Source organism: Sphingobium lignivorans (assembly GCF_014203955.1).
GTDB classification, from domain to species: domain Bacteria; phylum Pseudomonadota; class Alphaproteobacteria; order Sphingomonadales; family Sphingomonadaceae; genus Sphingobium; species Sphingobium lignivorans.
On sequence record NZ_JACHKA010000001.1, the window covers coordinates 1,930,543 to 1,986,274 of the forward strand.

Annotated in this window: 54 protein-coding genes and 2 tRNA genes (1 of these 56 cut by a window edge); 34 read left to right on the forward strand and 22 right to left on the reverse strand. The window is 65.5% G+C overall.

Translation table 11 applies throughout. The annotated features are described in order from the left end of the window. Position 1 precedes the first annotated feature (1 nt). On the forward strand, positions 2-1,378 hold the full coding sequence (locus HNP60_RS08755; RefSeq protein ID WP_184152601.1) for a cryptochrome/photolyase family protein: 1,377 nt from the start codon (positions 2-4) through the stop codon (positions 1,376-1,378). A 56-nt stretch (positions 1,379-1,434) separates the two neighbouring features. Continuing rightward, positions 1,435-2,712 (forward strand): SAM-dependent methyltransferase, encoded by a 1,278-nt coding sequence (locus HNP60_RS08760; RefSeq protein WP_184152603.1) that lies wholly within the window; start codon positions 1,435-1,437, stop codon positions 2,710-2,712. On the opposite strand, the gene HNP60_RS08765 is transcribed toward HNP60_RS08760, so the two are convergent. Both HNP60_RS08765 and HNP60_RS08770 read right to left on the reverse strand, forming a co-directional pair. Then, positions 2,678-5,050: a patatin-like protein gene (locus tag HNP60_RS08765; protein ID WP_184152606.1), complete on the reverse strand. Its 2,373-nt coding sequence runs from the start codon at positions 5,048-5,050 to the stop codon at positions 2,678-2,680. The two genes, HNP60_RS08760 and HNP60_RS08765, sit on opposite strands and share 35 nt — an antisense overlap. A gap of 98 nt (positions 5,051-5,148) precedes the next feature. Beyond that, positions 5,149-5,859 (reverse strand): endonuclease/exonuclease/phosphatase family protein, encoded by a 711-nt coding sequence (locus HNP60_RS08770; RefSeq protein ID WP_184152608.1) that lies wholly within the window; start codon positions 5,857-5,859, stop codon positions 5,149-5,151. A 113-nt stretch (positions 5,860-5,972) separates the two neighbouring features. Here HNP60_RS08770 and HNP60_RS08775 point away from each other — a divergent pair, with 113 nt between their 5' ends. The 6 genes from HNP60_RS08775 (at position 5,973) to HNP60_RS08800 (ending at position 11,024) form a co-directional block, all read left to right on the forward strand. Next, positions 5,973-6,413 (forward strand): host attachment family protein, encoded by a 441-nt coding sequence (locus HNP60_RS08775; RefSeq protein ID WP_184152611.1) that lies wholly within the window; start codon positions 5,973-5,975, stop codon positions 6,411-6,413. Between the two features lie 83 nt (positions 6,414-6,496). Then, a complete protein-coding gene (gene radA, locus HNP60_RS08780) occupies positions 6,497-7,864 on the forward strand; it encodes a DNA repair protein RadA (RefSeq protein WP_184152614.1) in 1,368 nt (455 codons plus the stop codon). A 10-nt stretch (positions 7,865-7,874) separates the two neighbouring features. Next, positions 7,875-8,432, forward strand: coding sequence for a CvpA family protein (locus tag HNP60_RS08785; protein ID WP_184049106.1), 558 nt, complete (start codon positions 7,875-7,877; stop codon positions 8,430-8,432). 15 nt (positions 8,433-8,447) lie between these two features. Beyond that, positions 8,448-8,891 (forward strand): iron-sulfur cluster assembly scaffold protein, encoded by a 444-nt coding sequence (locus HNP60_RS08790; protein ID WP_184152617.1) that lies wholly within the window; start codon positions 8,448-8,450, stop codon positions 8,889-8,891. Next, positions 8,884-10,689, forward strand: coding sequence for a cation:proton antiporter domain-containing protein (locus HNP60_RS08795; protein ID WP_184152620.1), 1,806 nt, complete (start codon positions 8,884-8,886; stop codon positions 10,687-10,689). Before HNP60_RS08790 ends, HNP60_RS08795 begins: the two co-directional genes overlap by 8 nt. Then, positions 10,686-11,024 carry a DUF423 domain-containing protein gene (locus tag HNP60_RS08800; RefSeq protein WP_184152623.1) on the forward strand — a complete coding sequence of 113 codons (339 nt, stop codon included), beginning with the start codon at positions 10,686-10,688 and terminating at the stop codon, positions 11,022-11,024. Before HNP60_RS08795 ends, HNP60_RS08800 begins: the two co-directional genes overlap by 4 nt. A 1-nt stretch (position 11,025) precedes the next feature. On the opposite strand, the gene aroB is transcribed toward HNP60_RS08800, so the two are convergent. Together aroB and HNP60_RS08810 are read right to left on the reverse strand one after the other, a co-directional pair. Further along, positions 11,026-12,126, reverse strand: a complete 1,101-nt coding sequence (gene aroB / locus HNP60_RS08805; RefSeq protein ID WP_184152626.1) for a 3-dehydroquinate synthase — start codon at positions 12,124-12,126, stop codon at positions 11,026-11,028. After that, positions 12,123-12,662, reverse strand: a complete 540-nt coding sequence (locus HNP60_RS08810; protein WP_184152629.1) for a shikimate kinase — start codon at positions 12,660-12,662, stop codon at positions 12,123-12,125. Before HNP60_RS08810 ends, aroB begins: the two co-directional genes overlap by 4 nt. 96 nt (positions 12,663-12,758) lie before the next feature. On the opposite strand from HNP60_RS08810, the gene HNP60_RS08815 reads away from it, so the two are divergent. The 5 genes from HNP60_RS08815 to HNP60_RS08835 all read left to right on the forward strand — a co-directional run bounded on the left by HNP60_RS08815 (position 12,759) and on the right by HNP60_RS08835 (position 18,288). Then, complete coding sequence (locus HNP60_RS08815; protein ID WP_184152631.1) at positions 12,759-12,932, forward strand: hypothetical protein; 174 nt, start codon at positions 12,759-12,761, stop codon at positions 12,930-12,932. Between the two features lie 8 nt (positions 12,933-12,940). Beyond that, complete coding sequence (locus tag HNP60_RS08820; protein WP_184152634.1) at positions 12,941-14,776, forward strand: hypothetical protein; 1,836 nt, start codon at positions 12,941-12,943, stop codon at positions 14,774-14,776. Next, on the forward strand, positions 14,776-15,705 hold the full coding sequence (locus tag HNP60_RS08825; RefSeq protein WP_184152637.1) for a tyrosine-type recombinase/integrase: 930 nt from the start codon (positions 14,776-14,778) through the stop codon (positions 15,703-15,705). Before HNP60_RS08820 ends, HNP60_RS08825 begins: the two co-directional genes overlap by 1 nt. 10 nt (positions 15,706-15,715) lie before the next feature. Beyond that, on the forward strand, positions 15,716-16,660 hold the full coding sequence (locus HNP60_RS08830; RefSeq protein ID WP_014076107.1) for an acetyl-CoA carboxylase carboxyltransferase subunit alpha: 945 nt from the start codon (positions 15,716-15,718) through the stop codon (positions 16,658-16,660). A 149-nt stretch (positions 16,661-16,809) separates the two neighbouring features. Next, positions 16,810-18,288, forward strand: a complete 1,479-nt coding sequence (locus HNP60_RS08835) for a M48 family metalloprotease (RefSeq protein ID WP_184152640.1) — start codon at positions 16,810-16,812, stop codon at positions 18,286-18,288. A gap of 118 nt (positions 18,289-18,406) precedes the next feature. Here the strand turns inward: HNP60_RS08835 and HNP60_RS08840 are convergent, their stop codons facing one another. Both HNP60_RS08840 and HNP60_RS08845 read right to left on the reverse strand, forming a co-directional pair. Beyond that, positions 18,407-18,571 (reverse strand): Flp family type IVb pilin, encoded by a 165-nt coding sequence (locus HNP60_RS08840; RefSeq protein WP_014076109.1) that lies wholly within the window; start codon positions 18,569-18,571, stop codon positions 18,407-18,409. A 127-nt stretch (positions 18,572-18,698) separates the two neighbouring features. Continuing rightward, positions 18,699-18,869: a Flp family type IVb pilin gene (locus HNP60_RS08845; protein WP_184049075.1), complete on the reverse strand. Its 171-nt coding sequence runs from the start codon at positions 18,867-18,869 to the stop codon at positions 18,699-18,701. Positions 18,870-18,946: 77 nt separating this feature from the next. On the opposite strand from HNP60_RS08845, the gene HNP60_RS08850 reads away from it, so the two are divergent. Continuing rightward, the gene (locus HNP60_RS08850; protein WP_184152644.1) at positions 18,947-19,351 is read left to right on the forward strand and encodes a (deoxy)nucleoside triphosphate pyrophosphohydrolase; all 405 of its coding nucleotides are present in this window, start codon (positions 18,947-18,949) and stop codon (positions 19,349-19,351) included. A 1-nt stretch (position 19,352) separates the two neighbouring features. Here the strand turns inward: HNP60_RS08850 and HNP60_RS08855 are convergent, their stop codons facing one another. After that, the gene (locus tag HNP60_RS08855; RefSeq protein WP_184152647.1) at positions 19,353-20,219 is read right to left on the reverse strand and encodes a methyltransferase domain-containing protein; all 867 of its coding nucleotides are present in this window, start codon (positions 20,217-20,219) and stop codon (positions 19,353-19,355) included. A gap of 43 nt (positions 20,220-20,262) precedes the next feature. Between HNP60_RS08855 and HNP60_RS08860 the strand changes: the two genes are divergently transcribed. From HNP60_RS08860 to mazG, 7 genes are all read left to right on the forward strand, one after another. Next, positions 20,263-21,009, forward strand: coding sequence for a ComF family protein (locus HNP60_RS08860; RefSeq protein ID WP_184152650.1), 747 nt, complete (start codon positions 20,263-20,265; stop codon positions 21,007-21,009). A 57-nt stretch (positions 21,010-21,066) separates the two neighbouring features. Beyond that, the gene (grxC, locus tag HNP60_RS08865; RefSeq protein ID WP_184152653.1) at positions 21,067-21,324 is read left to right on the forward strand and encodes a glutaredoxin 3; all 258 of its coding nucleotides are present in this window, start codon (positions 21,067-21,069) and stop codon (positions 21,322-21,324) included. A 17-nt stretch (positions 21,325-21,341) separates the two neighbouring features. Further along, complete coding sequence (locus HNP60_RS08870) at positions 21,342-22,169, forward strand: carbon-nitrogen hydrolase family protein (protein WP_184152656.1); 828 nt, start codon at positions 21,342-21,344, stop codon at positions 22,167-22,169. Beyond that, a complete protein-coding gene (locus tag HNP60_RS08875; RefSeq protein ID WP_184152659.1) occupies positions 22,166-22,642 on the forward strand; it encodes a DUF1178 family protein in 477 nt (158 codons plus the stop codon). Before HNP60_RS08870 ends, HNP60_RS08875 begins: the two co-directional genes overlap by 4 nt. Before the next feature lie 141 nt (positions 22,643-22,783). After that, positions 22,784-22,860, forward strand: a tRNA-Arg gene (locus HNP60_RS08880). A 124-nt stretch (positions 22,861-22,984) separates the two neighbouring features. Then, the gene (locus HNP60_RS08885; protein ID WP_184152661.1) at positions 22,985-23,833 is read left to right on the forward strand and encodes a WecB/TagA/CpsF family glycosyltransferase; all 849 of its coding nucleotides are present in this window, start codon (positions 22,985-22,987) and stop codon (positions 23,831-23,833) included. 57 nt (positions 23,834-23,890) lie between these two features. After that, entirely contained in the window at positions 23,891-24,667 is a 777-nt protein-coding gene (gene mazG, locus HNP60_RS08890; RefSeq protein ID WP_184152664.1) for a nucleoside triphosphate pyrophosphohydrolase, read from the forward strand. Positions 24,668-24,806: 139 nt separating this feature from the next. Here the strand turns inward: mazG and hflX are convergent, their stop codons facing one another. From hflX to dusB, 7 genes are all read right to left on the reverse strand, one after another. Next, positions 24,807-26,180, reverse strand: a complete 1,374-nt coding sequence (gene hflX / locus HNP60_RS08895) for a GTPase HflX (RefSeq protein WP_184156973.1) — start codon at positions 26,178-26,180, stop codon at positions 24,807-24,809. A 16-nt stretch (positions 26,181-26,196) separates the two neighbouring features. After that, entirely contained in the window at positions 26,197-26,685 is a 489-nt protein-coding gene (hfq, locus tag HNP60_RS08900; RefSeq protein WP_014076120.1) for an RNA chaperone Hfq, read from the reverse strand. A gap of 219 nt (positions 26,686-26,904) precedes the next feature. Next, complete coding sequence (ntrX, locus tag HNP60_RS08905) at positions 26,905-28,272, reverse strand: nitrogen assimilation response regulator NtrX (RefSeq protein WP_014076121.1); 1,368 nt, start codon at positions 28,270-28,272, stop codon at positions 26,905-26,907. Beyond that, positions 28,262-30,508 (reverse strand): sensor histidine kinase, encoded by a 2,247-nt coding sequence (locus tag HNP60_RS08910; protein WP_221414619.1) that lies wholly within the window; start codon positions 30,506-30,508, stop codon positions 28,262-28,264. The genes ntrX and HNP60_RS08910 overlap by 11 nt, the downstream gene beginning before the upstream one ends. Before the next feature lie 142 nt (positions 30,509-30,650). After that, complete coding sequence (gene ntrC / locus HNP60_RS08915; RefSeq protein ID WP_014076123.1) at positions 30,651-32,102, reverse strand: nitrogen regulation protein NR(I); 1,452 nt, start codon at positions 32,100-32,102, stop codon at positions 30,651-30,653. Then, positions 32,099-33,217, reverse strand: coding sequence for a two-component system sensor histidine kinase NtrB (locus tag HNP60_RS08920; RefSeq protein ID WP_014076124.1), 1,119 nt, complete (start codon positions 33,215-33,217; stop codon positions 32,099-32,101). The genes ntrC and HNP60_RS08920 overlap by 4 nt, the downstream gene beginning before the upstream one ends. Beyond that, positions 33,207-34,235 (reverse strand): tRNA dihydrouridine synthase DusB, encoded by a 1,029-nt coding sequence (gene dusB, locus HNP60_RS08925; RefSeq protein ID WP_184152670.1) that lies wholly within the window; start codon positions 34,233-34,235, stop codon positions 33,207-33,209. Before dusB ends, HNP60_RS08920 begins: the two co-directional genes overlap by 11 nt. An 84-nt stretch (positions 34,236-34,319) precedes the next feature. Here dusB and HNP60_RS08930 point away from each other — a divergent pair, with 84 nt between their 5' ends. After that, the gene (locus HNP60_RS08930) at positions 34,320-35,516 is read left to right on the forward strand and encodes a bifunctional 2-C-methyl-D-erythritol 4-phosphate cytidylyltransferase/2-C-methyl-D-erythritol 2,4-cyclodiphosphate synthase (protein ID WP_184152673.1); all 1,197 of its coding nucleotides are present in this window, start codon (positions 34,320-34,322) and stop codon (positions 35,514-35,516) included. Between the two features lie 81 nt (positions 35,517-35,597). Continuing rightward, on the forward strand, positions 35,598-36,134 hold the full coding sequence (locus HNP60_RS08935; RefSeq protein ID WP_184152676.1) for a CinA family protein: 537 nt from the start codon (positions 35,598-35,600) through the stop codon (positions 36,132-36,134). Here HNP60_RS08935 and HNP60_RS08940 read toward each other — a convergent pair. Next, positions 36,080-36,556: a type II toxin-antitoxin system RatA family toxin gene (locus HNP60_RS08940; RefSeq protein ID WP_184152679.1), complete on the reverse strand. Its 477-nt coding sequence runs from the start codon at positions 36,554-36,556 to the stop codon at positions 36,080-36,082. The genes HNP60_RS08935 and HNP60_RS08940 overlap by 55 nt on opposite strands. Positions 36,557-36,562: 6 nt before the next feature. Further along, positions 36,563-37,540 (reverse strand): lipoyl synthase, encoded by a 978-nt coding sequence (gene lipA / locus HNP60_RS08945; protein ID WP_184152682.1) that lies wholly within the window; start codon positions 37,538-37,540, stop codon positions 36,563-36,565. Positions 37,541-37,608: 68 nt separating this feature from the next. On the opposite strand from lipA, the gene HNP60_RS08950 reads away from it, so the two are divergent. The 3 genes from HNP60_RS08950 to HNP60_RS08960 all read left to right on the forward strand — a co-directional run bounded on the left by HNP60_RS08950 (position 37,609) and on the right by HNP60_RS08960 (position 39,009). Then, positions 37,609-38,250 (forward strand): carbonic anhydrase, encoded by a 642-nt coding sequence (locus HNP60_RS08950; protein WP_184152684.1) that lies wholly within the window; start codon positions 37,609-37,611, stop codon positions 38,248-38,250. Beyond that, positions 38,243-38,626 (forward strand): gamma-glutamylcyclotransferase family protein, encoded by a 384-nt coding sequence (locus tag HNP60_RS08955; protein WP_184152687.1) that lies wholly within the window; start codon positions 38,243-38,245, stop codon positions 38,624-38,626. Before HNP60_RS08950 ends, HNP60_RS08955 begins: the two co-directional genes overlap by 8 nt. 101 nt (positions 38,627-38,727) lie before the next feature. Beyond that, on the forward strand, positions 38,728-39,009 hold the full coding sequence (locus HNP60_RS08960; RefSeq protein ID WP_184049024.1) for an acylphosphatase: 282 nt from the start codon (positions 38,728-38,730) through the stop codon (positions 39,007-39,009). 82 nt (positions 39,010-39,091) lie between these two features. Here HNP60_RS08960 and ettA read toward each other — a convergent pair whose 3' ends face one another. After that, positions 39,092-40,771: an energy-dependent translational throttle protein EttA gene (ettA, locus tag HNP60_RS08965; RefSeq protein WP_014076133.1), complete on the reverse strand. Its 1,680-nt coding sequence runs from the start codon at positions 40,769-40,771 to the stop codon at positions 39,092-39,094. Between the two features lie 274 nt (positions 40,772-41,045). Between ettA and HNP60_RS08970 the strand changes: the two genes are divergently transcribed. From HNP60_RS08970 to HNP60_RS08980, 3 genes are all read left to right on the forward strand, one after another. Beyond that, the gene (locus tag HNP60_RS08970) at positions 41,046-41,258 is read left to right on the forward strand and encodes a hypothetical protein (RefSeq protein ID WP_014076134.1); all 213 of its coding nucleotides are present in this window, start codon (positions 41,046-41,048) and stop codon (positions 41,256-41,258) included. Between the two features lie 167 nt (positions 41,259-41,425). Beyond that, positions 41,426-41,502, forward strand: a tRNA-Pro gene (locus HNP60_RS08975). A 121-nt stretch (positions 41,503-41,623) separates the two neighbouring features. Then, positions 41,624-41,770 carry a hypothetical protein gene (locus HNP60_RS08980; protein WP_184049021.1) on the forward strand — a complete coding sequence of 49 codons (147 nt, stop codon included), beginning with the start codon at positions 41,624-41,626 and terminating at the stop codon, positions 41,768-41,770. A gap of 103 nt (positions 41,771-41,873) precedes the next feature. Here HNP60_RS08980 and HNP60_RS08985 read toward each other — a convergent pair whose 3' ends face one another. From HNP60_RS08985 to HNP60_RS09000, 4 genes are all read right to left on the reverse strand, one after another. Further along, on the reverse strand, positions 41,874-43,337 hold the full coding sequence (locus tag HNP60_RS08985) for an amino acid permease (protein WP_184152690.1): 1,464 nt from the start codon (positions 43,335-43,337) through the stop codon (positions 41,874-41,876). Between the two features lie 50 nt (positions 43,338-43,387). Beyond that, positions 43,388-44,038, reverse strand: coding sequence for a GntR family transcriptional regulator (locus HNP60_RS08990; RefSeq protein ID WP_014076137.1), 651 nt, complete (start codon positions 44,036-44,038; stop codon positions 43,388-43,390). 86 nt (positions 44,039-44,124) lie between these two features. Next, a complete protein-coding gene (locus HNP60_RS08995) occupies positions 44,125-45,123 on the reverse strand; it encodes a 4-hydroxyproline epimerase (protein ID WP_184152693.1) in 999 nt (332 codons plus the stop codon). 6 nt (positions 45,124-45,129) lie between these two features. Then, positions 45,130-46,047: a dihydrodipicolinate synthase family protein gene (locus HNP60_RS09000; protein WP_184152696.1), complete on the reverse strand. Its 918-nt coding sequence runs from the start codon at positions 46,045-46,047 to the stop codon at positions 45,130-45,132. 65 nt (positions 46,048-46,112) lie between these two features. Between HNP60_RS09000 and HNP60_RS09005 the strand changes: the two genes are divergently transcribed. After that, the gene (locus HNP60_RS09005) at positions 46,113-47,351 is read left to right on the forward strand and encodes an FAD-dependent oxidoreductase (RefSeq protein ID WP_184152699.1); all 1,239 of its coding nucleotides are present in this window, start codon (positions 46,113-46,115) and stop codon (positions 47,349-47,351) included. A 15-nt stretch (positions 47,352-47,366) separates the two neighbouring features. Next, entirely contained in the window at positions 47,367-48,569 is a 1,203-nt protein-coding gene (locus HNP60_RS09010) for a M24 family metallopeptidase (protein WP_420825225.1), read from the forward strand. A 43-nt stretch (positions 48,570-48,612) separates the two neighbouring features. Here the strand turns inward: HNP60_RS09010 and HNP60_RS09015 are convergent, their stop codons facing one another. Further along, entirely contained in the window at positions 48,613-49,632 is a 1,020-nt protein-coding gene (locus HNP60_RS09015; RefSeq protein ID WP_184152705.1) for an Ldh family oxidoreductase, read from the reverse strand. A 132-nt stretch (positions 49,633-49,764) separates the two neighbouring features. Between HNP60_RS09015 and HNP60_RS09020 the strand changes: the two genes are divergently transcribed. The 3 genes in view from HNP60_RS09020 to HNP60_RS09030 are tightly spaced (at most 54 nt apart) and all read left to right on the forward strand, a layout consistent with a single transcriptional unit that may run on beyond the window. After that, the gene (locus HNP60_RS09020; RefSeq protein ID WP_184152707.1) at positions 49,765-52,182 is read left to right on the forward strand and encodes a glycoside hydrolase family 127 protein; all 2,418 of its coding nucleotides are present in this window, start codon (positions 49,765-49,767) and stop codon (positions 52,180-52,182) included. A gap of 54 nt (positions 52,183-52,236) precedes the next feature. Next, positions 52,237-53,964: a gamma-glutamyltransferase family protein gene (locus tag HNP60_RS09025; RefSeq protein WP_184152710.1), complete on the forward strand. Its 1,728-nt coding sequence runs from the start codon at positions 52,237-52,239 to the stop codon at positions 53,962-53,964. A 37-nt stretch (positions 53,965-54,001) separates the two neighbouring features. Then, a protein-coding gene (locus HNP60_RS09030) for a DUF885 domain-containing protein (RefSeq protein ID WP_184152714.1) crosses the window boundary here: on the forward strand, positions 54,002-55,732 show its 5' portion. The gene runs 57 nt beyond the window's last position; only the first 1,731 of its 1,788 coding nucleotides appear in the window; it begins with the start codon at positions 54,002-54,004; the stop codon falls past the right edge of the window.

The window sequence follows — 55,732 nt, forward strand, 5'->3', positions numbered from 1 at the left end:
GATGACGGAACCGGTCATCCTCTGGCTGCGCCGCGACCTGCGGCTGGGCGATCAGGCTGCCCTGCTCGCGGCCTGCGCGGAAGGGCCGGTCGTGCCGGTCTATGTGATGGACGACGAGACGCCGGGCCATCGACGCATGGGGGCGGCCTCCCGCTGGTGGCTGCATGGGAGCCTCGCCAGCCTCGCAGGCGATCTGCGCGCCTCCGGCTCGCGCCTCGTGCTTCGCCGGGGACGCGCGGACGAAGTGCTGCCGGCACTCGCGCGGGAAGTGGGCGCGCGGCGCGTCCATGCCCTGCACCATTATGAGCCCTGGTGGCGCAATGCGGAACGGGCGATCGCGCGCGTGCTCGACCTCGTGCTGCATGATGGAAACTATCTTCACCCGCCAGGCCTGCTGAAGTCCGGCAGCGGCAGCCCCTATCGCATCTTCACGCCCTTCTGGCGGGCATTGCGGGAGACGATGCCGCCGCCGGAACCCATGGCCCGAACGGACAAAATCCCCGCGCCCTCCTCATGGCCGGCGAGTGAGCATCTCGACGACTGGTCGTTGCGCCCGTCCAGCCCCGACTGGGCGACCGGCATGGCACAGGCCTGGCAGCCGGGCGAGCAAGGCGCGCTCGACCGGCTCGAGGCTTTTGCGGACAGCGCCGGGGACTATGACGTCGCGAGGAACCTGCCGTCGGTGGAGGGCAGTTCGCGCCTGTCGCCGCACCTGCATTTCGGAGAGATTTCGCCGTCCCTCGTCTGGCATCGCATTGCCCGGCGCGATGGACGGACCGAGCCCTATCTGCGGGAACTGGCCTGGCGCGACTATGCGCAGACGGTGATCCTCCAGCATCCCCGACATGGCAGTGCCAATGGCAGGGCGCAGTTCGACGATTTTCCGTGGCGAGACCTGCGCGAGGCTGCCGGTGACTTCGAAGCATGGAAGCGGGGCCGCACCGGCTATCCCATCGTCGACGCAGGCATGCGCCAGCTCTGGACGACGGGCTGGATGCACAACCGCGTGCGCATGATCGCGGCGAGCTTCCTGGTGAAGCATCTTCTCATCGACTGGCGCCATGGGGAACAGTGGTTCTGGGATACGCTGATCGATGCCGATTACGGGAACAATAGCGTTAACTGGCAGTGGGTAGCGGGCACCGGGATCGATTCCAGCATGTTCGTCCGGATCATGGCGCCACTGGGCCAATCGGCCAAGTTCGACGCCGCGGATTATATCCGCCGCTGGGTGCCCGAGCTTGCGGGGCTGCCGGATGGAGTGGTCCACGATCCCGAAAGCCATGGGTTCCGGCCATCGGGCTATCCCGCCAGGATCATCGACCATCGCGCCGCCCGCGAGCGCGCGCTTTCCGCTTACGCGACCGTTCGGGCATGAAACGTTCGACAGTCTGAACGATTGTCTTTGCCGCCCCGAGAGACCATGTTGGCGCCATGACGGTCCACAATCCGCCAGCGAGCCGCCAACGCGCTTTCCTGCGCCGGACGGGCGCGCGGGCGGGGCGGGGGCTCTGGCGCTCCGTGCCGGGGGCATTGTTCACATCCGTGCTGAGACGAGTCGATCGGGGCCTGCTGACCGGCTCCCTGGAGCTGCACTTGCCGGATGGCGCCGTGCGCCTGCTCGGCGGCCATGCGCCCGGCTTCTCGGCCATCGTCCATCTTGCAAGCTGGCGGGCAGTCGCGCGCCTCGCCACCTCCGGCTCGACGGGCTGGTATCGCGCATGGGCAGCGGGCGACTGGTCCAGCCCGGATCCGGTGACGCTGTTCGCCCTGTTCGGCGCGAATGCCCGTTCCCTGGGGAGTGCGGCGCGCTCGTCCGGGCTGCCGCGCCTGCTCGGGCGACTGAAACTCGCCCGGCGGCACAACAGCCGGCGTGGCGCGCGCCGGAACATCGCCGAGCATTACGACCTCGGCAATGATTTCTACGCGCTCTGGCTCGACCGCACTCTCACTTATTCGAGCGCATGCCCCGCCTATCCCGATGAACCGCTGGACGAAGCGCAGACCCGCAAGATCGACGCGCTTCTGGACCGGCTCGACCTCAAAGACGGGGACCGGCTGCTGGAGATCGGCTGCGGGTGGGGCGGCCTGGCCGCGCGGGCGCTTGAGCGATACGATTTGCAATATACGGGCCTTACGCTGTCGAGCGAACAGAAGGCCCATGTCGAGCAGCGCCTCGCCGCCAGCGGAGCGCCCGCCCGCGTGCTGCTGCGCGATTATCGCGACGCGGAAGGCACGTATGACGCAATCGCGAGCGTGGAAATGGTCGAGGCGGTCGGGGAGCGCTACTGGCCCGCTTATCTGGAAAGCATTGCGCGCCTGCTGAAGCCGGGTGGGCGAGCGGCCATCCAGTTCATCAGCATCGATGATGCAATCTTTCCCGCTTATGCCGCCCGGGCGGACTTCATCCAGCAATATGTCTTCCCCGGCGGCTGCCTGCTCTCCGAGCGGCGCTTCCGGGAGATCGCCGCACAGAAGGGGCTGCTGTGGCAGGATCAGGTCCGCTTCGGGCTTGATTATGCCTGGACCCTGCGCAAGTGGCGCGAGCGCTTCGACGCCGCCGTCGATGCCGGCATGCTGCCGCTCCGGTTCGATGTCCGCTTCGTCGATCTGTGGCGCTATTATCTGATGTACTGCGAGGGCGGGTTCATCGGCCGTTCGATCGACGTCTCGCAAGTCACTCTGGTGAAGGGCGATTCGCCGCCGGCATAGCGGCGTCGATCTCCTGCCGGATCCGCGCGATTTCCGCCTGCATGAGCGGCAATTGCGCTTCTTCTTCGTCAAGGATGGCCTCGAAGGCCTGCCGCTTCCACGCGGCCCGGCGTGCGTCCGCATCCGGCCAGGCAGGCATGGTGGAGAGCAGCAAGTCGATCAGCCGGTCGGCGCCGTGCAGCCGGCCCCACAGATAGTCATTCTCGCGATAGGCGCGGCTGAAGAAAGCCCCGAAGCTGTTGAACTCGATGCCGCGCAGCGTCGCGGCAGCGCCGCCCGCGCGGATAGCCGTCGCATCCTCGGGCGAAATCCGGTCCACCTTGATGGGGTCATATTCGTCCAGTCCCTCGCCCTGCAGCAGCGGGAGCGTGGCGATGTCATAGAAGGGAAAACCCAGATAGGCCTTGAGCAGGTGCCTGCGATCCTCCGGCGCGAGACACATCGCTGCTTCAGCAAAGCGCGCGTCCACCATCGCATCGGCTTCGCGCAGATCCCGCGCCTCGGCCACGGCCTCGATGGCGGCGAGCGGATCGCGCCGCGCCGCCCGGGCGCGTTCCCGCACAGTCTCGTCGAACCAGCCGGGCAGTTGCCTTTCCGCGTAGAGTGCGATGGCCTCGTAAAGCATGTCGCGCATCTGGGCGCGGCCGTCATCGACTGCTTCGCCCGGCGAATCCTGCTCGCCCGCCGTCGACAAGTTGCGTGCGAGGAAGCGGAGGCGGCGGATGCGGAAGGCGACGTCATGGCTCCGGTAGAAGGCGATGAGCGCGTCGCTCGCGCCGTCCGAGGTCCCGTGCCCCACATTGTCGATGCCACGCACATGCAGCGCGTCCCGCAAGGTCCGCCGCAATTCCTCCCGGTCCAGCGGCGACCCTTCTCCGGCCAGCGCGAGGATCAGGTCGGCCAGTTCCTCGACAATGCCGGAATATTTGAGATAGCCATAAGCGGGATAGGCGAACCCCGCCGATCGGGCCGCTCTCTGCTGAAAGCGGGCGCGCCAAACGGCGAGACGCCGGGCCGTCGGCCGGATGAGGAACAGCGTGCGGCCAAGCGTGCGATCGACAGTGCGCTCGATATCCGGCCGAAGCGCGTCGACGATATGCTGCATGCGCCGTATCCGCGCCGACCGGGCCGCAATCGCTTCCAGATTGTCGCGAATGGGCTGCTCGCGCGGGATGTCGCTGACCGCGCCGAAGATCGTGCGGAAAAAGCCGGGGAGGGGGCGTTCGCCCGTCTCTGTCCGTGCGACGGGCGACGTCAGGCGAAAACCCGCCACGTCAGGGGCGGGCTCGACATAGACGAAGCGCCTGTCCACGATCCGGCGGGCAGGGCGATCCTTGAGCGCGTCGATGGCCTGCGCGAAGGGCGCATTGGCGAGCACGGAGCCATCGATCAGCACGGCATCCTCCGCCGTGCCCCGCGCACTGTGGTGCGGCAGGATGCGGCGCAGGAAGGCCTGGCGCCCCGGCCATGGCCGCTCCCGCTCGCTCAGCACGCGATCAAGTTCCCGCACCGTGAAAGGCGGAAAGGCGCCGGGGAAGCTCGCCGTGGCGCGCGCCGCGAAGACGAGCTCGGCCGGGTCCGCGAGGCGGCGGGGATAATCGCCTCGAGCTCGGAAAGCGATGGTCAGCCGATGCTCGGTTTCCTTGATCTGGGGCGGGCTGTTGAGTCGCAGCGTTTCCTCATGCCCCGCGAAATCCGTCGCCGTCACGAAGAGATCGAGCGGATGATGAGGCGGCAGCAGCGGCTCGCCATGAGCGCCCGCGCTCATTGCGTCGAAGGCATCGAGCAGCAGGCCCGAAAAGCCCTTGCCGCCGAAAGGCGGCGCGAACCAGCGCGCCCGCACGAAATTCGAGAGCTTGCGGCGCACTTCCTCCCGGGCTTCCGGCGCCACCGTCTTGTCCACCGTGTCGCCGCGCCGACGCATCAGCAGCCAGAGGATGGGCGCGGCCCAGAATTTGGTGAAGCGCGAAAGGGGCCGCGCATCGGGATCGAGCAGGATGTCGGCATCGGCGCAGCGGAGCCACAATTCGGTCAGCGGATCGAGCGACTCGCCGGTCTCGATCGCCTGGGCAAGGAAGATGCCGTTGATGCCCCCCGCGCTGGCGCCGGCGATGATGTCCGGCAGGACGCGCAGCCTGAGATCATGATCTGCCTGGCAGGCCCGCAGCATCGCGAGATAGATGCTCTCGCTTCCCCCATCCGAGGCGGGACCGGCGCTCCAGAAATCCCGGCTGGCGCGGGCGAGACGCCAGATCTCCTTGGTGACGCCATGCATGTAGACTGCGAGGCTCACGCCGCCATAGCAGACCAGCGCCAGCCTCAGTTCCTTCTCCCGCATGCCGGCAGATTGGCGCGGACGGCGCGGCTTGTCGACTCGTCAATCCCGCGGAGACCGGATTATCGGCAGCGACCTGCGCCCGTCAGTCCCCGCGCCGGTCAGTCCTTCGTGCTGAACGTCGCCCAGATCGGCAGATGGTCGGAGGCGCGCCGCGCCAGCGCCGTGCTGTGAACGCCGCAATCCTCGAGCGCGATATTGCCGCGCCACATGATCCGATCCAGCGCCGCGACCTGACGGCGGGCATGGAAGCTGCGACCGCATGGCGCGATCTCATACTGGCGCGCGAAATCGGCAAGGCACCCGCGATTGACGGTCCACTCGTTGGTGTCGCCCATGAGGATCGTCGCGCCCGAGGGATCGCCATCTTCAAGCTGGTCGACATGATGGACCACCGCCGCTGCCTGCCGCCGGCGCCACAGCCCCGAAAGGTCGAGGTGCATGCCCACCACCCGGGTCTTCATGCCCTTGAGATCGAGCGAGGCGAGCACGGCCCCGCGCGGCTCCAGGCACGGCAGATGCATGACGTCACCGGCAGCGCCTTCCTGCACGTCCCGCCGGACCAGCAGCGCATTGCCATGCCAGCCCATGCTTTCCGTGCGGGTCGGCAGTTCGACGGCCCGATAATCCGAGTGCATCGCCAGCAGCCGGTCCGGCAGCACGGCATGGCGCGGCCCGAAGCGGCGGTCCGCTTCCTGCAGCGCGATCACATCGGCATCGAGCTCGTTGAGCACGTCGATGATCCGTTCGGGCAGCCGACGGCGGTCGGTCCCGATGGCTTTGCGAATGTTGTAGGAAGCGACCTTGATCATGGACGCTCTAATTCGGATGCGCGAACCCGCTTGACAAGCCCCCCCGAACGCGGGACGCAACCGGGCGGACCGGCCATTCGTTATCGCTGCAGAACGTCGAATGGAGGAAGAAGATGAAGATCGATCATGGGACTCTTGTCGCGGTGATGGACGGCAAGAAGATGCTGCTCTTCCGTAACGAGGGCGACGAGACCTATCCCAATCTCGTGCTCGAGCAGGAGCGCGAGCAGGACAATCCTCCGGGGCACGAGCAGGGGACCGATGCGCCCGGCCGGGCCTTCTCTTCGGTCGGGCCAGGGCGCAGTGCCATGGAAGAAACCGATTTCCATCGCCTTGCCGAGGACAGGTTCGCCGATGAAGCGGCCGCGATCCTCAACAAGCGCGCCTTGGCGAATGCGTTCGACAAGCTCATCATCGTCGCGCCGCCCAAAACGCTGGGCGAGCTGCGCGGCCACTACCACAAGGAGCTGGAAAGCCGGCTGGTGGGCGAAGTGGCCAAAGATCTGACAGGGCATCCGGTGCCGGACATCGAGCGGATCGTCAGCGAAAGCTGAGCGCCGCTCCTGCGCTGTACCGAGCCTCTTTCCCGCGCGCCGCTTTGATCTGGCGTTCCCTCTTCGTTCTGATATGAGGGGGCATGGTCAAGCTCAAACGCCGATATGTCTGCCAAGCCTGCGGGTCGCTGGCCACGCGCTGGCAGGGACAATGCGACGATTGCGGAGAATGGAACACGCTGGTCGAGGAAGCCGCGCCGACGGCTTTCTCCGTCCGGCACGATCTGCAGGATGGCGGGCGCGCCATTTCGCTAGTCGGGCTGGACAGCGACGTGGCCCTGCCCGAGCGACTCGGCACCGGCCTTGCCGAATTCGACAGGGCGCTGGGGGGCGGCCTCGTCGCGGGGTCGGCCACGCTGATCGGCGGTGATCCCGGCATCGGCAAATCGACTCTGCTGCTGCAGGCCGCTGCCAGTCTCGCCCGCGCGGGGCGCGGCGTCGTGTACGTGAGCGGGGAGGAAGCGGCCGATCAGGTGCGGCTGCGGGCGCGCCGGCTCGGCCTTGGCGATGCGCCCGTGCAGCTCGCCAGCGCGACATCCGTGCGCGATATTCTCACCACGCTGGGGCGGGGGCGCGCACCGGATCTGCTCGTCATCGATTCCATCCAGACGATGCACAGCGACACGATCGAGGGCGCGCCGGGCACGGTGAGCCAGGTCCGCGCCTCCGCGCAGGAACTCGTCCGCTTCGCCAAGAAGGGCGGAGCCGCGCTCATCCTGGTGGGGCATGTCACCAAGGACGGCACGATCGCGGGACCGCGCGTGCTGGAGCACATGGTCGACACGGTGCTCAGTTTCGAGGGTGAGCGCAGCCATCAATATCGCATCCTGAGAGCGATCAAGAACCGGTTCGGCGGCACCGACGAGATCGGCGTCTTCGCCATGGCCGGCGAAGGGCTCCAGGAAGTCGCCAATCCTTCCCTGCTTTTCCTCACCGAGCGGGACGAACGCGTGGCCGGCACGGCAGTCTTTCCCGCGATCGAGGGGACGCGGCCGGTGCTTGTGGAAATCCAGGCCCTGACGGTGCGGCTTGCCAGCGGCGCCACGCCCCGGCGCGCGGTGGTGGGCTGGGACAGCGGCCGCCTCGCCATGATCCTCGCCGTGCTGGAGGCGCGTTGCGGGCTCAGCTTCTCGGCCTGTGAAGTCTATCTCAATGTCTCGGGCGGCTATCGCCTGCAGGATCCGGCCGCCGACCTTGCCGTGGCCAGCGCGCTCATCTCCGCGCTCTCCGAGCGACCCGTGCCGCAGGACGCCGTGGTGATGGGTGAAATCGCGCTATCCGGCGAGGTGAGGCCCGTGGCGCATGCCCCGCTGCGCCTGCGCGAATCGGCCAAGCTCGGCTTCCGGCGCGCGCTCGTTCCGTCGAGCGCGGCAAAGCAGGCCAAGGAACTCTCCGTGAGCGGTTTCACGCAGCTCAGCGAGCTTGTTGACCATATGCTTGGGCGGGACTAGCGACCGCAGCATGACCGCACTCGACATTGCCGTCCTCCTTCTCATCGGCGGCCTCGCCATTCGCGGGTTCATCGCAGGCTTTGTCACGGAATCGCTGGCGCTGGGCGCATTGATCGGCGGCTTTGTCGCGGTGCGCCTGTTCCACGCCCCGGTGACGGCGATGCTGACCGGCCTCGTCGGCTCGGAATATGGCGCGGCCCTCATCGCCTTCGTCGCGATCTTCGGGCTTGTCTACGGGCTCGGGAAAGTGCTGGCCGGCTATATCGGCGGCAAGACCAAGAGCTCTGCGCTGGGCATGTTCGACCGGCTTCTCGGGCTTGGCTTCGGCGCGGTGAAGGGCCTGCTCGTCGCCACGATCTGTTTCGTTCTCTTCACGATCGTCTATGACGCGCTCTACGGGATAGAGACGAACCGGCCGGACTGGATGCGCCTCTCGCGCTCCTATCCGCTGCTGAACGCCAGCAGCTCGGCCACGAGCAAATGGATTGCGGAGAACAGTCGGCAGGGCGGGCTGCTCGGCGATTTCGGAGAAAGCGAGCAGGACAATGCGGCCGATGCCGGCGAATGACAGGCAGCCGACGCGATGAGCGCCAGCCTTTACAGCATTGACGTCCTGCGCATGGCGGCGGACGTGGCGTCCTTCCCGCCGCTCAGCGATGCCGATGGCGCCGACGAACGGCGCTCCCCCACCTGCGGCAGCCGGATGAGCGTGACGCTGCGCCTGGATGCGGCAGGCACCATCGAGGCGATCGGGCTCGACGCCAAGGCCTGTGCGCTCGGACAGGCGGCTGCGGCGATCTTCGCACGCGGCGTAATCGGCGCGGACAAGGCGCGGATCGCGGCTGCGAGCCAGGGCTGGCGCGCCTATCTTTCTCGGGAAAGCGACAGCCTGCCCGACTGGCCGTCGCTCGACCTGCTGGCGGCAGGGCGCGATTATCCGGCGCGGCATCCCTCCATGCGCCTTGCCTTTGAAGCGGCGGAAGCCGCCATGGAGCAGGCGCTGGCTCGGGCATCGGCCGGTGGATGACGCCGGCGCGGTTCCGACCGTGACGGAATTGCTGCTGAGCGAAGGTGTCATCCTGCTCAGCGTCGCTTTGGCCTTCGTGATCCTGTTCCGTCGTTTCGGGCTCGGCGCCACGCTCGGCTATCTGGTGGCCGGCGCGCTGGTGGGACCCTATGGTCTCGGCCTGGTGGGCGGGGGCGAAAGCAAGCTCGCCATTGCCGAGATCGGCATCGTGCTGCTGCTGTTCCTGGTCGGCCTGGAGCTCAATCCCGCGCGTCTCTGGCGGCTGAGACGGGATATCTTCGGGCTGGGCGTGCTGCAGGTGGTGACGTGCGGCATCGTGCTCGTCGCGCTGATCTTCCTGACGACCGGCTTCACGCTCGGCGCCGCGATTGCCCTCGGGCTCCCTCTCGCCCTGTCCTCCACCGCGCAGGTGCTGCCCAGCCTGAAGGAGAGCGGGCGGATCAACTCCCCGTTCGGCGAGAAGGCCTTCTCCATCCTGCTGCTGCAGGACCTGGCGATCGTGCCGATGATCACCATCATCGCCTCGCTTTCCCGGGCGCCGGCCGATCCCGCCGCGCCGCCCAACTGGATGCTGGCGCTCTATACGCTGGGCGCGATCGTCGGCCTCGTCCTGGCCGGGCGCTTCCTGCTCCAGCCTCTGCTGCGTCTCGTCGGCCGTTTCGGGGAGCGGGAGCTGTTCGTGGCGGTCGGGCTGTTCGCGGTGCTGGCGTCCGCCTCGCTGATGCACGCCCTGCACCTCTCGCCGGCGCTCGGCGCCTTCATTGCGGGTGTGATGCTGGCGGACTCGCCCTATCGGCACGAGATCGAGTCCGATGTCGAGCCGTTCCGCATGATCCTGCTTGGCCTGTTCTTCGTCGCGGTCGGCATGGTGCTCGATGTCGGAGTCATCATCCGGGAACCGCTGTTCATCCTGGGCATGGCGCTGGCGCTGGTGGCCGTGAAAATCGGGCTCATCGCCGGACTGGGCCGGCTGTTCGGCATGCCAAGCGGGCAGGCGCTGGCGCTCGGCCTGCTGTTGAGCCAAGGTGGCGAGTTCGGCTTCGTGCTGTTCGCCCATGCGCAGAACGCGCTGCTGATCGCGCCGGAAGCCGCGAGCATGTTCAGCGCGATCGTCACCGTCTCGATGATGACGACGCCGCTGCTGCTCATGCTCGCGCGCCGGCTCGAATTCTCGGCGAAGGACGACGAGACGGCGGCGCTCGACGGGCCGGACGGGCAGGCGCGCGGCGGCGCGATCATCGTGGGCTATGGCCGTTTCGGTCAGACCGTGGCCCAGATGCTGATGGGCCAGGGTTGCAAGGTCACGCTCATCGACCGGAAGCCAGCCCAGATCGAGCAATCCCGCCAGTTCGACATCAAGGTCTATTATGGCGACGGCACCAGCATCGATCTTCTGCGGCGGGCTGGCGCGGAGGAGGCCAGCCTGCTGATCTTCGCGCTCGATGATCGCCGGCTGACGCCTGCCATGGTCCACGAAGCGATGGAGGCCTTTCCGCAGGCTGCCGTGCTGGTGCGTGCGCATGATCGCCAGCAGCTTCTCGACTTCGCCAGCCTCTCGCCTGCTGCCGTGGTCCGGGAAGTGTTCGAATCCGCCGTGACCATGGGCAGGTTCGCCCTCAAGGAGCTGGGTGTTTCACCCGAGCAGATCGACGAGATCGAGCGGCAGTATCGCGACAATGATCGCAAGCGACTGGACGTGCAGCTCGCTTCGGGATTGCTGGCGACCAAGGATCTGCTTTACCGCCCCGGGCGGACCATGGTCCTGCCTCACAAGGCGACAGTGGGAGACGAGGCATGATTGCGATTCTTGCAGCGCTCAGCGCGGCCATTGCCATCGCGGCAGCAGCCTTTGGCGCGCACGCCGCCGGCAGTGAGCAGGCGGCGGAATGGCTGCGCACGGGCGGCCTGTATCAGCTCGTCCATGCCGTGGCCGTTGTTGCGCTGGGGAACCGGGCGGGCCTACGCGCGCCTGCCGCGTTGCTGCTGGGCGGCAGCGTGCTTTTCGCTGCCACGCTGTATGCCATGGCGCTTGGCGCGCCGCGCTGGTTCGGCGCGATCACGCCCATCGGGGGCGTCATGATGATCCTGGGGTGGCTGTGGGCCGGCTGGCTCTTCGCGCGGCCGCCCCGCTGAGTCAGCGGCTCTCGTCGAGAAAGGCGGAGACGTCCGCGAGATCGACATCCTTCGCCAGCCAGGTCTGTCCGATACCGCGTGCGAGCAGGAAGGGCAAGGTGCCTGCGCTCATCTTCTTGTCGTGAAGCATATGCGCGACGAGCGTGGCGCCGGATGCATCGATGCCCGCATCGGCAAGCGAAGCCGGCAGGGCCATGGCGCGCAGATGATCCCTGACGCGCGCCGCATCCTCGGGCGGGCATTCGCCGCGCCGGGCCGAATAGGCAAAGGCAAGCGCCATGCCGGCGGCCACGCCTTCCCCATGGAGCAGCCTGTCGGAAAAGCCGGTCTCGGCTTCCAGCGCATGGCCGAAGGTATGCCCGAGATTGAGCAGCGCGCGCCGCCCGGTAATCTCGCGCTCGTCCTCCGCGACGATGGCGGCCTTGGCGGCGACGCTCTTCGCGATGGCATGGCTGCGCGCTTCCGGATCGCCTGCCAACAGGGCAGCGCCATTGGCCTCGCACCAGGCGAAGAAGTCGGCGTCGTCGATCAGACCGTATTTCACCACTTCGGCATAGCCCGCCGCGACATCACGCCGCCCGAGCGTATCCAATGTGGCCGGATCGATCAGCACCAGCGAGGGCTGATGGAATGCGCCGATCAGGTTCTTGCCCGCGCGGCTGTTGATCGCGGTCTTGCCGCCCACGGAACTGTCGACCTGGGCGAGCAGCGTCGTCGGGATCTGGATGAAGCGGCAGCCGCGCTTCAAGATCGCCGCCGCGAAGCCGACGAGATCGCCGATCACACCGCCCCCAAAGGCCACGACATGGTCCGCGCGCTCGATCCCGTGCGCGATCATCCGGTCCGTCAGGCTTTCCAGATGCTTCCAGTCCTTGGTGGCTTCGCCGGCCGGCAGCGTCACCAGTTCGGCACGCAGCCCGGCGCCTTCCAGCGCGGCGGCAAGGCGGGGCCATTGCGCGGCAGCGACATTCGTGTCGGTGACGACGAGGAACGGCCGGCCACTGGCATAAGGCGCCAGTGCTTCACCGGCGCGATCCAGCAGGCCGGTCTCTATGCGCACATCATAGCTGCGCGCGCCGAGGGAAACGGGAACGATGCTCATTGGCCGATCGCCTTCATGATCTTGTCTATGGTCGCGTCATGCGGCGAATCCGAGCTCATCACGCGGATCGGCGCCTGGGAATAGAAGGGGCGCCGCTCGTCCGCCAGCTGGGTGAGCACCTCGCGGGCGTTGCGGTTCCGGAGCAGCGGCCGGCCATCGCGGCGAGAGACGCGTTCGACCAGAATGTCGATATTGGCATCGAGCCAGATCGCGACAGCCTTGTCCAGGATGAGCCTGCGCGTGTCCTCGTTGACGAACGCACCGCCCCCGGTCGCGATCACCTTGGGCGTGCCATCGATCAGCCGCGCGATCACGCGCCGCTCGCCGTCGCGGAACTGCGCTTCGCCGAAGGTGTCGAAGATTTCCTGGATGCTCATTCCGGCGGCGCGCTCGATCTCGTCGTCCGCGTCGACGAAGGGCAGTCCGAGGCGCGCGGCCAGCCGGCGGCCGATGGTCGACTTGCCCACGCCCATCAGTCCCACGAGGACCAGAGAGGTCTGCGGCCGCCGATCCTCATATTTATCGTTTCGCACCATGATTTGCGCGGCTATACAGCGGCACACGCCTGAGGCAACGGCGATCATCTGCCGTCTCGAGAACCTGAAATTTCGGCAAGGCCACGCAATTCCATCATGAAACTCAGCCGCCGCGACCCCTACCGCCCTCGCAGACATCCTCTGTCCCTTCTCGTCTGGATTCCGCCCATCCTGCTGGTCCTCCTCCTCGCCCTGTCCTGGTGGAAAGGCGGGGAGCAGCCGGTCAGCGAGATCGAGATCCCCGTTTCCGCCGAAAATCTGGCAGGATAGGCCGCCGGATGCGGTTCAACCGGCCCCTGCTCCTTGCTGGCCTGAGCGCGCTTGCGCTCGCTCTTCCCGTGCTGGCGCAGAGCGGGCCGGAATCGCTACTGCCGGAGGGATTCGGAGAACCTGCGCCGACGCCCTCGGCGCCCCCCGCTCGCAACCAGCCTGCACCGCCACCGTCGACTCCCTCGACGAGCACGCCGACTCCCTTGCTGCCCGCCACGAGTGCGATCGATCAGGCCGCGAACGCGATGCAAGCCTCGGACAATGCGGCCCAGAATGCCGCGCAGGCCGATGAGATCGCGGAGAAATATGATCTACCGCCGACGGCCCGGCGTTCGCTCGATGTCATCGGGCCGCTTACACCCGAGCTTGGCGGACTGGACCGCGCGGCATTCGGCCAGACGCATGGGCAGGCTCTCGCAAGCATCATGCGCGCCACCCGCGCGCCGTTCATGTCGCGATGGGCCAGCATCCTGCTGCGCCGCGCCCTGATCTCCCAGATCGACACGCCGGGCGACATCAACGGGGCAGACTGGGTAGCCGAGCGCGCCTGGTTACTGTTGCGCATGGGCGAGGCGGACAATGCCCGCCTGCTCGTCCAGGGCGTCGATTCGGACCAGTATACGCGGCGCCTCTATTCCGTGGCGATGCAGACGCAGCTGGCCACGGCCGATCCCGCCGGTTTCTGCCCGCTGCTGCCCCGCGCCCGCAATTTCAGCGACGAGCCGGGCTGGTTCATGGCGCAGGCGATCTGCGCATCCTTTTCGGCCGACCAGGGCTCGGCAAGCGCGCTGCTCAACCAGGCATCCCGTCGTGGCATCGCGCGCGGCATCGATTACCGGCTCGCCGAAAAGGTGGTCGGCGCCGGCCCCAACAGCCGACGCTCGGTGCGAATCGAGTGGGATGGTGTGGATCGCCTCACCGCCTGGCGCTTCGGGCTCGCGACGGCGACGAATGTCGAGATTCCCACCGCGCTCTATGGCACCGTCGGGCCGCAGGTCCGCGCGTGGGAAGCCCGCGCGCCCGGACTTACGCCCGCGCAGCGCCTGCCGGGCACGGCCGTGGCGACACGGCTGGGCGTGTTCTCAGGCAGGACCGCGCTCGGATTTCATGCGGCGCTTGCCGAGGACGACGATAGCAGTGAGAGCGCCGAGCTTCTGCGCAATGCCTATGGCGCGAATTCCATAGGCGGACGGATCGAGGCGATGCGGGAGTTCTGGCGCTTGCAGCCGGCCGACCGCTGGCCGGCGGGCCCCGGCGAGGTTCATTTCGGCGCGCTTCCCGTGATCGCGCGCGCTGCCGCGGCGCTGCCGCCGACGGCCGGCGCGGGCGAGGATACGCCCTGGCTTGTCGCCGCGATGCTCTCCGGCGGCTATGACCGGAACGCCGCGCGCTGGGCCGCCGCGCTCGGCCGACTGGAAGGCCATGCGCGCGAGCGGACCTGGGCGCTTCTCGCTACCGGCCTGCCGGCACCGGCCTTCGACATGTCCGCGGGCCGCATCGAGTCCTTCGTCTCGGCCACGAGCGGCGAGGGAGAATTGCTGGGTGGCAGCCTCGTTGCCGCGCTCGCCGGGCTGGACCGGCTGCCGGCCGATGCCCGCGACCGCCTGTTGCAGGGCGCCGGCATCGATCCCGTTCCCCGGCGGCGCTGGAGTCGTTCGATCATGGCATCGGCGCAGCGCGGGGAACGCGGAACCGTGGCGCTTCTGGCCGCTGTCGGCATGCAGGGGCAGAACTGGCAGGCCATGACGCCCCAGCAGCTCTATTTCATCGTGGCGGCACTCCGTCAGGTGGGACTGGATCCCTATGCCCGCATGATTGCCGCCGAGGCGATGGCGCGGCTCTGATGGCTGAGGGTGAGGACGCGGATCGTCCCATTGCTCCCCGCGACAGGACGATGATCGACCGCTACCTCGCCATGCTGGCGGCGGAACGCGGCGCAGCGCGCAATACGCTGCTCGCCTATCGCAACGATCTGGAGGATGCCGCAGCGCGCCTCGGCCATCTGGCGCCCGCAGACGACGCGGCACTGGCGACGCTGGGGGAGGACTGGGCGGACCTCGCGCCCTCCAGCCTCGCGCGCAAATCCTCGGCGCTGCGCGGTTTCTTCGCTTTTCTCGAGACGGAAGGGGTGCGGACGGACAATCCATCGGGCGGGCTCCCGCGTCCGTCCGTCCGCCGCGCCTTGCCGCGCGTGCTGGGCCATGGCGATGTCGACGCGATCTTTGCCGCCATTGCCGAGCGCCTCGCGCGTACCCCGGTTAATCCGCTCGACCTGCGCCTCGCTGCCCTGATCGAGCTGCTGTACGGATCGGGCCTGCGCGCCACCGAACTGGTCTCGCTGCCCGCCCGGGCGCTTGCCGCCGACCGGCCGTTCCTGATTCTCCGCGGCAAGGGCGGGCGCGAGCGGCTCGTCCCGATCTCCGACCGCGCGCGCGCCGCCATCGCCGACTGGCGGCCGCACCTGCCGGAAAACAGCCCCTGGCTCTTCCCCTCCGGCAAAGGGCATCTCAGCCGCGTCCGGCTGTTCCAGATCGTCCGCGCGCTCGCGGCCGAAGCGGGCATCAATCCCGCCCGGGTCAGCCCGCACGTCCTGCGCCACGCCTTCGCGACGCACCTGCTCGAAGGCGGTGCGGACCTGCGCGCCCTGCAGGCGATGCTGGGCCATGCCGACATCGCAACCACGCAGATCTACACTCATGTCGATGCCGGCCGGCTCGTCGCTCTCGTCAACGCCCGTCATCCGCTCGTTGACCTCAGGCGGCCCGGAGTATAGCGCGCTGCCGATGATCAGTTATCTCGACTTTGAGAAGCCGGTCGCGGCCCTGCAGGCGCGCATCGATGAATTGCGCGAAACAGCCGACAGTGGCGCGATCGACATCGATGCGGAAATCGAAAAGCTCCAGCAGCGCTCGACCACGATGCTGGCGGATCTTTATGCCAAGCTCACGCCCTGGCAGAAGACGCAAGTCGCCCGCCACGCGGCGCGCCCGCATTTCCGCGATTTCACAGCCATGATGTGCAGCGATTTCATGCCGCTCGCCGGAGACCGCGCCTTCGCGGACGACAAGGCGATCCAGGGCGGATTCGCGACCATCGCGGGCCGCAAGGTCATGCTCATTGGCCACGAGAAGGGCAATGACACGGCCTCGCGCGTGAAGCACAATTTCGGCATGGGCATGCCGGAAGGCTACCGCAAGGCGATCCGCCTCATGGAACTGGCCGATCGCTTCGGCCTGCCGGTGGTCACGCTTGTCGATACGTCCGGTGCCTTTCCCGGCGTCCAGGCCGAGGAGCGGGGTCAGGCCGAGGCCATCGCCCGCGCCACCGAAGCCTGTCTCGCGCTCGGCGTGCCGATGGTCGCCGCGATCGTGGGAGAAGGCGGATCGGGCGGCGCGGTCGCGCTGGCTTCCGCGAACCGGGTGCTGATGTTCGAGCATGCCATCTACTCCGTGATCTCTCCGGAAGGATGCGCGTCGATTCTCTGGCGCACGGCCGACAAGGCCGCGGATGCGGCGCAGGCGATGCAAGTCACCGCGCAGCACCTCGCCACGCTCGGCGTGATCGACCGCATCGTGCCCGAGCCGGTCGGCGGCGCGCATCGTATGCCGGCTGCCGCCATCGAGACGCTGCAGAAGGCGATCGTCGAGGAATTGCGGACGCTCGATGGCCTTGGGGCCGATCAGCTTCGCCGCCAGCGGGCAGACAAGTTCCTCGCCATGGGCGGTTGAGCGACAGCGGAAACGGCCCGTCCGGGGCAACCCGGCTTCCATCCGGAACAAGGCAGGCGGAACCGCGTGGACCGCTTTGCATTCCATGGAAGCCGGATTAATCCACGGAAGGCAGACTGATCTTGCAGAAACAGGACGAGGGGAGGCTCATGGGTCGCAGGTTTCTCACGCTTTGGCTCGGCGGCGCGCTGGTGGCCGGCTGCGCTGCCACAGGGACCGGCACGGCCCAGCGCCAGATCCAGACCGCCACCTCGATGAGCCAGAACGAGAAGGCGCAGGGCGCCAAGGCGCATCCGGAGCTTCTGGCCGAGTTCGGCGGGCTCTACAGCGGACCGCAGGCCGCCTATGTGACCAGCGTCGGCAAGCGGATCGCCGTCCAGTCGAGCCTTTCCAGCCAGCAGAATGATTTCACGATCAGCCTGCTCAACTCGCGAGTGAACAACGCCTTCGCGATCCCCGGCGGCTATGTCTATGTGACGCGGCAGCTCATGGCGCTCATGAATGACGAAGCGGAGCTGGCGGGCGTATTGGGGCATGAAGTCGGCCATGTGGCCGCGCAGCACAGCCAAAGGCGCCAGAGCGCCGCGACGCGCAACTCGATCCTGGGTATGCTCGGACAGGTCCTGGTGGGCGCTGTTGCCGGCGACTCCGGGCTCGGCCAGCTCCTGCAGCGGGGCATTGGCACCGGTGCGCAGCTGCTCACGCTCAAATTCTCCCGCTCGCAGGAATATGAAGCGGACGATCTGGGCATTCGCTATCTGGCAAGCGCGGGCTATGATCCCAAGGCGCTCTCCTCGATGCTGGCCTCGCTCGCCGCGCAGAATACGCTCGACGGGCAGATCGGCGGGCAGGGCAGCACCGTGCCGGAATGGGCAAGCACGCACCCCGACCCTGCCTCGCGCGTCCGCCGGGCGCTCACCAATGCCCAGGCCACGCGATCCACGAGCAGCCTGCGCAATGCGAGCACGTTCCTCCAGAATCTCGACGGCATGCTCTATGACGACGATCCGAAGGAAGGCATCGTCTCTGGGCGCGAGTTCATCCACCCCACGTTCAAGCTCAAGTTCACGGCACCGAGCGGCTTCACCATCCAGAACGGCACCAATGCCGTCTCCATCGTGGGACAGTCGGGGCAGGCGCAATTCACCGGCACATCGTTCAGCGGCGATCTCGACGCTTATGTCCAGAATGTGTTCGGGCAGTTGGCAGGGCAGGGTCAACGCCCTTCGATCGCGGTGAGACGCACGACCATCAACGGATTGCAGACCGCATCCGGCGCTGCGAGCATGACCAATTCGCAAGGAGCCCGGCTCGATGTGACAGTCGTCGCCTATCAGTTCGGGCCATCGACGGCCTATCATTTCGTGGTGGTGACGCCGGCCGGGCAGGGACTCGGCAACCTGTCCCCACTGGTCAGTTCCGTGGCGCGCCTCAGCGACACGGAAGCAGGCTCAGTGAAGCCACGCCGGGTGCGCCTGGTGACCGTGCGGGCGGGCGATACCGCGCAGAGCATCGCCAGCCGCCTGGCCTATAGCGATCATAAGCTGGAACGGTTTCTGGTGCTCAACGCACTGCAGGCGAATAGCCGGCTCGAGCCCGGGCGGCGCGTGAAGATCATCACCAATTAGGAGACTGGACGCGCGGCGACGGCGCCTCGCGATCCCAGACGCAAAGAAGGCGGCGGCACATGGCGCCGCCGCCTCTTGCCTGTCGAGAAGGAGTCGTCGAAACTCCCCGACGGAAAGACTATTCGTCGAGCTTGTTCGACACCTTGTTGAAGGTATTCTCCAGGCTGCCGCCCAGGCTGCTCATGGCGCCGATAGCGGCGACGGCGATCAGGGCAGCGATCAGGCCATATTCGATGGCGGTCGCACCCTTGTTGTTCTTCATCATCTTGCGAACGAAATTCATGACAGGTCTCCTCGATCTGCAGTACTACAATCACCCGGCCAACAAAAAATCAGTCAGCATCAGGTTTCTAGCGGCAGGATCGTTTCCAAAGTCCTAACGTAGAGGCATGACTGTAAAGAATAGATGGTTAATGATTGCTCACCTGATTGGCGACGTTCGACCACACATTGTTGGTTTTGGTCGCCATGCTGGTCAGCGCACCGATCATCCCAAGCACGATGAGCGAGATGATGAGGCCATATTCCACTGCGGTCGCGCCGTCCTGCGAGACCAGAATTCTGCGGATGAGCGAGCGCACCGATTTTTCCTCTGCGACAGGCGATCGTGCATGTGTAAGGGAGAAGAGGTTAATAATTCATAGAGACCTGTAACCAAATGGCGAAGCAGCCCCTGGTCGTCGTGGCGGCCGCCCTTGTGGATTCAAATACGCGCATTTTTGTCCAGCAACGTCCGCCCGGCAAGGCAATGGCCGGATTGTGGGAGTTTCCGGGAGGAAAAGTGGAGCCGGGCGAGCAACCCGAGGCGGCGCTGGTGCGCGAGTTGCGCGAGGAACTGGCCATCGAGACCGAAACGGCCTGCCTCGCGCCTGCGACCTTCGCCACCGGCATGATCGAGGATCGCCAGCTGCTCCTGCTGCTTTACGTTTGCCGCAAGTGGAAGGGGCAGGTCGTGCCAACGGAAGCAAGCGACAGCCGCTGGCTTCACAAGCAGCAGTTGTTCGCGCTCGACATGCCGCCCGCCGACCAGCCGCTGGTCGCCATGCTCGATGCTCTGCTCTGACTCATCCGGTCGGCTTGGGCCCTGAGGGGCGCAAGGCATCGGCAAGGGAGACCGTAGCGCTGCCGCGTCGTGCGGGCTTGGGCTGGGTGGCGCTGGGATGCCAGCCGCTCCCGTGTAGGATCACGAATTTCTCGGTGACCCGTCCATCGGGCTCGGCTTCCTGCGCGAAATGGTCTGCCGCACGCACCAGCGCCGCGCGGGTGAGCGGCGGGGGAGGTGAAGCGAGGCACTGTGCCGCGCCCATTCCGCGCAGGTCTCCCAGCAGTCCGAACAGCGATCCATATCGTACGTTGAGGGTCTGCTGATCAGCGACCGGCATGGCGAAGCCGGCCCGGGCCAGCAGATCGCCCAGCGCGCGCACGTCGACCTGCGGATGAAGGCGCTGCGCCGGCCGGTCGCCATCGGCTGCCATCAGCGCCGCCCTGAGCCGGGGAAGCGAACCCGCGCCGACGAAGCTCACCAGCAGCAGTCCATCGGGCTCCAGCACGCGATTCATCGCGATCAGCGCGCCGGGCAAGTCGTTCACCGTATCCAGCGTCCCGCAACACAGGATCAAGTCGAAGGCACCTCCTTCATAAGGCAAGGCGTCTTCGCTCACCTGCTCGCCTTGCGCCCGGGCAGCCCACAGCGCCCCGGGGTCGGCACAGGTCACCTGGCCATAGCCGGTTGCCGACAGATAATCCCGCAGCCTTGTGTCCGGGCAACCGATGACGAGGACGCGAGAAAAGCTGCGGGAGACATCGCCCAAGCGCTCCAGCAACTCCTCCGCCATGGCCGCATAAAGGAAGTCATGGCGCTGGAAGGTGGCGGCGGCCCGGTCGCGCCGCGATGCGCGCAAGGCCGGATCGAAGATGCGAGGAACGTTCATCTCGGGCTTGTGCCGTCTGCGGACGCGTGGAACAAGCCGTTTCATGGGGGTTTTTCAGTTTTTGAGGTCCGCGGTCCGGCCGGTGCTGGACTATGCACTTCCGCCGCGTTGCCCGGCGTGCGGCGTGATCGTGGCCGAACCGGAAACGCTTTGCGCCGCCTGCTGGTCAACCATCGATTTTCTCGGGGAGCCGCTGTGCACGATCTGCGGGACCGATCTCCCGCATGGCAGCGGGGAAGGGATCGCCTGCGGAGCCTGTCTCGCCACGCCCCCGCCTTATGACCGGGCCCGTGCGGTGATGCGCTATGGGGACGTCGCGCGGACCATGGCGCATCGGCTCAAATATGGTCGCCGGGTCAGCCTGGCCCGGTTCATGGCGGTTAATATGGCTCGACTGCTCGAGGATGGCGATGCGGCCGGCCGGCTGCTTCTCCCGGTGCCCCTGCACCGATGGCGCATCTGGTCCCGCGGCTTCAACCAGGCGGCGCTGATCGCAGGGCATATGCGGCGGGAGACGGGGATCGCGCTGGAACTGGATCTGCTGCGCCGGGTGAGAAACACGCCGCCGCTCCATGCCCTCTCCCGGCGCGAGCGCAGCCGGATCGTCAGCGGGGCATTCGTGCTGGCGCCCGGCGCCAGGGTGAAGATTGAGGGCCGGCGCGTCGTTCTGGTCGATGACATCTGGACGACGGGGGCGACGGCGACGGCCTGTGCCCGGTTGCTCAAGCAGAATGGCGCGGCCCGGGTGGAGATCCTCTGCTGGACGCGCGTCTCGCAGGCGGACGATTGACAATCCCGTCCGCCGCTCCAACATCCGGGAAAGAAAAAAGAAAGGAAGCGCATCGCCATGCATCAGGTCGAGATCTATACGCGCGCGTTCTGCGGCTATTGCGCTCGCGCTCTTGCCTTGCTCCGCGACAAGGGCGTGGCGTTCGAGGAATATGACATCACGATGGGCGGCCCCGGCCGCGCGGAAATGATCCAGCGCGCCAATGGCCGTGCCACCGTGCCGCAGATCTTCATCGACGGTCAGCATGTGGGCGGGTGCGACGATCTCATGGCGCTGGAGGCCAGCGGGAAGCTCGACGAGCGCCTCGGTCTCTGAAACGGACGACCCGAGGCATGCGGATCGCGCTGTTCCAGATGAATGCCGGTATCGACCCGCAGGCGAATGCCTCAGCGCTCGTTGCCGGTATCAAGGAGGCTGCCCGGGGCGGCGCCGGGATATTGTTTACCCCGGAAATGTCCGGCTGTCTCGACCGGGACCGGCAGCGCTCCGGAAGCGTGATTGTACACGAGGAGCAGGACGCCGTGCTCTCCGCCGTCCGGGCGGCAGCGCAGCAGGCCGGCATATGGATCCATCTTGGCTCGCTGGCGATTGCCGACGAGGGTCAGCCGGACAAGCGCCGCAACCGGGGCTATCTGATCGACCCCGCCGGGAACATCCGGGCCCGCTATGACAAGATCCACCTCTTCGATGTCGATCTGCCGACCGGCGAAAGCTGGCGGGAATCGAACAGCTATGTCGCGGGAGAGCAGCCCGTCGCCACCCAGACGCCATGGGGTCGGCTCGGACTGACGATCTGCTATGATCTGCGCTTTCCCGCCCTGTTCGGCACACTGAGTGATGCCGGCGCGGACATCATCTCGGTGCCGGCCGCATTCACGGTGCCGACCGGCGAGGCGCACTGGCATGTGCTGCTGCGCGCCCGGGCGATTGAATCGGCAAGTTTCATCGTTGCGGCGGCGCAATGCGGACGGCATGAGGATGGCCGCCACACTTATGGCCACAGCCTGGTCGTCGATCCCTGGGGCACCGTTCTTCTCGATGCAGGTCAGACGACCGGTATCCATTATGTGGACCTGACCCTCGGTCGGCTGGAAGATGTGCGAACGAGAATACCGGCCCTGCGGCATCGCAAGCCGATCGGAGACGTTGTGATTTCATGATTTCCTTCGACCTTCAATGTTCCGGCAACCACATCTTCGAAGGCTGGTTTCGATCTGGCGCCGATTATGAGGAGCAGCGCAGGGCAGGGCAAATTCACTGCCCGACCTGCGGCTGCCCGACGATTTCCAAGGCCGTTATGGCCCCGGCCGTGGCCATGAAGGGCAATCGCCACAGCGATCTTGCCGGCCGTTCCGACAAGCAACCGGCGGTCCCGCAAGATCCGCAGGCCCATGCGGAGCGCGTCCAGCACCTCCTTGATGCGCTGGCGAGCGCCCAGGCGGAAATGTTGAAGGAATCCCGCTGGGTAGGCGCCGACTTTGCCGAGCAGGCGAGGGCCATTCATTATGGGGAAGCCGAGCCCGCGATTCTCCACGGCGTCGCGAAGCCGGCGGACGCCAAGGAGATGATGGAGGAGGGGATTCCCATCGCGCCGCTTCTCGTGCCAATCGCGCCGCCTGACGAATTGCACTGAATTGCGATCGGACCGACCACAAGCTTCAGGCTGGTGGTGTGCCGGACTGTGCCCGATATTGCCGTTCTGTTCCACTTTGCGTTGACATGCCGGGTGGGCTCACATAGTCGAAAGCGGCAGAAATCAACGATTTTTGGTCATGCGCCCGTAGCTCAGCAGGATAGAGCATCAGATTCCTAATCTGGGGGCCACAGGTTCGAATCCTGTCGGGCGCACCAATCCTTAACGCGTCGGATGGCATGCGTGCTTTGACGGAGAAGCAGACATGAACTGGAGCGATCCCCGACGCGGACGTCCCGAGGGAGCGATCCTTTGACGGGGCCGACTATGGAAAACGAGCGAATGGCGCCGCCGCGCGGCGAAGCGGTGTGGCGACAGGCGCGGCTGCTCAACGTGTGGATCGACGATCTTTCGGTCCAGGAACTGGTCGAGCGCCTCGACAATGACGTGCTCTTCACCGTCAATTCCGATCATCTCTACCAGCTCCAACGCAACCCCGAGTTCGCCGCCGCTTATGCGGACGCCACCATCGTGTCGTGCGACAGCAAATATGTTAGGGGCGGCGTACTCGCCCTTGGTCGCGGTCCCATGCGCAAGGCGTGCGGATCGGATATCGTGCCGGCTTACTGGCAACATCACGCATCCAATCCCGATGTGCGGATGTTCCTTTTGGGCGCGAAGCCGGGCGTGGCGGCCATGGCGCAGGCCCGCATCAACCGTCTGGCCGGTCGTGATATCGTCGTCGGCGCGCATGGACCGTCGATGAACTTCGTCAATGACGAAGCCGAATGCGCCACGGCCATCGAGATGATCAACGCGTCAGGCGCCACCTGTCTCGTCGTGGGGCTCGGCGCGCCCAAGCAGGAAATCTGGATCAGCAAGCATCGACATCGCATGCCCGGCGTGAAGGTTTTCATGGGCGTGGGCGCAACGATCGATTATGAGGCCGAGGCCGTGGTGCGAGCGCCCAAATGGGTGCGTGCCATCGCGATGGAATGGCTCCATCGCGTGCTCAGCGATCCGAAGCGCTACGCCATGCGCTATCTGCGCAACACGGAATTCTTCTGGCTGGTGCTGCTCGATGGTCTTGGCCGATATCGCCCGCCGGCATTTCTTTCGCCAGTCACCGCGGCGCGAAAGACAAGGCCGGAGACCGGAGGCGCTGAACCGGAAGCGGCGATCACGGGCTGACACGCCGCGCCGAGCGTCCCCTTTCATTTAACATAATATATATTATCGGACTTCGAGATGAGCAGCAGGGCGGCGAATATAACTCCCCTTCAGGATATCATGGCGCGGCTGCGTGATCCGGAGCACGGTTGTCCGTGGGACGTCGCACAGGACTTCGCTTCGATCGCGCCGTACACGATCGAGGAAGCCTATGAAGTCGCGGACGCGATCCAGCGGGATGACATGGCCGGACTCAAGGACGAGCTTGGCGACCTGCTGCTTCAGGTGGTGTTCCACAGCCGGATGGCTCAGGAAGCCGGATCGTTCGACTTATCCGACGTCATCACAGTGATTTGCGAGAAGATGGTGAGACGTCATCCTCATGTGTTCGGTGATGGCGGCGCATCGCCCGGCTGGGACGAGATCAAGGCGGCGGAACGCGCGGAGAAAGATGACGGCGATCATTCGGCGCTGGCCGGCGTTGCGGTGGCATTGCCGGCGCTGGCCCGCGCCGAGAAGCTTCAGAAACGCGCCGCGCGCGTGGGCTTCGACTGGGACAATGTCGAAGATGTCCGTAACAAGATACTGGAAGAAATGGAGGAAGTCTCCCACGCCGTCGGCTCGGAGGCGCTTGAGGAAGAGATAGGCGACCTGCTGTTCGCGGTGACCAATCTCGCTCGCCATCACAGAGTCGATCCCGAAACGGCGCTCCGGCGCGCCAACGTCAAGTTCGAGCGCCGCTTCCGTGCCATGGAGGCCATGGCCGGCACCGATTTTCCCGCGCTTGCGCTGGATGACCAGGAAGCGCTCTGGCAAGCCGTGAAAGCAGCGGAGAAGTCGGCCGGACGCGACTGACCGGGCTTCCCCGGCCGACCTGCCGGCGCAATCTCATTGAGCGAGCTCGGCGCAGCCAGCCGCTGTTTTAAGCCTTGGAAGACCTGAAAGGGCGCCCTTCCCCTCCCCGCGCCCGGTGCTTGCGGGCGCAGCGACGGTCTCAGCCCCCATGGAGGCGAAGGAAGCGCTCATGGTCGGCGGGCGCGATGCGGACCGACACATGCACCGTTGCGGTTTCGCCCGACGTATCGTGCTCTTCCAGGAGCACGTCACCATGCGCATGGAGCCAGGCAAGCGCGGCGCCATTTCCGCCGTCCAGCGTGATCTCGTAACGGCGATGGCCTTTCGCCAGTATATCCGAGAGCATGCGCCGCAACGCGTCCACCCCCTCCCCGGTCAGCGCCGAGACGATGGCGACATTGCCCTCCTGCTCGGCGCGAGCGCGCACGGCGGCAAGGCGCTCCGGGTCCTCGATCAGGTCAGCCTTGTTCCATATCTCGATGATGGGCGCGACCGGCCCCGCTCCTTCATGCGCCGCGTCCGGCGCTTCCGCCTTCCCGGCCGACCCGTCCTCGTCCGCCGGTGCGGCACCAAGATCGGCGAGAACATCGAGAACGTCCGCTTTCTGCGCCTCGGTATCGGGATGCGCGATGTCCCGCACATGGAGGATGAGGTCGGCCGACAGCACTTCCTCCAGCGTCGCGCGAAAAGCGGCGATGAGCTGGTGCGGCAGATCCGACACGAAACCCACCGTATCGGAGAGGATCGCCTTGTCGATGCCCGGCAGGCTGATCTGGCGCATGGTGGGATCGAGCGTGGCGAACAGCATGTCCTGCGCCATGACATCTGCGCCCGTCAGCCGATTGAAAAGAGTTGATTTTCCGGCGTTGGTATAGCCCACGAGCGCGATCACCGGCCAGGGTGCGCGCTGACGTCGGGCCCGGTGCAAGCCGCGCGTGCGCGTTACCTGATCCAGCTCGCGCCGGATGCGGGCCATGCGATCGCGGATCATGCGCCGGTCCGCCTCGATCTGCGTCTCGCCGGGACCACCAAGGAACCCGAAGCCGCCGCGCTGACGCTCAAGATGCGTCCAGCTGCGCACTAGGCGGCCGGCCTGATAATCGAGATGGGCAAGCTCGACCTGGAGCCGGCCTTCCGCCGTCGCCGCGCGTTCGCCGAAAATCTCCAGGATGAGCCCGGTGCGATCGATGACTTTCGCGGACCAGGCTTTCTCCAGATTACTTTGCTGGACCGGCGTCAGATTATTGTCGACGACGACCAGCTCGGCCTCCGCCTGTGCGACCAGCGCGCCGATCTCCTCGACCTGACCGGAGCCGAACAGGGCGGCCGGTCGCGACTGGCGGACGCGCCACACGCCTGTCTCCACGACGTCCAGCCCGATGGCCAGCGCAAGGCCACGCGCTTCCTCGAGGCGTGCGGAGACGTCGCGCCGCTGCCGCCCGCCAAGGTCGGCATGCACGACGACAGCCCGCGCCCCGCGCGCGACCTCTTCACGTTCTGTGAAATGGGCGATGGTTCAGACTCGCCGGTCAGTCTTCGTCATCGTCGCTCTCCCCGGAGAGATCGAGCGGATGCGCCGGCTGAACCGTTGAAATGGCATGCTTGTAGACGAGCTGGACAAGACCATCGCGCTGGAGAAGCATGCAGAACAGGTCGAAAGCGGAAATCTCGCCCTGAAGCATGACGCCGTTCACGAGGAACATCGTCACCGGCTCGCCGGACTTGTGAACCGCCGAAAGGAAAATCTCCTGCAGCAGCTTGGGCTTGCGCTCATTCGCAGAAAAGGCGGACTCGATTTTCGAAAGATCGAGCGGATGCGCCGGCATGACAGTGGAGATTGCGTGTTTGTAGACCAGCTGGGTCTGACCGTCCCGGCGCAGCAGCACGGAGAAGTTGTCGAACCAGGTCACGATGCCCTGAAGCTTAACGCCCTTCACGAGAAACATCGTCACCGGAGTCTTGCTCTTGCGGAGACTGTTGAGAAAAATGTCCTGAAGATTGTTGAGTTTATCGGCCATTTTTAACTCCTGTTATTGGCGGGTCGCTGCCCGCATCGCGTCCAGTCTGAACGTCGATTGCCCCACCCTGCGTGGGGACGGCTGGAAACCTAGGCGATTCCCCAGGGGAAATCCAGCCATAGCCTGCTGCAATGCACAAAAGCCATTCATGACAGCCGTCCCCCAGGCCAGCGGCTCATTCCGTCGATCGCGCGCAAGGCGCGAGGCGTTTCCCGCGCCTCAGTCCCTGCCCTCGCCGAGCCCAAGCGACTTGAGCTTGCGGTGAAGCGCGGAGCGCTCCATGCCGATGAACGCGGCGGTGCGCGAGATGTTCCCCGAAAACCGCTTGATCTGGATGCGCAGATATTCGCGCTCGAAGTTCTCGCGCGCCTCGCGCAAGGGGGCGCCCATGATCGCGCTCGAAAGCCCCAGATCATCGCTGCCGCCTGTCGCGTCGACCGGTAGCATGTCGAGCTCGATCACGCCGCCGGGCTGCATCGGCGCCAGGATGATGGTGCGCTCCACGACATTGCGGAGCTGCCGCACATTGCCAGGCCAGTCCCCCGATTGCAGCGCCGCCATGGTGTTGGGCGCCATGACCGGGGCCGGCATGCCGCGCTCTGCCGCGAAACGGGCCAGATAATGCTCGACCAACCCGGGAATATCATCCCGGCGGTCTGCCAGCGGGGGAATGACGAGCGGCACCACGTTCAGGCGGTAATAGAGATCCTCGCGGAAACGCCGCTCCTCGATCTCCTCCTTGAGATCGCGGGCGGTCGAGGAAATCACGCGGATGTCCACCTTCACTTGCCGCTGGCCGCCAATGCGCGTGAAGCTCTGGTCAGTCAGCACGCGCAGGATCTTGCCCTGGGTGGTCAGCGGCATGTCCGCGATCTCGTCCAGGAACAATGTGCCGCCATGCGCCTGCTCGAGAAGGCCGGGCCGAATGATGCCCTCCGGCGTCTCGACGCCGAACAGCGCTTCCTCGGCTCGCTCAGGCTCGATGCGGGCGGCCGTGACGATGACGAACGGACCGTCCGCCCGGCCGGACCAGTTGTGGAGCATCCGGGCAGCGACTTCCTTGCCCACGCCGGCAGGGCCGCAGATCAGCACGCGGCTCCCGGTGCCCGCAACCTTCTTGATAGTGGCGCGCACCGAATTGATGGCATTGCTGGTGCCGGTCAGCTCTTCTTCCTGACCGAAGCGCGCGCGCAACACCTGGTTTTCGCGCCGCAGCCGCTCCGTCTCGGTTGCACGGCCAACGATGTGAAGCAGCCTGTCGGATTCGAAGGGTTTCTCGATGAAATCGACCGCGCCTTTGCGGATGGCCGCCACGGCAGTGTCGATATTGCCGTGCCCGGATATCATCAGCACCGGAATGGTCGCATCCCGCTGCTTGATCTCCTCGAGCAGTTCCAGCCCGTCGAGCCGCGAGCCCTGCAGCCAGACATCGAGTAGCACCAGCGAGGGCCTGCGCGCCGCCAGGGCTTCCAGCGCCTCATCGCTACTGGCGGCGAGCCGCGTTTCGAAGCCTTCATCCTCCAGGACGCCCGCGACAAGCTCCCGGATATCCGCTTCATCATCCACGATCAGAACATCAAGCGCCATTCAGTGTCTCTTTCATCATATCTCCGGGCCGCTCCTCGCCGTCCTCCGCCAGGCGAGCGAGCCGCGCGACATCAAAGCGCAGGGTCACCACTGCGCCGCCATTCTCCGCATCGGCAAAGCTCATCGTGCCGAAATGCTCCTCCACGATCTTCTTCACGATCGCGAGCCCAAGGCCGGTGCCCTTGGCGCGCGTGGTCATATAGGGCTCGATGATCCGCTCGCGTTCCACGGGCAGGCCAATGCCGTCATCCGCAACGGAAATGACGAGCTCGCCCTCCTGCTGGTGCACGGCCATTGCGATATGGCCATGAGGCGCGGAAGCCTCCTCCCCGCGCCCGGCCTCGCTGGCTTCCCCGAGATGACGCTGCTCGATCGCCTCGACGGCGTTCTTGACGATGTTGGTCAGTGCCTGACCGATCTGCCGCCGATCGCAGACCAGCGTGATGTCCGCCGTATCACCCTTGAAAGCGAAAGCGATCTGGGGATGCGCCACCTCATGCAGGAACATCGCGTGGCGCGCGATATCGATCAGCGCTTCCTCGCGGAACACCGGCTTGGGCATACGTGCGAAGGAGCCGAACTCGTCCACGATGCGGCGCAGATCGCCCACTTGCCGTACGATCGTCTCGGTGAGGCGACGGAAGGTGCCGGGGTCGGATTCGATCTCCTTGGCATAGCGGCGCTGGAGCCGCTCGGCTGCGAGCTGGATGGGCGTGAGCGGATTCTTGATCTCGTGCGCGATACGCCGCGCCACGTCCGACCAGGCCGCGCGGCGCTGGTCGAGCAGCTGCTGCGTGATATCGTCGAAAGTCAGCACCCGATTTCCGCCCTCGGCGACCACCCGAACCGCGAGTGTGCGGATCTCGCCGCCGGCACGGATCTGGATGATGTCCGCTCCGGTCCCCGCCTCCATGAGTTCGGCAAGCTCCGGCGAGAGTTCGGCGAGCGGCAAGCCGACCGCCTGGACGCCGGGCTTTACCAGGAGCGCAGTCGCCGAACTGTTGAGCAGCAGGATCTCGCCATGGGGATCGACCGAAATGACCCCGGCGCTAACGCCCGACAGCACCGCCTCGATGAGCGCGCGGCGGTTGGCGAGCTGGTTGTTGGCGGCGACCAGTGCGGTGGTCTGCGCTTCCAGTCGCTGGGTCATGCGATTGAACGTGCTGGCGAGCGTGCCCAGCTCGTCCCGGCCATGGGCATCGGCGACGCGCGTGGAGAGATCTCCCGCGGTGATGCGGCGGGCCGCGTCGACCAGCTCGCCCACCGGCCGCACCAGCCGGTCCGCGACGGCCAGCGCAATCCAGACCGCCGTTCCCACCAGCATCAGCGTGCCGATGAACAGGGCGATGTTGAAGCGCAGCTGCAATTGTCGCGAACGGGCGGCGAATTCGTCATAATCGGCGAGCACGGCCTGTGCCCGCTCCATCTCGCTGAACGCGGATATGGCGGAATCGCGCGTGGCATAGAGGAAGGTGCGGGAATCCGGATAAAGCAGCGCGAAGGCCTCGATCTGGTTGGGCTTGGCCTGGACGAACACCGGTTGCCCGGCGCGCAGATGCCGGATGATCTCGGGCGTGATCACGTCCGCCGCCGTGCGCTGCTCGGGATCCACCGTCGCAGCGGTGCGCGCCACGCCATCGCGGCCAATCTCGATGATCGCCGAGCGGTTCAGCTTCCGGGTGACGACCTGATAGATATAACCCTCGGCGAAGGACGGACTCGTGATGCTCGACTGGGTGAGATAATCGCGCAAGTCGCTGGCCATGGTGATGGTTTCGTCACCCAGCTCCTTGAGATTGGATTGATAATAGCCGCGCGCGAGATCGCTGGCATTCTGCAGCATGCCGCGCGCATCGGCCGAGAACCAGAATTGCACGCCATATTGGAACAGCAGCGAGGCGAAGATCACCACCAGCAGCAAGGGCAGGCTGGCAATCATCGAGAACAGAGCCACGAGGCGCACGTGCAGGCGCCCGTTTCCGCCGACGAGGCTGCGCGCGGCACGGCGGCGTGCGATCCGCTGGCCGATCAGCACGAGCAGGATGATCGCCGGCAGCAGGTTCAGCACCAGCAGAAGCGCCACCACGGGCGCGCTGAGCAGCGAATCGTCCTGCTGCGGCCGACCGATCAGCCAGTAAGTGAAACCGGCAGTGACGAGCAGCGTGACGCCGGCCAGAAGCTCCGCAAGGCGGCCGAGCCGAGGCGAGCCGAACAAGGTCGGCGACGACTCGTCCATCCCTGCATTCCGACCCGTTCTCTGATCCATCGTGGCAGCGATACAACATCGGCGTGTCTCTGAAAACACGCTTTACGAGAGGAACGTCCCGCGCAGGCAACCCGTCACCGGGCCGTCACCGGTGCTGTCCGAAAAACGCGTTCTAGCGCTCGCGCAAGGGCATGGCGGGATCGATATCGTAGTGATTGAGCTTCTTGCGCAGCGTGTTGCGGTTCATGCCCAATGTCGCAGCCGCACGAATCTGGTTGCCGTCCAGCGCCGCCAGCGTCTCGCCCAGCAGCACGGGTTCGATGACGCCGAGCAGGCGATCGTGCAGATCATGCGCGATGGCGCCCGTGCCGACGGCGAGTTGCTCCCGCACCCAGCGCCGGGCCGCTTCGCGCAAGTCGACCGCGCCGCTCGCGGTGGCCCCGCCCAGCGTCTGCGCGAAGGTGAGTACCTGGCGCAGATGCTGCACCTGGATTTCCTGATCGCGGGTCAGCACGGTCAGCCGCTTCATGAGGTTCTGCAATTCGCGGACGTTGCCGGGCCAGTCATAGGCCTCGAGCAACCGCGCCGCTTCGTCCGAGAGGCTCTTGCGCGGCAGGCCGCCTTGCGCGGCCTTGTCGAGGAAATAGCGGGCAAGCAGAGGTACGTCGCCGGCGCGCTCCCGCAGGGCCGGCAGGCGGATCGGCACGACATTGAGCCGGTAGAACAGGTCCTCGCGAAAGCGGCCCTCGGCGATCAGGTCCGGAAGATCCTGATTGGTGGCGGCGATGATCCGCACGTTCACGCGCACTGGCCGGGTGCCGCCGACTGTCGTGATCTCGCCGGACTGGAGCACGCGCAGCAGGCGGGTCTGCGCATCCATCGGCATGTCGCCGATCTCGTCGAGGAACAGCGTGCCCCCCTCCGCCTGTTCGAACTTGCCGGCGGAGCGAGCGACCGCACCGGTGAAGGCCCCGCGCTCATAACCGAACAGCTCCGCCTCGATCAGCTCGCGCGGGATGGCGGCCATGTTGATCGCCACAAAGGGCTGGCTGCGCCGGGGGCCAAGGCTGTGGATCGCTTCGGCCACCAGTTCCTTGCCGGTACCGGATTCGCCGAGCACGAGAATGTTGAGATCATTGCTCACCACCCGCGCAATCGTGCGATACACTTCCTGCATCTGCGGCGAGCGACCGATCAGAGGCAATTCCTCCCCGCCGCCGCCTTCGCCCGCTTCCGGCGCGTCGCCGCTCGAACGCACGCTGATGGCTTCCGCCACCGCGCGGCTCAGCTCGTTGAGATCGAAAGGCTTGGGGAGATATTCGAAAGCGCCCTGCCCCGTCGCGCGCACCGCGGTGTTAAGCGTGTTCTGCGCGGAAAGGATGATGACCTTGAGATCCGGCTCCTCGGCGAGGATGGCGCCGACATCGTCGAGACCGTCGCCATCAGGCAGCATGACGTCCGTGATGAGCACATCCGGCGCGAAGACGGGCAGTGTCGCGCGGCGCTCGGCAATGGACCCGACCGTCCGGACGATATGGCCCTGACGCTTGAGCGCTTCGGATATGACGACGCAGATGGCCGGGTCGTCATCCACAACGAGAATCTTGCCGGTCAGTCTGGTCATCCGTTCGCGCCCATCGGCAACAGCACCCTGAAGATCGAGCGGCCAGATGCCTGGTCCCGCTCATATTGCACCAGCCCGTTCATGTCCCGCACCAGCTTGTCCACAAGAGCAAGGCCCAGACCCTGCCCGCTGCGCTTGTTGGAAATGAAGGGATTGAACAGCACGTCCCGGATGCTGTCCGGCACGCCGGGCCCATTGTCGATCACCTGGATTTCGATCTGGAGAGGGGATGTCCCCTTCCCGCTCAGCACCGAGAGGCCGTGCCGATAAGCCGTGGCGACCTGCACTCGCCCATCCTCGACCCCCTCCACGGCTTCCACCGCATTCTTCACGAGGTTGAGCATGATCTGGACGAAGGCGTCGCCATTCACCTGCGCGAACGGCAGGGAGGGGTCATAAGTCCGCACGATCGGGCAATCGCGCGCGAAACCCGCCGTCGCGATCTCCACCGCGCGATCGAGCAGCGGATAGATATTCTCCGGGCGGCAGGCGAGCGGCTGGTTGCTGGTGAAATGCTGCATCCGGTCGATCAGTGCCGCGATGCGGTCCACCTCGTCGCAGATCAGCTTGGTGAGTGGGCGAGTGGCTTCCCCCGCATCGCCTTCCAGAAGCTGCGCGGCGCCGCGTATGCCGGAAAGCGGATTCTTGATCTCATGCGCAAGCATGGCGGCCGCGCCCGTCGCCGAGCGCACGCCCATGGATGAGCGGCGCACGCCGAGCGTCTGGGACTGGCCATGAACATGGAGCGCCACGACCCGCCAGCGCTCATCCTCGAGCAACGGATGGATCAGCACATCCATTTCCAGCGCCTCGTTCCGCCCGGCATGGACCTGAATGCCGAAGGCGGAGAGCGGCTTGTCCGTCATCCAGATGGCCGTGTCCATGTGCGGATCGGCAATGCGCAACACGCGCCCGACGACACTGCCCACCAAAGCGGAGCGCGCCATGTTGAGCAGCGATTCCGCGCGGGCATTGGCCGACGCGATGCGGCCGTCCGGTCCGATCAGCAGCGTGGCGACCGGGTGCGCGGCGATCAGTTCGGCGGCGTCCGGCAGTGCCCCCCTGCCGGGAAGGAATTGGCTCGACAGCCGGTTTCTCCCGTTCTCAGGCTGCATTCCGCACTGGTTCGCGCAGCACCGCTTCGGGCTGCGCCAGCAACGGCTCGTAGAAACGGGCCAGCATGTCGAGCACGCGCGCCGCGTCCGGCACCTGGTTCACCTTGTTGCGGAATTCCGCCGAGCCCGGCAGGCCGCGCGTGTACCAGCCCAGATGCTTGCGCGCCATGTTGACGCCGGTCATCTCGCCATAATGATCGAGCATTGCGCGGTAATGCTCTGTGATCATGGCATATTGCTCGGCCAGATCGGGGTCAGGCCGGTGCTCGCCGGTGGCCAGCGCCTGCATGACCTGGCCAAGCAGCCAGGGCCGCCCATAAGCGCCGCGACCGATCATGACTCCGTCGGCGCCGCTCTGCGCCAGTGCGGTGCGCGCGTCCTCGATGGAGCAGATGTCGCCATTCACGATAACAGGGATGCCGACCGCATCCTTCACTTTCCGGACGAAGGCCCAGTCCGCACTGCCCTTGTACATCTGGTTGCGCGTGCGGCCGTGGACGGTAATCATCCGCGCGCCCAGATCCTCGGCGATGCGCGCCAGCTCCGGCGCGTTCAGATTGTCATGGCACCAGCCCATGCGCATCTTGACGGTAACGGGCACATCGACCGCTTCGACCGTCGCCCGGATGAGGCTGGCCGCGAGCGGCAGGTCGCGCATCAGCGCCGAACCGGCATCGCCATTGACCACCTTCTTGACGGGACAGCCCATGTTGATGTCGATGATCGCGGCCCCACGATCGGCGTTCAGCTTCGCAGCCTCCGCCATCTCGGCGGGCTGGCACCCGGCAAGCTGGAGCGAGACCGGCTCCTCGACCGGTGCCCATGCCGCTTTCTGAAGCGACTGGCGCGTCTCCCGGATCATCGCCGGCGACGCGATCATCTCGGTGACGTTGAGCCCGGAGCCATAACGGCGCACGAGCGTACGGAAGGGCATGTCGGTGACGCCCGTCATCGGGGCGAGGATCACCGGCATGTCGATCCGCACCGGACCGATCTGGATGGGCTTGAGCGTCGTCATGTTCAGAATGCCTAAAAAACAGGCAGCGCCCTTAGCGCGAAAGCGGTTGGCGAGCAAGCAACCGCTGGGCTAAGCGCCTCGCTCATGGTCTCCCCTCCGCGCACTGCTGCTATCGTCCTCGCTGCCGGAAGCGGTTCACGCACGGGCGCAATGCGGCCCAAGCAATATCGCCCGCTCGCCGGGCGGCCGGTCGCCGCCCATTCCATCTTGGCCTTGCGCGGGCATCCCGCCGTCGACATTGTGCTGCTGGTGGTGGCGCCGGGCATGGCGGACGAAGCGCGCGCGATGCTTGGCGACGAGGCGGCGGATGTGCTCATCGTGGAAGGCGGCGCCTCCCGCCGGCAATCGGTCGCGAATGCGCTGGAAGCCCTGGCGAGCGCGGAGACTCCGCCCGCGCGCGTCCTCATCCATGACAGTGCCCGCCCCGTGCTGCCGGCAGGCGTGATCGACCGGCTGCTCAGCGCCCTGGCGACGGGCGCCGCTGGAGCCATGCCGGTGCTGCCTGTTGCCGATACGCTGGTGCGGGCGGAGGGGGACGAGGCCGGCGCCGTGATCGACCGCGCAGTCCTGCGCCGGGTGCAGACGCCGCAAGCCTTCGATTTTGAAGTGGTGCTGGCTGCCCATCGCGGCTGGTCCGGCGAGCTGGAACCGACGGACGACGCGCAGATGGTTCGGGCGACGGGCAGCGCGGTCCGGCTGGTGGAGGGCGATACGCGGCTCGACAAGATCACCTGGCCGGGCGATCATGAACGAATGGAGCGGGAGCTCATGGCGATAATGACGGCCCGCACTGGCCTCGGCTTCGATGTTCACCGCCTGGTCGCGGGCGCCCCGCTCTGGTTGTGCGGTGTCGAAATTCCCCACAGCCATGGGCTGTCCGGCCATAGCGATGCAGATGTGGCAATCCACGCCCTTGTCGACGCCATTCTGGGTGCGCTGGCGGAAGGCGATATCGGGAGCCATTTCCCTCCCTCCGATCCGCAGTGGCGCGGCGCGCGATCCGGGCAGTTCCTGGCCTTCGCGGCGGAGCGTGTCCGCGCCCGGGGCGGGATCATCGACCATGTCGACGTGACCATCATCTGCGAGGCTCCGAAGATCGGGCCTCATCGCGATGCGATGCGCAGCGCCCTCGCCCGGATCATGGACATACCTGAGTCGCGGGTGAGCGTGAAGGCGACGACAACGGAGCGGCTTGGCCTCACCGGCCGGGGCGAGGGCATCGCGGCGCAAACCCTGGCCAGCCTTCGCTTGCCCGAAGAACCGGCCTTTCCTGCGCCCTGAGCTTCACCGGTTCACTGGGCGAAACCCGCAGGAGAGTTAATGCCATTGGCTTTTGAGGCGGATCGGCCCATGCTGCGCGGCATGGCAGGGGTCGCAGAAGCAAAGATATGCTTGCTGCCGGAAGAGCTGGTGATGTTGGCCCGCGAGGTAATCGAGGCCAATCGCAAGCTCGGACGGCGTATTGTTGTTGCCGAGAGCTGCACTGGCGGCCTCGTGTCCGCAGCGCTCACCGAAATTCCCGGTTCGTCCGCGGTGTTCGAAGCAGGTTTCGTCACTTATTCCAATGCGCAGAAGATCAGCCTGCTCGGCGTGAGCGAGGACGTGCTCGATACCTTTGGCGCGGTCTCCATCGCCACGGCCTGGGCCATGGCGCAAGGCGCGCTCAATCGCAGCGGCGCGGATATCGCGGTGTCGATCACCGGCGTCGCGGGTCCTGACGGCGGAACGGAGCTCAAGCCGGTCGGCACCGTCGTCTTCGCCCGAGCCGAACGCGGCGACGAAAGCGAGAATGTGGTGGCGGACCTGCGACGGTTCGAGGACGAAGGCCGCGCGAAGATCCGGCTTCACGCCGCGCTGTGCGCGCTCGAATTGCTGTTGCCGGAGGCGCTGGGCGAATAAAGCGCTGCGGCGCGCTCTTCGAAAGCGCCGATCATCTTGCGCAGGGCCCGGTCGAAGACCTGGCCAGCCAGCATCTCGAACATGCGGCTCTTGAACGCGAAATCGACCGAGAAATCGATGAGGACGCCGCCTTCCCCGTCCGGCCGGAACTGCCAGTCGTTGGAAAGATGCCGCAGCGGCCCGTCGACATAATCGACATGCACGCTTTCCGGCCGGCGCTTGACGACGCGCGAGGTGAAGGTCTCGCGCAGCCCCTTGAAGCCTACGACCATGTCCGCCACCATTTCCGTCTCGCTCTGCGAGCGGACGCGGATGGCCGTCACCCAGGGCAGGAACTCCGGATAGGAAGCCACATCGGCCACCAGATCATACATCTGGGTCGGGCTGTAGGGCAGTCTTCGGGTTTCGTTGTGTCTGGGCATGGCAGGTCAGCGGGCTGACGCCTCCCCTGCCCGCGATCCGGCCGGGCCGATACCCGAAGCGGCGGCGGCCTTCGCCAGCGCAGCCTCGCGCGCCGCGCGCATCTGCTGGAAATCCGCACCGGCATGATAGCTGGAGCGCGTGAGCGGGCTCGATGCCACCTGCAGGAAGCCCTTGGCGCGCGCGATTGCCGCATAGGCCTTGAATGCCTGCGGCGTCACGAACTCCATCACCGGCGCATGTTTGGGCGTGGGCCGCAGATACTGCCCCATGGTGAGGAAATCGACATCGGCCGAGCGCATGTCGTCCATCACCTGATGCACTTCGAGCCGCTGCTCGCCCAGGCCGAGCATCACGCCGGACTTGGTGAAGATGGAGGGATCAAGCTTCTTCACCATCTCCAGCAGACGCAGCGAAGCGTAGTAACGCGCGCCCGGTCGAATGGTGGGATAGAGGCGCGGGACCGTCTCCAGATTGTGATTATAGACATCCGGCCGGGCAGCGACGATCGCCTCGACAGCGGCTTCATGCTTGTTACGGAAATCCGGCGTGAGGATTTCGATCGTGGTTTCCGGCGTGGTGCGACGCAGCGCTTCGATCACCTTGACGAACTGCCGTGCGCCGCCGTCGGGCAGGTCGTCCCGGTCGACGGAGGTGACCACGATGTGCTCCAGCCCCATTTCCGCGCAGGCATCCGCCAGATTCTGGGGCTCGCGGAGGTCGACGGGACGCGGCATGCCCGTCTTGACGTTGCAGAAGGCGCAGGCGCGCGTGCAGACATCACCCAGGATCATCACCGTGGCGTGCTTCTTCGTCCAGCACTCCCCAATGTTCGGGCAGGCGGCTTCCTCGCAGACGGTCGCCAGTCCCTTGTCCCGCATCAGCTTGCGGGTCGCCTCATAGCCCTGGCTGACGGGGGCCTTGACGCGGATCCAGTCCGGCTTGCGCGAACCCAGGCCGCGCGGTTCCGAGGAAATGTCGTTCATGGGGTCCAGATAGCGATCCGCGCGCCGCCTTGCCAGCCCTGTCGAACTTGTGCAGGAGCGAAATCGCCATGGCAACATTCGCGAACATGCTCGAAGGATATCGGCGCTTCCGCAGCACCGGCTGGACGAATCAGCGCGCGCGATGGGAGCAACTGGCCGACGGCCAGAGCCCCCGCGTCATGGTGATCGCCTGTTCGGACAGCCGCGTGGACCCGACCGAGATATTCGACGCCGATCCGGGCGAGATCTTCGTCGTGCGCAACGTTGCCGCGCTGGTGCCACCTTTCGAGACCAGCCCGGGCCACCACGGCGTCTCGGCGGCACTGGAATTCGCGGTGCAGATGCTGGGCGTCGAGGAGATACTGGTGCTCGGCCACGGCCTGTGCGGCGGCTGCCATGCCGCGCTGACGCAGGACATGCATGGCGCGCCGCCGGGCGAAGGGGGCTTCATCGCCAGCTGGATTTCCCTGCTCGACGACGCCCGCGCGGACGTCATCGCCCGTTACGGCGAGAACCGCAGCCGTGATGTCGGCCGCGCGATGGAACAGGCGGCCGTCAAGGTCAGCCTCGCCAACCTGCGCACCTTCCCATGGGTAAGGGAAAAGGAGAACCGCAACGTCTTGTCCCTGAAGGGAGCCTTCTTCGCCATTTCCGACGGGAAGCTCCACTTGCTGGATGAACAGACAGGTGTCTTCACGCCCTATGAATAGCCCTTTCCGCCTGTTCACTTATGGCCAGCTCATGCCCGGCGGAACGGGGTATCAGACGCTCGGCCTCGAGCACCGGACCCGACATCTCGGAGCTGACCGGGTGGCGGGCCGCCTTTATCATCTCGGCGATTATCCAGGCCTCATCACTGGCCCGCATGGGATCGTCCAGGGGGAAATCCTGGAGTTCGAGGAGCCCGGACTGATCGAAGAGATCGATCTCTACGAGCTTTACGATCCGGAAAATCCGGTCGGTTCGGAATATCGTCGGATCGAGGTCGATCTGCTCGATAGTTCCCGGCGCGTCTGGACATATGAATATAACCGCACCGTCCGGGATCGCCCGATCATCGCCACCGGAAACTGGCGGATGCGCTGAGATTCGCGACGCGTTCCAGAGCGATCCTCCGTGGAACGCCGGCCCTGTCCGGCGATCGCCCGCGACTTGAAAATGCGCCGGGCGGCTGACACATCCCGCTCATGGCCTTCATCGCAAAGCACATCAGGATCACCGGCCGGGTACAGGGCGTGTTCTATCGCGGCTGGACGGTTGCCACGGCTCGCAAGCTGGGACTGGCCGGCTGGGTGCGCAACCGGCTGGATGGCAGCGTCGAAGCCTTCGTGCAGGGCGAGGACGGGCAGGTCGAGCATTTCCTGATGCTCGCGCGGTCCGGCCCGCCTGCCGCACAGGTCGATGCGGTCCGAGACAGTCCCGCGAGCCCCGGCGACCACCATCTGTTCGAGCAGCGCCCGACCGCCTGAGCCACAGGTCGGCAGTCTCTCGCCGCTACCGCGAAAAGGCGCCCGCAACCGAGCGAGCGCCTTTTCACCATGCCGTTTCAGGTCAGCGCGTCAGCTTCTTGTAAGCGAGGCGGGTCGGGCGATCCGCCGCATCGCCGAGCCGGCGGCGCTTGTCTTCCTCATAGGCCTCGAAATTGCCTTCGAACCATTCGACGTGGCTGTTGCCCTCGAAAGCGAGGATGTGCGTGGCGAGTCGGTCGAGGAAGAAACGATCGTGGCTGATGACCACGGCGCAGCCGGCGAAATTCTCCAGCGCATCTTCCAGCGCACGGAGCGTCTCGACGTCGAGGTCGTTGGTCGGCTCGTCCAGCAGGAGGACATTGCCGCCCTCCTTGAGCATCTTGGCGAGATGCACGCGATTGCGCTCGCCGCCGGACAGCTGCCCGACCTTCTTCTGCTGGTCGACGCCCTTGAAGTTGAACGCGCCGACATAGGCCCGCGTCTGGATCTCGTGCTTGCCGATGGTCATGAGATCATGGCCGCCGCTGATCTCTTCCCAAACATTGTGGTTGGGATCGAGCGAATCGCGGCTTTGGTCGACATAGCCGAGCTGGACCGTCTCACCGACCTCGATCGTGCCGCTGTCGGGCGTCTCCTGGCCCGTGATCAGCCGGAACAGGGTCGACTTGCCGGCGCCGTTCGGGCCGATGACGCCCACGATGCCGCCCGGGGGAAGCAGGAAGTCGAGATTCTCGAACAGCAGCTTGTCGCCATAGGCCATGGTGAGGCCCTTGGCCTCGATCACCTTGCCGCCGAGGCGCTTGGGCGTCTGGATGACGATCTGCGCCTTGCCCGGTGCGCGGTTCTCCTGCTTCTCGACCAGTTCGTCGAACGCGCGGATACGCGCCTTGCTCTTGGTCTGCCGCGCCTTGGGAGACTGGCGAATCCACTCCAGCTCCTCCTTGATGGCCTTCTGGCGCCCCGCTTCCTCGCGCTCTTCCTGCTCCATGCGCTTGGCTTTCGCCTCGAGCCAGGCGGAATAATTGCCCTCGAACGGGATTCCCCTGCCCCGGTCCAGTTCCAGCACCCAGCCCACGACATTGTCGAGGAAGTAGCGATCGTGGGTGACGAGGATCACATTGCCCGGATAATTGATGAGATGCTGTTCCAGCCACTGGACGCTCTCGGCGTCGAGATGGTTGGTCGGCTCGTCGAGCAGAAGGATATCGGGCTTCTCCAGCAGCAGCCGGCACAGCGCGATGCGGCGCTTCTCGCCACCGGAGAGATTCTCGACGCCCCAGTCGCCCGGCGGGCAGCGCAGCGCTTCCATGGCGATCTCGAGCTGGTTGTCGAGTGTCCAGCCATCGACGGCATCGATCTTTTCCTGAAGCTCGCCCATCTCGGTCATCAGCGCATCGAAATCGACATCTTCGGGCGGGTCGCCCATGATATTGCTGATTTCATTGAAACGATCGACGAGATCGGCGACGGGGCGCACGCCGTCCTTCACATTCTCCATCACCGTCTTGTTGGGATCGAGCTGCGGCTCCTGCGGCAGATAGCCCACGCGAATGCCCTCGCCCGCCCAGGCCTCACCCTGGAACTCGGTGTCGATGCCGGCGATCACCTTCATCAGCGTCGACTTGCCGGCACCGTTCACGCCGATGACGGCGATCTTCGTCCCGGGCAGGAACTGAAGGTTTATGTTGTTGAAAACCGGCTTGTTGGCGCCGGGAAAGGTCTTGGTCAGCCCCTTCATGACAAAACTGTACTGGACGGCCATGGAGATCGGTCCTCAAATGGGATTTGGGTTGTGGAAAAATCCCGGCCCGGTTAGCCGAGCCGGCGTTGCTTGGCAAATGTCCGCTGACATGGTGCGAGTCCGGGGCCACGGTGCCGCCACCGAGACTCGCAGCTCAGCCGATCTCGCATGCTGCGCTGCGACAATTTCCAATTGGATCGGTTGAAAAGCCTATTGATTTCCCCGCTGCACGCGTTAATTGGGCGGCTCGTGCTTCTTAGCGGAAGCACGCACTTTGCTATGGGAGCCAAATAATATGAAGAAGTTTGCTGTGGCCTGCGCTGCTGCTGCGCTGATGAGCCTGGCTGCGTGCGGCGAGAAGCCGGCGGCTGAGATGAACAACGCGAGCAACGAAGTCGTCGTTGACGAGCTCGAGAACGCCGCGAACGCCGTCGACAATGCTGCCAACGCCGTCGACAATGCCGCGAACGTTGCCAACGTTGCCAACGCGACGAACGCCGCAGAGTAATCTGCGCGAATTTCGGTTCGATGAATAATTCGCAAGGGCGGTGTCGTAACGCGGCGCCGCCCTTTCCGTTTCCTGAAAACGCCTGACCTTCGGGCCGCCCCGGGACGCAAACAAAGATCACCATGGCGATTGCCGAGCCGCTCCCGCTTCGTTAAGCGGGCAGCCGTCGGGGAGTAGCGCAGCCTGGTAGCGCATCTGCTTTGGGAGCAGAGGGTCGCAGGTTCGAATCCTGTCTCCCCGACCATTTATCCATCCGTGCCATTCCCTGCCTCGCATGCACGGTCCGCCGCATCGCCCGGAACATTCTCACCACGGCCGGATTTTCTTCCTGTCCCCCAAGCGAGGGACGAAAGGAGAGAACCGAAATGGCAGAGCAGACACCGCGCAATAATCAGGACCAGAATCGCCAGCAGGGCGGAAATGCCGAGCGCGATCGCCAGCAGTCCCAGCAGCAGGACCAGAACCGGCAGCAGCAGGGCGGCGAGCGCCAGAATAATCAGCCTCAGCGCTGACGGGTCCATTCCTGAAGAGGCAAGGGCCGCCCATCGGGCGGCCCTTTTGTCATATCCGCGTGTCGCGGTGGAACGGCAAAGCTGGCCATCCCACCGTCATTCCTTACTGGTGCGGCGGAATCAGCTCGGGTTCGCTGCCTTCCGCCGCGGGCTTGCCCGTGCGGGCCAGCAGGCTGCGCGAGCGGCCATAAGCGAAATAGATCAGCAAGCCGACGATGTTCCACCCCACGAAGCGTACCAGTGTCGTGGAAGGCAGGCTGATGAGCAGATAGATGCAGCCCAGGATCGCCAGCGTGCCGACGAGATAGGGCTGTGGGCAACGGAAGACCCGGGCGAGGTCCGGCGCGCGACGACGCAGGATCATCATGCAGGCCGCGACCGCGATGAAAGCAATGAGCGTTCCGGCGTTGGCCAGTTCGGCGATCTCGTCGAGACGAAAGAAACCGGCAACTGCAGCCACGAAGACGCCCGTGATCGCCGTGATCTTCACCGGCGTGCCGGTGCGCGGCGACACATCGCTGAGGGAACGCGGCAGGAGGCCGTCCCGTGCCATCACGAAGAAGATGCGGCTCTGCCCGTACATCATCACGAGGATGACCGAAGGCAGAGCGATCAGTGCGGCGGCCGCAATGGCCCATGCAGCGAAGGGATGTCCCAGGGTCCGCAGGACAAGCGCCAGCGGCTCGGACGAGCCTGCAAGCTCGGTAAAATGCAGCGAACCGACGGCAGAGACCGCCACTGCCATGTAGATGAGCGTGCAGACCGCCATCGAGCCGATGATGCCGATGGTGAGATCGCGGCCGGGATTGCGGGCCTCCTCTGCCGAGGTCGCCACCGCGTCGAAGCCGTAGAAGGCGAAGAAGACGATGGCCGCCGCCGCCATGACGCCACGCGTCGTGCCGCCGATTTCATGACTGCCGAAACCATAAGGCATGAACGGCTCGAAATTGCCGGCGGAGAAGCTGGGCAGCGCCAGTATTACGAAAAAGGACAGGGCCGTCAGCTTGATGATGACCAGCACGATGTTCAAGGTGGCGCTTTCCCGCGTGCCGGCAATGAGCATGCCGGCAATCGCCAGCGCCACGAGCACGGCGGGAAGATTGATGATCCCGCCGCCATGGGGCCCCGCCAGGAGCATCGGCGGCAACTCGATCCCGACGGACTGGATCCAGCCGACCAGATAGCCCGACCAGCCGACCGCCACAGTGCTGCACGCCAGCGAATATTCGAGGATCAGGCTCCAGCCGACCACCCAGCCGATGGTCTCGCCCATCACGGAATAGCTGTAGGTATAGGCGCTGCCTGCCGTGGGAATGAGCGTTGCGAGTTCGGCATAAGCGAGCGCCGCGCAGGCGCAGACGGCCCCGGCGATCGCAAAGGCCAGCACCACGGCGGGCCCCGCCCTGTCAGCGCCCACGCCGGTGAGTGTGTAGATACCCGTTCCCACGATGGCGCCGACGCCAAGCGCAATCAGGTGCGGCCAGGACAGCGTCGGTTTCAGCCGACGATGATGATCATGCTGTCCACCGCCGATCGGCTTGATCGGCCCCCAAAATCCTGAACTCACCCCAAAATCTCCCTGTTTATCTTATCGGATGATCCGGGAGAGTCGCGACCCTATTCCGGACTTTCCAACTGTTGCGTAAGGTCATCGATGGTTGCGCGCGTATGGGCGTCCGTCAATGCCAGCACTTTCTCGACGTCCCGGGCGAGCCAGGCATCGAGGATCTCGCGATGCTCCTCGTTCGCGCGCTCGTCGCGTCCCAGCGGTTCGAGATGCTTGCGGACATAGCGCTCCGACAGAACGTGCAGGCGTTGCAGAATATTGACGGTGAGATTGCGGTGGCTCGGCGCCAGCAGCGCGAGGTGGAACGCCCGGTTGAAGGAGCCCACGCCATAGCCGCCCTCGTCCGTCACCTGGTACAGCGTGGCGAAGACGTCCTGCGCGGCGCGGCGCTCCTCCTCGTTCGCGTTCAGGGCGGCAAGGGCCATGGTTTCCGGCTCGAGCTTCAAGCGCAGATGATAGACCTCGTAGGCCTCCTCCGTACTGAGCGGGCGCACGAAGAAGCCGCGATTGGCATGCGAGATCAGGAGACCTTCCTGTTCGAGACGCGCCAGCGCCTCGCGCAGCGGGATCTTGGAAATGCCCAGTTCGGCCGCGAGAAGATCCTGCCGCACCGGGCTCTCGGGCGGAACACGGCCGGAAAGGACGCGCTCGCGCACGAGATCCACGAGCTGCTCTGAAAGATTGCGAATGACGAGACTCATGCCGGCTCCACGCAGAGGCCCCCCGGATCGGGGAAGAAGATGCACCTTTAGACCATAAGTGGGGGCAAATACGATCCGTCACGACATCACACCACCGAAAATCCGTGCCAGAACGGGTCCGACCGATCGATCCAGATGGTATTGAACCCGGTTGAGATCGCAGAGCCTTGAATAGAGGGAATAATGGCCGGCTTTCCTCCCACGGTCGTGACTTCCTCAATTCTTCCCGTGAAGCGGCTGCAAATATAGCTTTCATGCACGAAAGGCTCGCCGGGCTTGAGCAGCCCCTTGGCATGGAGATGGGCGAGCCGCGCCGAGGTGCCGGTGCCGCAGGGGCTGCGGTCGATCGCCTTCTCGCCATAGAAGACGGCGTTGCGGCCATGGGCGCCCTCACCCTTGGGCTTGTCGGTCCACATGACGTGATTGACGCCGCGGATGCTGGGCTCCTCGGGATGGACGGGCTCGATCTTCTCGCGCACCATTGACCGGATGGTGCGGCTCAGCTCTATCAGCTGGCTCGCGCTCATGCCGTCCAGCCCCTCGTAGCGACCCTGGGGCTCGATGATCGCATAGAAATTGCCGCCATAAGCGATGTCGAGCGTGATCGGGCCCAGCCCGGGCACGTCCAGCTCGATACCCGCCTCGGCGAGATAGGAAGCGACATTGCGGAACCGTATGAAACTCACGCGATCGCCGTCGACCTCATAGTCCACGTCCAGCCGTCCCGCCGGGACATCGACGCGCAACTTGCCCGGCGTGGCCGGCGTTATCAGGCCATTTTCGAGACCGAATGTGAGCATCCCGATGGTGCCATGGCCGCACATCGGGAGAGACCCGCTGGTCTCGATAAAGATGATGCCGATGTCAGCGTCGGGCGATGGCGACGGATAGAGAAATCCGCCGGACATCATGTCATGCCCGCGCGGCTCGAAGCAGAGCCCGGTGCGGATCCAGTCGAACCGCTCCAGAAAATCCAGCCGCCGCTCAGCCATGGTCGCGCCCCTGAGATGAGGGGCGCCGCCGGCAACCAGTCGCACTGGATTGCCGGCGGTATGGCCATCGATGCAGAAGAAGACGTGCTTCACGCCGCCTCAGGCCGCTGTCGCCAGACTGGGCTGCGTTGCAGCGCACGTCTCCACCCAGCGAACGACGTCCTCGCGACGCTTGCCTTCGAGCGGCATGCGCGGCAGGCGCACATGCTCGCTGCCACGGCCCATGATCGATTCGGCCAGCTTGATCGATTGCACGAGATCATGCTCGGCATCGAGATGAAGCAGCGGCATGAACCAGCGATAGATACGCAGCGCCTTCTCCATGTCGCCATCGTTGATCGCGGCGACCAGCGCGACGGATTCCCGCGGGAAAGCGCTGGTGAGACCCGAAATCCACCCATGGGCGCCGAGGATCAGCCCTTCGAGCGCCACGTCGTCGAGACCCGCCATCACGATGTAGCGATCTCCGAACGCATTGATGATGTCCGTGAAGCGACGCGAGTCCGGCGCACTTTCCTTCACCGCGACGATGTTGGATTGCGCGGCGAGCCGCTCCAGCGCATCGATGCCGATCGAGACACGATAAGCGGGCGGATTGTTGTACAGCATGATCGGCGCATCGACCGCCTGGGCGATCGTCTCGAAATGCGTGCACAGCTCGCCCACGGTGGGGACGTAGACCAGGGCCGGAAGGACCATGAGCCCGTCCGCGCCAGCCTTGACCGCATCCTTCGCATAGGCGACGCCCTGCGCAGTGGTCAGCTCGGATACGCCCGAGAGCCAGGGCACGCGACCGGCGATGACTTCCTGAGCCGCCGCGAGCACCTGCCGCTTCTCCTCAGGCAGAAGGGCGTTGTTCTCGCCACAGGTGCCCAGGATGATGAGGCCATCCACGCCATCCTTGATCAGATTGTCGAGAACCGTCTGCGTGGCCTCGAAATCGATTGCGGAATCCGCCGTAAACTGGGTGGTGGCGGCAGGGTAGACGCCCCGCCAGGTTAATTTCGTTTCTTGCACTTAACTCTCCGTTGTCCACCCGTATCGTATACGGTATATTGTCTGAGAGGCCAAGAGGTAATTTTGTGTCGAAGAATGTCATCGTGATTGGCGGCGGGGTGGTCGGGTTGGCCGCAGCCGCTGCATTAGTGGAAGCCGGCCATCAGGTTCGCGTGATCGCCCCTCTCAGCGACTCGCAGCCAGCGAGCTGGGGCAATGCCGGGCACATCGCTGTCGAGCAAGTCGAACCGCTCGCATCGCGGGCTGCGATCCGCTCCGTTCCGCGACGCCTTTTCTGGCGGGGCGGCGCCTTGTCCCTACCTGTCGCGAGCCTCGCGACATGGCTCCCCTTCACGCTGCGGTTGGTGCGCGCAGCCGCGCCTTCCCGGTTCGAAGCGGGCAAGACGGCGCTGCGAGGCTTGCTCGCCGCGTCCCTCCCGGCCTGGCGGCGCCTCACGCAGCGGATGGAAACTCCCGATCTCCTGCGGGAAGATGGTCACTTCATCCTTTGGGAAAAGCATGAATCCGCCCTCAGGGGTGAGGCGGCCTGGAGCGCCGTCGACACGGGCGAAGCGCACTTCCGCAGAGCCAGCGTCGATGAACTCGCGCATCTCGGCAATCTCATCCTCCCCAAGCCAGCCGACGCGATCCGTTTCGAAGGCAGTGCCCATATTGCCGATCTCGGGCTTTGCCTGGACGCGCTTCGCAGACTCGTCGAGCGGAGCGGCGGCGAGATGCGGGACGGACGCGCCAGCGCCCTTGCATCCGGGCCTTCGGGCGGGGTCTTGGTCACGCTCGAAACCGGCGAATGCCTCGAGGCGGATCATGCCCTGCTCTGCGCGGGCGCGCGTTCATCCGAGCTGATGCGCCCGCTCGGCTACCATGTCCCGATGATCGACGAACGGGGTTATCATGTCGAGGCGCCGGTCACCGCCGCGCAATGGCCGGAACATCTGCCGCCCATCGTCTTCGAGGACCGGCAGATGATCGTGACGCGCTTCAGGGACAAGCTGCGCGCGGCGAGCTTCGTGGAACTCTCGAGGCCGGGCGCCCCCGCCGATCCGGCCAAATGGCAACGGCTAGAGGACCATATCGCAGCACTCGGCCTCCCGATCGGCAAGGACGCAACGCGCTGGATGGGCTCGCGCCCTACCCTTCCCGATTATCTGCCGGCCATCGGCCGGTGCTCGCGCCATCCCGCCATCTTCCATGCCTTCGGGCATCAGCATCTCGGCTTGACGCTGGCCGCCGTCACGGCCGACATAGTGGCCGACATGATCGCCGGAAAAGCGCCACCCCCGGCGCTCTCCCTCGATCGCTTCTGACTTTTGACGCAAGGAATGACCATGACACAGATCGGCGGCTCGGATGCGGCAACGGAGCTGGCATCCCTTGGCCCATGGCCCTCGCCGGCCCCGGCCATAACCGCGGACGAATATGCCAGCCGCATCGCCAAGGCGCGGACTCTGGCGGCGCAGGAAGGTGTGGACGCGGTCTTGATCGGCGCCGGTCAGAGCTTCAATTATTTCGCCGGGTTGGGCTGGGGCGAGACCGAGCGGCTGGTCGCCATGCTGCTGCCGCTCGATGGCGAACCGATCTTCATCTGTCCCCGCTTCGAGCTCGGCTCGCTGGAAGCGGAGCTGGCGATCAGCGGCGACATCCGCCTCTGGGAAGAGGACGAGAATCCGATAGCGCTGCTGGCGGACGCCTGCGCGCAAAGGAAGGTGCGTTCGCTCGCCATCGATCCGGCGATGAGCTTCGGTTTCGTGCATCGCATCCGCAATGCCATGGGTGGCCTGCGCATCGAGAGCGCCGCACCGATCATCGACGGATGCCGTCGCGCCAAATCATCCGCCGAGCTCGCGCTCATGCAGCAGGCCAAGAACATGACGCTGGAAGTGCAGCGCCGCGCGGCCCGCATTCTGCGCCCCGGCATTCGCGCCAGCGCCGTCACGCGGTTCATCGAGGATGCGCACCGCGCTCTCGGCGCCTCCGGCAACAGCTTCTGCATCGTGCTGTTCGGCGAGGCGACGGCCTATCCGCATGGCCTTCCCGGCGATCCCGAACTGCGCGAAGGCGACATGGTGCTCATCGACACGGGCTGTCGCATCCGGGGATACAACTCGGACATCACGCGCAGCTATGTCTATGGCGAGCCGACTGCCGAGCAGGCGCGTATCTGGTCCCTGGAGCAGGAAGCGCAGCAGGCGGCATTCGACGCTGTCCGGCCCGGCCGGGCCTGTCAGGACATCGACGATGCCGCGCGCGCGGTGCTGGAGCGCGGCGGACTGGGGCCGGATTATCGGCTGCCGGGCCTGCCGCACCGCACCGGCCATGGCATTGGCCTCTCCATCCATGAAGCACCCTATCTGGTGCGCGGCGACAAGACGCCGCTGGAACCGGGCATGTGCTTCTCCAACGAACCGATGATCGTCGTGCCCGGCCGGTTCGGCGTCCGGCTGGAGGACCATTTCCATGTCACCGAGACCGGCGCGCAATGGTTCACCCCGCCCTCCCCGGCCATCGACCGGCCTTTCGCCTGAGCGGCTCGGACGCCCTGCAAGCTGCGGGCGTCCGGCGCGGCGATCAGGCGGTCCGGGTCAGTTCCTCGTAAAGTTCGCGGGCAATCGTCACCCCTTCGGCCGGCGTGCGGCGGCGCGCCGCGAAACGGCGCTCGGAAGGCAGGCGGGCGCCCTGACCGGTGATGCCCTCGAACAGCGCTTCCGCCCGCGCGATGTGCGCGGCTGCCGCCTCGCCCAATATGCCCGCCGGATCGATGGCAATCACGATTTCCCCGCCATAAGGCGAGGCGAGCGCGCCATCGTCATGCGCCAGCGACTCCGCGCTGGTCATGTCGCCGATCAGCGGCCCGGCCAGCAATTCAACCATCGTTGACAGCGCGGAGCCCTTGTGCCCGCCGAAGGTGAGCAATGCGCCCGCCAGCCCCGCTTCCGGGTCCGTGGTGGGGTTGCCTTGCGCATCGATCGTCCAGCCTTCGGGAATGGGCTTGCCGGCGCGCCGATGCAGTTCGATCTCGCCGCGCGCGACGGCGCTGGTCGCGAAATCGAAGACATAGGGGTCGCGGTCCGGGCGCGGCCAGCCGAACGCAATGGGATTGGTGCCGAAGAGCGGCGCCGTGCCGCCCGCCGGCGCTACCCAGGCATGGCTGGGCGTACAGGCCAGCGCGACGAGGCCGTGCGCCGTCACCGCCTCGATCTCCGGCCAGAGCGCCGCGAAATGAACGCAATGATTGATCGCGAGAATGGCGATGCCGTGCGCCTGCGCCTTCTCGACCAGCAGCGGCAAGCCCTGGTCGAATGCGGCCTGCGCGAAGCCGCCATCCGCATCCACGCGCACCACCGCCCCGGCGGCTGGGACGATGCGCGGCACGGCATGGGGGTTCACCTTGCCTGTCTCCAGCGTGCGGATGCAATTGGTCAGGCGGTAGACACCATGAGCCGCGCAGCCATCCCGCTCCCCGGCCACGATGGTTTCGGCCACCAGCGGAACATGTGCCTCACCGAGCCCATGACGTCGCAACACCCGATAGGCGAGGTCGCGTACATCATCGAGCGAGAGGTGAATCATCGTCTTATCGTCAGCCATGCTATCCTATCCCTCAGCCACCCTGCGGGCTGCAACGAATTGATCGAGCCATTGTCGGCCGACCAATCCAGAGCTTGCAGGAAAGCGGGAATCGTATACGTTATAACCATCAAGGGTCAATCGAGTAAGAACATGATCGATACGCAGTGCGGCCGCCGCTCCTTCCTGCTGGGTTCGGCAGCGGCGGTCCTGACGCCCGGCGCGGCACAGGCCGCGAGCCGACTCGCGGCGCGACCGTCCGCCACCCCGCTCGAACGGGCCCGGCCGCTGCCGCTCAGCGCCACGCGCCTCCTCCCCTCCCCTTATGCCGATGCCGTGGACGCCAACCGGCGCTACCTGCTGCAGCTCGAGCCGGACCGCTTGCTGCACAATTTCCTCGTGCATGCCGGGCTGGAACCCAAAGGCGAGGCCTATGGCGGATGGGAAGGCGACACGATCGCCGGGCATACGCTCGGTCACTATATGACCGCACTTGCGCTGATGCATGCGCAGACGGGGGACGCGGAATGCGCCCGACGCGCGCTCTACATCGTCGATGAGCTGGAGCGGGCCCAGAAGGCGTCTGGTGACGGCTATGTCGCCGGCTTCACGCGCCGCAACGGCGATGTCGTGGAGGACGGCAAGGCGATCTTCCCCGAAATCATGGCTGGCGAGATCCGCTCCGCCGGCTTCGATCTCAACGGATGCTGGGTCCCCTTCTACAACTGGCACAAGCTCTACGCCGGGCTGTTCGACATCCAGACCTGGATCGGCAGCGACAAGGCGATTCCCATTGCCGTCAGCCTCTCCGGCTATATCGAGAAAGTGTTCGCCTCGCTGGACGACACGCAATTACAGACCGTGCTGGACTGCGAGCATGGCGGCATCAACGAGAGCTTCGCCGAACTGCATGTGCGCACCGGCGATCCGCGCTGGCTGGCGCTGGCCGAGCGCATCCGCCATCGCAAAGTGCTCGATCCGCTGAGCCGTGGCGAGAATTCACTCCCCTGGATCCATGCCAATACCCAGATCCCCAAGGTCATCGGCCTTGCCCGGCTTCACGAGATCACCGGCCGGGCCGACCATGCCATCGCGGCGCGCTATTTCTGGGATACGGTCGTCCATCGCTACAGCTATGTGATCGGCGGCAATGCGGACCGGGAATATTTCCCCGATCCGGACACCGTCTCCCGCCACATCACCGAGCAGACCTGCGAGAGTTGCAACACCTACAACATGCTCAAGCTGACGCGGCATCTCTATGCCTGGCGGCCCGAAGCAAGCCTGTTCGACTATTATGAGCGCGCGCACATCAATCATATCCTCGCACAGCAGCGGACGGACAACGGCATGTTCGCCTATATGGTCCCGCTGATGTCCGGCACGCATCGGGCCTGGTCCGATCCGTTCGACAGCTTCTGGTGCTGCGTGGGCAGTGGCATCGAGAGCCACTCCAAGCATGGCGAATCGATCTGGTGGGAAGAGGACGACCAGCGCAAGGCCGGAGAAGCCCTCGTCGCCAACCTCTATATTCCGTCGCGCACGCAGTGGAGCGCACGCGGCGCCACGCTGGTGATGGAAACCGCTTACCCCTTCGACGGGGAGATCGATATTGCGCTGGCCGAGCTCGCGAAGCCCGGCACTTTCACGCTCGCCCTGCGCATCCCGGCCTGGTGCGACGAACCGGCGGTGCTGATCAACGGCAAGGCATGGAAAGCGACGCCCGCGGATGGCTATATCGCCATCAAGCGGCCATGGAAGCGCGGCGACGGCATCCGGCTGTCCCTGCCCATGAAGTTGCGCATGGAGCCGACACCGGACGACCCCTCTACCGTCGCCTTCCTGCGCGGTCCTGTGGTGCTGGCCGCCGACATGGGGCCGGCCGACAAACCCTTCGACGGACCGGCGCCCGTGCTTGTCTCCAGCAACGTGCTTGGCGGCTTTTCTCCCGAGCCCAAGCCTGCGCCGTCTGCCCCGCCCCTTTATCGGGCGACAGAGATGGCCCGCCCGGCGCCGCTCGCCTTTGCGCCTTTCTTCCAGCAGCGGGACCGGCGCACCGCCGTTTATTTCCGCCGCTTCACGGAGGAGAACTGGCAAGTCGCCCAGCAGGCCTATGCCGCCGAGCAGGCTGCCCTGCGCGATCTCGACCGGCGATCGGTCGATGTCATGCACCTGGGCGAAATGCAGCCCGAGCGGGACCATGAGCTGGAATCGAAGATCTCCTACACCACCACCTATCGTGGCCGGCATGGGCGCGACGCGCGGTTCGAGGGGTTCTTCGCCTTCCGCATGAAAGTGCGCCCCGGCCCGCTCATCCTGCGCGCCACCTATTGGGGCGAGGAGCGCAATCGCAGTTTCGAGATTCTCGTCGATGGCGAGAAGATCGCCACGCAGACGCTCGACGCCGCACATCCCGGCGCGTTCTTCGATGTCGACTATGCGATCCCGGACCATCTCACGCGGGGCAAGGACAGCGTCATCGTCCGCTTCCAGGCCGCTCCCGGCAGCACCCGGATCGGCCCCGTTTTCGGGTGCAGGATCTTCACGCCGCCAAAAGCACAGGCCACTTGACCGAGGCGAATGAAGGTATATCGTATACGTCAGTCTTTGACAGGGGGTAGCTTCATGAGATTCAGGCGTTCGCTGGCCGTGCTCGGCCTTTCCACCGCGTTTGTCATGGCAGTGCCTGCAGCCATATCCCCTGTCTACGCGCAGGAGCAGGGTGCCAAGCCGGCGGCCCATGCCCGCAGCGCGATGGTCTCAGCCAATCACCCCATCGTTTCGCGCGCCATGCTGGACACGCTGAAGAAGGGCGGCAATGCCATGGACGCCGCGCTGGTCGGCGTGATCATGCAGCCGATCATCGAGCCGCAGATGACCACTCTCGCCGGCGGCATGTCGATCCTCTATTATGAAGCGAAGACCGGCAAATATTACTATCTCGATGCCGAACTGGACCACAGCTCGAAGGGCGCGAAGATCACGCCGTCCTGGACCGCGATGACGACAGCCGGGAGCGCGGTGCCGGAAACGTCCGGCATTCGCATCGGCGTTCCGGGCACCGTCGCCGGACTGAAGGCAGCGGCGGACCGCTTCGGCTCGCTCAAATGGGCGGACTATTTCCAGCCATCCATCAAGGTGGCCGAGCAGGGCTTCCCGATGTATTCCTTCCTTTACGGGGACATGGCGGAAGCCTCCATCGGACGGCTCGCCGCTTATCCTTCCGGCCGCGAGGAATTCATGCCGCAGGGCTATGTGCCGCCCGTCGGCACCACGGTGACTCGCCCCCGCCTCGCCGCCACGCTCAAGCGCATCGCGGCCGCCGACGGCGTGGATTATTTCTACAAGGGCGCCTGGGCGCAGAAGTTCGTGAGCGAGGTACAGCGGACCGGCGGCATGCTGAGCATGGCCGATCTCGCCGGCTACCAGGTGCGCTGGAACGAGCCCGTGCGCACCACTTACAAGGACTTTGAGATCATCAGCGCGCCCCCGCCCTCCACGGCCGGTACGCTCATCGGCATGATCCTCAACATCATCGAACCCTGGGATCTCAAGGCGGCGCCGCATTTCACCCAGTCCGCCGAGAGCTTCGCGCGGATCCGCCAGGCTTTCGCATTCGCCGAGAGCGCGACGGACATGTTCATCAAGGACCCGCTGTCCTTCAACCTGCCGGTCGAGTCGCTGTTGTCCAAGGATTATGCGGCGATCCTCACTGCCCAGATCGACGGCAGCATGCCCAAGACGGTGAAGAGCGCGGCCGCCCTGCCGCCGAGCGGTATGGAGTTCGCAGCCGACTTCTCGCGGCCCGATCCGCACAAGACCGATACCGACCATATCGTGGCTGTCGACAAGGACGGCAACATGGTCTCGGTCACCCACACGGTCTACGGCTCCACCTTCGGCACGGGGCTCGTGGTGGACGGCGTCGTCGTCAACACCGGCAATGGCTTCCCCGGCACGGACAAGGGGCCCGGCAAGCGCGTGATCTCCCCCTTCCCGCCCACGATCGTGGCGAAGGCCGGGAAGCCCGAGCTGGTCATCGGTTCCCCGGGCCTCTCCTCGCGCGCGGTGGCGCTCACGCTCATCAATTATCTGGGCTATGGGATGTCGCTGGAGCAGTCGGTGGACGCGCCGCGCTTCTCCGGTTCGCAGCCCGGCGTCCCGACCATCATCGAGACGCGTGTGTCGGAAGCCGTCCGGGAGAGCCTCAAGACCGACTATGGCGTGGCCGTGCATCCCACCACGCCCTATAACTGGCATCTGGGCTCCATTCACGCGATCGCCCGCGGGGCGGACGGTACGCTGACCGGCGTGGCCGACCCGCGTCGTTCGGGCGAGGCCATCGGTTATTGATCTGCTGCCAGCATCGTTGAGAAAGAGACTGTCCCCCATGATCCTGCGCCACGCCACGTCCCTCGCCGCTCTCGCCTTCGCGACCGTGCTGCCCCCCGTCATTTCCATGGCCTTGCCGACAAGCGCCGCTATGGCCGCGGAAGCCACGGACGCGGACCGCAAGCTCCAGGCCCTCTACAATGCCGAATGGCCCTGGCGGATGAAGGAATTCGCCCGCAGCGCGGATCCGGACGGCGGCCGCGCCAAGGCGTCCGATCATCTGCCGAGCGTCACCGCCGCCAGCCAGCAGAAGCGCTACGAATATTGGACGGGCATCCTCAAGCAGCTCGACGCCATCCCGGTCGATCAGCTTTCCCATGAGGAGAAGATCAACGCGGCGGTGTTCCGCGAGTCCATCTGGGCCATGGCGATGAACATCCGCTACAAAACCTATGAGGCGCCGTTTAACAGCGACACCTTCTTCTGGGGCGGCCTCAATCCCCGCACGCCTTATTCCAATGCGGAGGATTACCGGCTTTACCTCAGCCGCATGAAGGATGTGCCGCGTTACTTCGACGAGAATATCGTCAACATGAAGGCGGGCATCAAGCGCGGCTACACCGTGCCGCGTGTCTCCATCGAAGGGCGTGACAAGACGATCGAGGCCTTCGTCTCGCCGGGGACGGACAATCCCTTCTACGATGCGTTCCGCAACATGCCGGACACCATTCCCGCCGATCAGCGGCAGGCGCTTCAGGCAGAGGCGCAGGCAGCGATCCGCGATTCCGTCGCGCCGGCTTATGCGAAGCTGCTCGCTTTCATGCGCACCGAATATATGCCCAAGGCGCGCAAGACGATCGACGCTTATTCGCTGCCCGACGGCAAGGCCTTCTACCAGGACCAGATCAAGGAATATACGACACTCGACTACACCCCTCAGCAGATCCATGAGATCGGCCTCAAGGAAGTGGCCCGCATCGATGCGGACATGAAGCAGACCATGAAGGATGCCAAATGGAACGGCACCTTCAAGGAATTCCTGACCTTCCTGCGTACCGATCCGCAATTCTACGCGAAGACACCCAAGGAGCTGCTGTCGCTGTCCGCCTATGTCGTCAAGAAGATGGACGGCAAGCTCAAGGACACCTTCAACCTGCTGCCGCGCTATCGCTTCACCATCCTGCCGGTGCCGGACGCCATCGCGCCGATCTATACCTCTGGCCGGGGCGGCCTCGATAGCTGCCTCATGAATACCTATGAGCTGCCTTCGCGCCCGCTCTACAGCATCCCGGCGCTGACTCTGCACGAGTGCAATCCCGGCCACAGTTTCCAGGCCGCCTATGCGCTGGAAGCGCCTGACCGCCCGATCTTCCGCGGCCAGACCTATTTCTCCGGCTATGGCGAAGGCTGGGGCCTCTATACCGAGTGGCTGGGCAAGAAGATGGGGATCTACGAGAGCCCCTACGAGGAATTCGGCCGCCAGACCTTCGAGATGTGGCGCGCCGTGCGGCTTGTGATCGACACCGGCATGCACAGTATGGGCTGGACCCGCCAGCAGGCCATCGATTACATGACGGAGCATACCGCGCTCGCGCCCCTCGACATCCAGAACGAGGTCGATCGCTATATCGCATGGCCTGGCCAGGCCCTCGCCTACAAGCTGGGCGAAATCTCCATCCGCAACCTGCGCGCCGAAGCGGAGAAGGAACTGGGCGACAAATTCGACCAGCGCCCCTTCCATGACACGCTGCTGGGCATGGGCTCGGTGCCGCTCACGGTGATGGAAGCT

What these genes read in the sequence shown, in the direction of transcription:
- HNP60_RS08850 (WP_184152644.1), top strand. Translation starts at nt 18,947, where the DNA reads ATGGCGAAGCAGCCCCTGGTCGTCGTGGCGGCCGCCCTTGTGGATTCA.
- HNP60_RS09020 (WP_184152707.1), top strand. Translation starts at nt 49,765, where the DNA reads ATGATCGATACGCAGTGCGGCCGCCGCTCCTTCCTGCTGGGTTCGGCA.
- HNP60_RS08860 (WP_184152650.1), top strand. Translation starts at nt 20,263, where the DNA reads ATGGGGGTTTTTCAGTTTTTGAGGTCCGCGGTCCGGCCGGTGCTGGAC.
- hfq (WP_014076120.1), bottom strand. Translation starts at nt 26,685, where the DNA reads ATGGCCGATAAACTCAACAATCTTCAGGACATTTTTCTCAACAGTCTC.
- aroB (WP_184152626.1), bottom strand. Translation starts at nt 12,126, where the DNA reads ATGAGCATCGTTCCCGTTTCCCTCGGCGCGCGCAGCTATGATGTGCGC.
- HNP60_RS08835 (WP_184152640.1), top strand. Translation starts at nt 16,810, where the DNA reads ATGGGTCGCAGGTTTCTCACGCTTTGGCTCGGCGGCGCGCTGGTGGCC.
- HNP60_RS08855 (WP_184152647.1), bottom strand. Translation starts at nt 20,219, where the DNA reads ATGAACGTTCCTCGCATCTTCGATCCGGCCTTGCGCGCATCGCGGCGC.
- HNP60_RS08755 (WP_184152601.1), top strand. Translation starts at nt 2, where the DNA reads ATGACGGAACCGGTCATCCTCTGGCTGCGCCGCGACCTGCGGCTGGGC.
- ntrC (WP_014076123.1), bottom strand. Translation starts at nt 32,102, where the DNA reads ATGACCAGACTGACCGGCAAGATTCTCGTTGTGGATGACGACCCGGCC.
- radA (WP_184152614.1), top strand. Translation starts at nt 6,497, where the DNA reads ATGGTCAAGCTCAAACGCCGATATGTCTGCCAAGCCTGCGGGTCGCTG.
- HNP60_RS08875 (WP_184152659.1), top strand. Translation starts at nt 22,166, where the DNA reads ATGATTTCCTTCGACCTTCAATGTTCCGGCAACCACATCTTCGAAGGC.
- HNP60_RS09010 (WP_420825225.1), top strand. Translation starts at nt 47,367, where the DNA reads ATGACCATGACACAGATCGGCGGCTCGGATGCGGCAACGGAGCTGGCA.
- HNP60_RS08960 (WP_184049024.1), top strand. Translation starts at nt 38,728, where the DNA reads ATGGCCTTCATCGCAAAGCACATCAGGATCACCGGCCGGGTACAGGGC.
- lipA (WP_184152682.1), bottom strand. Translation starts at nt 37,540, where the DNA reads ATGAACGACATTTCCTCGGAACCGCGCGGCCTGGGTTCGCGCAAGCCG.
- HNP60_RS08765 (WP_184152606.1), bottom strand. Translation starts at nt 5,050, where the DNA reads ATGCGGGAGAAGGAACTGAGGCTGGCGCTGGTCTGCTATGGCGGCGTG.
- HNP60_RS08940 (WP_184152679.1), bottom strand. Translation starts at nt 36,556, where the DNA reads ATGCCCAGACACAACGAAACCCGAAGACTGCCCTACAGCCCGACCCAG.
- HNP60_RS08920 (WP_014076124.1), bottom strand. Translation starts at nt 33,217, where the DNA reads ATGCAGCCTGAGAACGGGAGAAACCGGCTGTCGAGCCAATTCCTTCCC.
- HNP60_RS08770 (WP_184152608.1), bottom strand. Translation starts at nt 5,859, where the DNA reads ATGATCAAGGTCGCTTCCTACAACATTCGCAAAGCCATCGGGACCGAC.
- HNP60_RS08970 (WP_014076134.1), top strand. Translation starts at nt 41,046, where the DNA reads ATGAAGAAGTTTGCTGTGGCCTGCGCTGCTGCTGCGCTGATGAGCCTG.
- HNP60_RS08785 (WP_184049106.1), top strand. Translation starts at nt 7,875, where the DNA reads ATGACCGCACTCGACATTGCCGTCCTCCTTCTCATCGGCGGCCTCGCC.
- HNP60_RS08775 (WP_184152611.1), top strand. Translation starts at nt 5,973, where the DNA reads ATGAAGATCGATCATGGGACTCTTGTCGCGGTGATGGACGGCAAGAAG.
- HNP60_RS08815 (WP_184152631.1), top strand. Translation starts at nt 12,759, where the DNA reads ATGAAACTCAGCCGCCGCGACCCCTACCGCCCTCGCAGACATCCTCTG.
- HNP60_RS08955 (WP_184152687.1), top strand. Translation starts at nt 38,243, where the DNA reads ATGAATAGCCCTTTCCGCCTGTTCACTTATGGCCAGCTCATGCCCGGC.
- ntrX (WP_014076121.1), bottom strand. Translation starts at nt 28,272, where the DNA reads ATGGCGCTTGATGTTCTGATCGTGGATGATGAAGCGGATATCCGGGAG.
- HNP60_RS08885 (WP_184152661.1), top strand. Translation starts at nt 22,985, where the DNA reads ATGGCGCCGCCGCGCGGCGAAGCGGTGTGGCGACAGGCGCGGCTGCTC.
- HNP60_RS08820 (WP_184152634.1), top strand. Translation starts at nt 12,941, where the DNA reads ATGCGGTTCAACCGGCCCCTGCTCCTTGCTGGCCTGAGCGCGCTTGCG.
- grxC (WP_184152653.1), top strand. Translation starts at nt 21,067, where the DNA reads ATGCATCAGGTCGAGATCTATACGCGCGCGTTCTGCGGCTATTGCGCT.
- ettA (WP_014076133.1), bottom strand. Translation starts at nt 40,771, where the DNA reads ATGGCCGTCCAGTACAGTTTTGTCATGAAGGGGCTGACCAAGACCTTT.
- HNP60_RS08800 (WP_184152623.1), top strand. Translation starts at nt 10,686, where the DNA reads ATGATTGCGATTCTTGCAGCGCTCAGCGCGGCCATTGCCATCGCGGCA.
- HNP60_RS09025 (WP_184152710.1), top strand. Translation starts at nt 52,237, where the DNA reads ATGAGATTCAGGCGTTCGCTGGCCGTGCTCGGCCTTTCCACCGCGTTT.
- HNP60_RS08990 (WP_014076137.1), bottom strand. Translation starts at nt 44,038, where the DNA reads ATGAGTCTCGTCATTCGCAATCTTTCAGAGCAGCTCGTGGATCTCGTG.
- HNP60_RS09015 (WP_184152705.1), bottom strand. Translation starts at nt 49,632, where the DNA reads ATGGCTGACGATAAGACGATGATTCACCTCTCGCTCGATGATGTACGC.
- HNP60_RS08830 (WP_014076107.1), top strand. Translation starts at nt 15,716, where the DNA reads ATGATCAGTTATCTCGACTTTGAGAAGCCGGTCGCGGCCCTGCAGGCG.
- HNP60_RS08790 (WP_184152617.1), top strand. Translation starts at nt 8,448, where the DNA reads ATGAGCGCCAGCCTTTACAGCATTGACGTCCTGCGCATGGCGGCGGAC.
- HNP60_RS08870 (WP_184152656.1), top strand. Translation starts at nt 21,342, where the DNA reads ATGCGGATCGCGCTGTTCCAGATGAATGCCGGTATCGACCCGCAGGCG.
- mazG (WP_184152664.1), top strand. Translation starts at nt 23,891, where the DNA reads ATGAGCAGCAGGGCGGCGAATATAACTCCCCTTCAGGATATCATGGCG.
- HNP60_RS08930 (WP_184152673.1), top strand. Translation starts at nt 34,320, where the DNA reads ATGGTCTCCCCTCCGCGCACTGCTGCTATCGTCCTCGCTGCCGGAAGC.
- HNP60_RS08980 (WP_184049021.1), top strand. Translation starts at nt 41,624, where the DNA reads ATGGCAGAGCAGACACCGCGCAATAATCAGGACCAGAATCGCCAGCAG.
- HNP60_RS08760 (WP_184152603.1), top strand. Translation starts at nt 1,435, where the DNA reads ATGACGGTCCACAATCCGCCAGCGAGCCGCCAACGCGCTTTCCTGCGC.
- HNP60_RS08840 (WP_014076109.1), bottom strand. Translation starts at nt 18,571, where the DNA reads ATGAATTTCGTTCGCAAGATGATGAAGAACAACAAGGGTGCGACCGCC.
- dusB (WP_184152670.1), bottom strand. Translation starts at nt 34,235, where the DNA reads ATGACGACGCTCAAGCCCATCCAGATCGGTCCGGTGCGGATCGACATG.
- HNP60_RS08950 (WP_184152684.1), top strand. Translation starts at nt 37,609, where the DNA reads ATGGCAACATTCGCGAACATGCTCGAAGGATATCGGCGCTTCCGCAGC.
- HNP60_RS08910 (WP_221414619.1), bottom strand. Translation starts at nt 30,508, where the DNA reads ATGGACGAGTCGTCGCCGACCTTGTTCGGCTCGCCTCGGCTCGGCCGC.
- HNP60_RS08935 (WP_184152676.1), top strand. Translation starts at nt 35,598, where the DNA reads ATGGCAGGGGTCGCAGAAGCAAAGATATGCTTGCTGCCGGAAGAGCTG.
- HNP60_RS08810 (WP_184152629.1), bottom strand. Translation starts at nt 12,662, where the DNA reads ATGGTGCGAAACGATAAATATGAGGATCGGCGGCCGCAGACCTCTCTG.
- HNP60_RS08825 (WP_184152637.1), top strand. Translation starts at nt 14,776, where the DNA reads ATGGCTGAGGGTGAGGACGCGGATCGTCCCATTGCTCCCCGCGACAGG.